Origin of the sequence: Nostoc sp. MS1 (assembly GCF_019976755.1) — a bacterium.
Taxonomy (GTDB): Bacteria; Cyanobacteriota; Cyanobacteriia; order Cyanobacteriales; family Nostocaceae; genus Trichormus.
The window spans coordinates 6,413,547-6,471,217 of sequence record NZ_AP023441.1; the positions used below are offsets into that span (position 1 = coordinate 6,413,547).

General features: G+C 39.8%; 55 protein-coding genes and 1 pseudogene (1 of these 56 only partly in view). 43 read left to right on the top strand and 13 right to left on the bottom strand.

Going from position 1 to position 57,671, the window contains the following annotated elements; translation table 11 throughout:
• Positions 1-96 precede the first annotated feature (96 nt).
• The 6 genes from NSMS1_RS27755 to NSMS1_RS27780 all read left to right on the top strand — a co-directional run bounded on the left by NSMS1_RS27755 (position 97) and on the right by NSMS1_RS27780 (position 6,873).
• Complete coding sequence (locus NSMS1_RS27755) at positions 97-1,131, top strand: tyrosine-type recombinase/integrase (protein WP_224087855.1); 1,035 nt, start codon at positions 97-99, stop codon at positions 1,129-1,131.
• A gap of 3 nt (positions 1,132-1,134) precedes the next feature.
• Positions 1,135-1,602, top strand: coding sequence for a hypothetical protein (locus NSMS1_RS27760; RefSeq protein ID WP_224087856.1), 468 nt, complete (start codon positions 1,135-1,137; stop codon positions 1,600-1,602).
• Positions 1,599-2,285: a hypothetical protein gene (locus tag NSMS1_RS27765; RefSeq protein ID WP_224087857.1), complete on the top strand. Its 687-nt coding sequence runs from the start codon at positions 1,599-1,601 to the stop codon at positions 2,283-2,285. The genes NSMS1_RS27760 and NSMS1_RS27765 overlap by 4 nt, the downstream gene beginning before the upstream one ends.
• Before the next feature lie 79 nt (positions 2,286-2,364).
• On the top strand, positions 2,365-3,066 hold the full coding sequence (locus tag NSMS1_RS27770; RefSeq protein ID WP_224087858.1) for a hypothetical protein: 702 nt from the start codon (positions 2,365-2,367) through the stop codon (positions 3,064-3,066).
• A 500-nt stretch (positions 3,067-3,566) separates the two neighbouring features.
• Positions 3,567-4,454 (top strand): bile acid:sodium symporter family protein, encoded by an 888-nt coding sequence (locus tag NSMS1_RS27775; RefSeq protein ID WP_224087859.1) that lies wholly within the window; start codon positions 3,567-3,569, stop codon positions 4,452-4,454.
• A gap of 64 nt (positions 4,455-4,518) precedes the next feature.
• Complete coding sequence (locus NSMS1_RS27780) at positions 4,519-6,873, top strand: arylsulfatase (RefSeq protein ID WP_224087860.1); 2,355 nt, start codon at positions 4,519-4,521, stop codon at positions 6,871-6,873.
• Between the two features lie 16 nt (positions 6,874-6,889).
• Here NSMS1_RS27780 and NSMS1_RS27785 read toward each other — a convergent pair whose 3' ends face one another.
• Positions 6,890-7,210 (bottom strand): hypothetical protein, encoded by a 321-nt coding sequence (locus tag NSMS1_RS27785; RefSeq protein ID WP_224087861.1) that lies wholly within the window; start codon positions 7,208-7,210, stop codon positions 6,890-6,892.
• A 166-nt stretch (positions 7,211-7,376) separates the two neighbouring features.
• Between NSMS1_RS27785 and NSMS1_RS27790 the strand changes: the two genes are divergently transcribed.
• The 4 genes from NSMS1_RS27790 to NSMS1_RS27805 all read left to right on the top strand — a co-directional run bounded on the left by NSMS1_RS27790 (position 7,377) and on the right by NSMS1_RS27805 (position 9,677).
• Positions 7,377-7,727 (top strand): transposase, encoded by a 351-nt coding sequence (locus tag NSMS1_RS27790; RefSeq protein WP_224085447.1) that lies wholly within the window; start codon positions 7,377-7,379, stop codon positions 7,725-7,727.
• Positions 7,693-8,028: a transposase gene (locus NSMS1_RS27795; RefSeq protein WP_224085446.1), complete on the top strand. Its 336-nt coding sequence runs from the start codon at positions 7,693-7,695 to the stop codon at positions 8,026-8,028. Before NSMS1_RS27790 ends, NSMS1_RS27795 begins: the two co-directional genes overlap by 35 nt.
• Positions 8,029-8,254: 226 nt before the next feature.
• On the top strand, positions 8,255-8,479 hold the full coding sequence (locus NSMS1_RS27800) for a hypothetical protein (protein ID WP_224087862.1): 225 nt from the start codon (positions 8,255-8,257) through the stop codon (positions 8,477-8,479).
• Positions 8,480-8,588: 109 nt separating this feature from the next.
• Positions 8,589-9,677 (top strand): hypothetical protein, encoded by a 1,089-nt coding sequence (locus tag NSMS1_RS27805; RefSeq protein WP_224087863.1) that lies wholly within the window; start codon positions 8,589-8,591, stop codon positions 9,675-9,677.
• Positions 9,678-9,679: 2 nt separating this feature from the next.
• Here the strand turns inward: NSMS1_RS27805 and NSMS1_RS27810 are convergent, their stop codons facing one another.
• Entirely contained in the window at positions 9,680-10,786 is a 1,107-nt protein-coding gene (locus tag NSMS1_RS27810; RefSeq protein ID WP_224087570.1) for an IS630 family transposase, read from the bottom strand.
• A gap of 158 nt (positions 10,787-10,944) precedes the next feature.
• On the opposite strand from NSMS1_RS27810, the gene NSMS1_RS27815 reads away from it, so the two are divergent.
• Both NSMS1_RS27815 and NSMS1_RS27820 read left to right on the top strand, forming a co-directional pair.
• On the top strand, positions 10,945-11,118 hold the full coding sequence (locus tag NSMS1_RS27815; RefSeq protein WP_224087864.1) for a hypothetical protein: 174 nt from the start codon (positions 10,945-10,947) through the stop codon (positions 11,116-11,118).
• Between the two features lie 25 nt (positions 11,119-11,143).
• A complete protein-coding gene (locus NSMS1_RS27820; protein WP_224087865.1) occupies positions 11,144-11,344 on the top strand; it encodes a hypothetical protein in 201 nt (66 codons plus the stop codon).
• A gap of 34 nt (positions 11,345-11,378) precedes the next feature.
• Here the strand turns inward: NSMS1_RS27820 and NSMS1_RS27825 are convergent, their stop codons facing one another.
• A complete protein-coding gene (locus NSMS1_RS27825; protein ID WP_224087866.1) occupies positions 11,379-11,648 on the bottom strand; it encodes a hypothetical protein in 270 nt (89 codons plus the stop codon).
• 879 nt (positions 11,649-12,527) lie between these two features.
• On the opposite strand from NSMS1_RS27825, the gene NSMS1_RS27830 reads away from it, so the two are divergent.
• The 6 genes from NSMS1_RS27830 (at position 12,528) to NSMS1_RS27855 (ending at position 19,861) form a co-directional block, all read left to right on the top strand.
• Positions 12,528-13,934 carry an FAD-dependent oxidoreductase gene (locus NSMS1_RS27830; protein WP_224087867.1) on the top strand — a complete coding sequence of 469 codons (1,407 nt, stop codon included), beginning with the start codon at positions 12,528-12,530 and terminating at the stop codon, positions 13,932-13,934.
• Positions 13,935-14,112: 178 nt separating this feature from the next.
• A complete protein-coding gene (locus NSMS1_RS27835) occupies positions 14,113-15,555 on the top strand; it encodes a B12-binding domain-containing radical SAM protein (protein ID WP_224087868.1) in 1,443 nt (480 codons plus the stop codon).
• A gap of 63 nt (positions 15,556-15,618) precedes the next feature.
• A complete protein-coding gene (locus NSMS1_RS27840; RefSeq protein WP_224087869.1) occupies positions 15,619-16,437 on the top strand; it encodes a squalene/phytoene synthase family protein in 819 nt (272 codons plus the stop codon).
• Between the two features lie 168 nt (positions 16,438-16,605).
• Complete coding sequence (locus NSMS1_RS27845) at positions 16,606-17,799, top strand: ABC exporter membrane fusion protein (RefSeq protein ID WP_224087870.1); 1,194 nt, start codon at positions 16,606-16,608, stop codon at positions 17,797-17,799.
• 186 nt (positions 17,800-17,985) lie between these two features.
• Positions 17,986-19,143 (top strand): ABC transporter permease DevC, encoded by a 1,158-nt coding sequence (devC, locus tag NSMS1_RS27850; RefSeq protein WP_224087871.1) that lies wholly within the window; start codon positions 17,986-17,988, stop codon positions 19,141-19,143.
• 22 nt (positions 19,144-19,165) lie between these two features.
• Positions 19,166-19,861 carry an ATP-binding cassette domain-containing protein gene (locus NSMS1_RS27855; RefSeq protein ID WP_224087872.1) on the top strand — a complete coding sequence of 232 codons (696 nt, stop codon included), beginning with the start codon at positions 19,166-19,168 and terminating at the stop codon, positions 19,859-19,861.
• On the opposite strand, the gene NSMS1_RS27860 is transcribed toward NSMS1_RS27855, so the two are convergent.
• Complete coding sequence (locus NSMS1_RS27860; protein ID WP_263432543.1) at positions 19,845-20,252, bottom strand: transposase; 408 nt, start codon at positions 20,250-20,252, stop codon at positions 19,845-19,847. The genes NSMS1_RS27855 and NSMS1_RS27860 overlap by 17 nt on opposite strands.
• Before the next feature lie 100 nt (positions 20,253-20,352).
• Complete coding sequence (locus NSMS1_RS27865; RefSeq protein ID WP_224087873.1) at positions 20,353-21,597, bottom strand: hypothetical protein; 1,245 nt, start codon at positions 21,595-21,597, stop codon at positions 20,353-20,355.
• A gap of 77 nt (positions 21,598-21,674) precedes the next feature.
• Here NSMS1_RS27865 and NSMS1_RS27870 point away from each other — a divergent pair, with 77 nt between their 5' ends.
• The 6 genes from NSMS1_RS27870 to NSMS1_RS27895 all read left to right on the top strand — a co-directional run bounded on the left by NSMS1_RS27870 (position 21,675) and on the right by NSMS1_RS27895 (position 26,394).
• On the top strand, positions 21,675-22,025 hold the full coding sequence (locus tag NSMS1_RS27870) for a transposase (protein ID WP_224085447.1): 351 nt from the start codon (positions 21,675-21,677) through the stop codon (positions 22,023-22,025).
• A complete protein-coding gene (locus NSMS1_RS27875; protein ID WP_224085446.1) occupies positions 21,991-22,326 on the top strand; it encodes a transposase in 336 nt (111 codons plus the stop codon). Before NSMS1_RS27870 ends, NSMS1_RS27875 begins: the two co-directional genes overlap by 35 nt.
• A gap of 44 nt (positions 22,327-22,370) precedes the next feature.
• Entirely contained in the window at positions 22,371-23,849 is a 1,479-nt protein-coding gene (locus NSMS1_RS27880) for a sensor histidine kinase (RefSeq protein WP_317986554.1), read from the top strand.
• Between the two features lie 71 nt (positions 23,850-23,920).
• Entirely contained in the window at positions 23,921-25,030 is a 1,110-nt protein-coding gene (locus tag NSMS1_RS27885) for a precorrin-8X methylmutase (RefSeq protein WP_224087874.1), read from the top strand.
• Between the two features lie 137 nt (positions 25,031-25,167).
• Positions 25,168-25,350, top strand: a complete 183-nt coding sequence (locus NSMS1_RS27890) for a hypothetical protein (RefSeq protein WP_224087875.1) — start codon at positions 25,168-25,170, stop codon at positions 25,348-25,350.
• Between the two features lie 159 nt (positions 25,351-25,509).
• Entirely contained in the window at positions 25,510-26,394 is an 885-nt protein-coding gene (locus tag NSMS1_RS27895; protein ID WP_224087876.1) for a type I restriction endonuclease, read from the top strand.
• A gap of 169 nt (positions 26,395-26,563) precedes the next feature.
• On the opposite strand, the gene NSMS1_RS27900 is transcribed toward NSMS1_RS27895, so the two are convergent.
• Positions 26,564-26,773 (bottom strand): molybdopterin-binding protein, encoded by a 210-nt coding sequence (locus NSMS1_RS27900; RefSeq protein ID WP_224087877.1) that lies wholly within the window; start codon positions 26,771-26,773, stop codon positions 26,564-26,566.
• Positions 26,774-27,325: 552 nt separating this feature from the next.
• On the opposite strand from NSMS1_RS27900, the pseudogene NSMS1_RS27905 reads away from it, so the two are divergent.
• The 4 genes and pseudogenes from NSMS1_RS27905 to NSMS1_RS27920 form a co-directional block, all read left to right on the top strand.
• Positions 27,326-27,475 (top strand): annotated as a pseudogene (locus NSMS1_RS27905) (glycosyltransferase WbuB); the annotation flags it as partial.
• Between the two features lie 119 nt (positions 27,476-27,594).
• Positions 27,595-28,551 (top strand): molybdate ABC transporter substrate-binding protein, encoded by a 957-nt coding sequence (gene modA, locus NSMS1_RS27910; RefSeq protein WP_224087878.1) that lies wholly within the window; start codon positions 27,595-27,597, stop codon positions 28,549-28,551.
• Between the two features lie 96 nt (positions 28,552-28,647).
• Positions 28,648-29,349: a DUF642 domain-containing protein gene (locus tag NSMS1_RS27915; RefSeq protein ID WP_224087879.1), complete on the top strand. Its 702-nt coding sequence runs from the start codon at positions 28,648-28,650 to the stop codon at positions 29,347-29,349.
• A 163-nt stretch (positions 29,350-29,512) separates the two neighbouring features.
• Positions 29,513-30,468 (top strand): IS630 family transposase gene (locus tag NSMS1_RS27920; protein ID WP_263432530.1). Its coding sequence is split into 2 segments (ribosomal slippage): positions 29,513-29,855 and positions 29,855-30,468, totalling 957 coding nucleotides; the frame shifts between segments, so codons are not numbered across the junction.
• A 12-nt stretch (positions 30,469-30,480) separates the two neighbouring features.
• On the opposite strand, the gene NSMS1_RS27925 is transcribed toward NSMS1_RS27920, so the two are convergent.
• Entirely contained in the window at positions 30,481-32,544 is a 2,064-nt protein-coding gene (locus tag NSMS1_RS27925) for a S8 family serine peptidase (protein WP_224087880.1), read from the bottom strand.
• A 510-nt stretch (positions 32,545-33,054) separates the two neighbouring features.
• On the opposite strand from NSMS1_RS27925, the gene NSMS1_RS27930 reads away from it, so the two are divergent.
• The 3 genes from NSMS1_RS27930 to NSMS1_RS27940 all read left to right on the top strand — a co-directional run bounded on the left by NSMS1_RS27930 (position 33,055) and on the right by NSMS1_RS27940 (position 35,615).
• Positions 33,055-34,005, top strand: a complete 951-nt coding sequence (locus NSMS1_RS27930) for a molybdate ABC transporter substrate-binding protein (RefSeq protein WP_224087881.1) — start codon at positions 33,055-33,057, stop codon at positions 34,003-34,005.
• 54 nt (positions 34,006-34,059) lie between these two features.
• The gene (locus NSMS1_RS27935) at positions 34,060-34,836 is read left to right on the top strand and encodes a PEP-CTERM sorting domain-containing protein (protein ID WP_224087882.1); all 777 of its coding nucleotides are present in this window, start codon (positions 34,060-34,062) and stop codon (positions 34,834-34,836) included.
• Between the two features lie 125 nt (positions 34,837-34,961).
• Complete coding sequence (locus tag NSMS1_RS27940) at positions 34,962-35,615, top strand: PEP-CTERM sorting domain-containing protein (protein ID WP_224087883.1); 654 nt, start codon at positions 34,962-34,964, stop codon at positions 35,613-35,615.
• Between the two features lie 222 nt (positions 35,616-35,837).
• Here NSMS1_RS27940 and NSMS1_RS27945 read toward each other — a convergent pair whose 3' ends face one another.
• Positions 35,838-36,011 carry a hypothetical protein gene (locus NSMS1_RS27945; RefSeq protein ID WP_224087884.1) on the bottom strand — a complete coding sequence of 58 codons (174 nt, stop codon included), beginning with the start codon at positions 36,009-36,011 and terminating at the stop codon, positions 35,838-35,840.
• Between the two features lie 107 nt (positions 36,012-36,118).
• Between NSMS1_RS27945 and NSMS1_RS27950 the strand changes: the two genes are divergently transcribed.
• The 3 genes from NSMS1_RS27950 to NSMS1_RS27960 are packed head-to-tail and all read left to right on the top strand — an operon-like array spanning position 36,119 to position 44,212.
• Positions 36,119-37,633, top strand: a complete 1,515-nt coding sequence (locus tag NSMS1_RS27950; protein WP_224087885.1) for a hypothetical protein — start codon at positions 36,119-36,121, stop codon at positions 37,631-37,633.
• Positions 37,623-41,048, top strand: coding sequence for an ATP-binding protein (locus tag NSMS1_RS27955; RefSeq protein ID WP_224087886.1), 3,426 nt, complete (start codon positions 37,623-37,625; stop codon positions 41,046-41,048). Before NSMS1_RS27950 ends, NSMS1_RS27955 begins: the two co-directional genes overlap by 11 nt.
• Before the next feature lie 2 nt (positions 41,049-41,050).
• The gene (locus NSMS1_RS27960) at positions 41,051-44,212 is read left to right on the top strand and encodes an RNaseH domain-containing protein (protein WP_224087887.1); all 3,162 of its coding nucleotides are present in this window, start codon (positions 41,051-41,053) and stop codon (positions 44,210-44,212) included.
• A 231-nt stretch (positions 44,213-44,443) separates the two neighbouring features.
• Here NSMS1_RS27960 and NSMS1_RS27965 read toward each other — a convergent pair whose 3' ends face one another.
• Positions 44,444-44,599, bottom strand: coding sequence for a hypothetical protein (locus NSMS1_RS27965; protein ID WP_224087888.1), 156 nt, complete (start codon positions 44,597-44,599; stop codon positions 44,444-44,446).
• A 394-nt stretch (positions 44,600-44,993) separates the two neighbouring features.
• Here NSMS1_RS27965 and NSMS1_RS27970 point away from each other — a divergent pair, with 394 nt between their 5' ends.
• Positions 44,994-45,257 carry a hypothetical protein gene (locus NSMS1_RS27970; protein ID WP_224087889.1) on the top strand — a complete coding sequence of 88 codons (264 nt, stop codon included), beginning with the start codon at positions 44,994-44,996 and terminating at the stop codon, positions 45,255-45,257.
• A gap of 75 nt (positions 45,258-45,332) precedes the next feature.
• Positions 45,333-46,007, top strand: a complete 675-nt coding sequence (locus NSMS1_RS27975; RefSeq protein WP_224087890.1) for a 2OG-Fe(II) oxygenase — start codon at positions 45,333-45,335, stop codon at positions 46,005-46,007.
• A gap of 21 nt (positions 46,008-46,028) precedes the next feature.
• Here the strand turns inward: NSMS1_RS27975 and NSMS1_RS27980 are convergent, their stop codons facing one another.
• Both NSMS1_RS27980 and NSMS1_RS27985 read right to left on the bottom strand, forming a co-directional pair.
• On the bottom strand, positions 46,029-46,397 hold the full coding sequence (locus tag NSMS1_RS27980; RefSeq protein WP_224087891.1) for a hypothetical protein: 369 nt from the start codon (positions 46,395-46,397) through the stop codon (positions 46,029-46,031).
• Positions 46,398-46,483: 86 nt separating this feature from the next.
• Complete coding sequence (locus NSMS1_RS27985) at positions 46,484-46,825, bottom strand: hypothetical protein (RefSeq protein ID WP_224087892.1); 342 nt, start codon at positions 46,823-46,825, stop codon at positions 46,484-46,486.
• Between the two features lie 110 nt (positions 46,826-46,935).
• On the opposite strand from NSMS1_RS27985, the gene NSMS1_RS27990 reads away from it, so the two are divergent.
• The 6 genes from NSMS1_RS27990 (at position 46,936) to NSMS1_RS28015 (ending at position 53,786) form a co-directional block, all read left to right on the top strand.
• Positions 46,936-47,109 carry a hypothetical protein gene (locus NSMS1_RS27990; RefSeq protein ID WP_224087893.1) on the top strand — a complete coding sequence of 58 codons (174 nt, stop codon included), beginning with the start codon at positions 46,936-46,938 and terminating at the stop codon, positions 47,107-47,109.
• A 274-nt stretch (positions 47,110-47,383) separates the two neighbouring features.
• Positions 47,384-48,517 (top strand): substrate-binding domain-containing protein, encoded by a 1,134-nt coding sequence (locus tag NSMS1_RS27995; protein WP_224087894.1) that lies wholly within the window; start codon positions 47,384-47,386, stop codon positions 48,515-48,517.
• Positions 48,518-48,906: 389 nt separating this feature from the next.
• Positions 48,907-49,881: a nitrogenase iron protein gene (gene nifH, locus NSMS1_RS28000; protein WP_224087895.1), complete on the top strand. Its 975-nt coding sequence runs from the start codon at positions 48,907-48,909 to the stop codon at positions 49,879-49,881.
• Between the two features lie 398 nt (positions 49,882-50,279).
• On the top strand, positions 50,280-51,620 hold the full coding sequence (locus NSMS1_RS28005; protein ID WP_224087896.1) for a nitrogenase component 1: 1,341 nt from the start codon (positions 50,280-50,282) through the stop codon (positions 51,618-51,620).
• A 223-nt stretch (positions 51,621-51,843) separates the two neighbouring features.
• Entirely contained in the window at positions 51,844-53,154 is a 1,311-nt protein-coding gene (gene nifN / locus NSMS1_RS28010) for a nitrogenase iron-molybdenum cofactor biosynthesis protein NifN (RefSeq protein ID WP_224087897.1), read from the top strand.
• Between the two features lie 392 nt (positions 53,155-53,546).
• Positions 53,547-53,786, top strand: a complete 240-nt coding sequence (locus NSMS1_RS28015) for a hypothetical protein (RefSeq protein ID WP_224087898.1) — start codon at positions 53,547-53,549, stop codon at positions 53,784-53,786.
• Positions 53,787-54,160: 374 nt separating this feature from the next.
• Here NSMS1_RS28015 and NSMS1_RS28020 read toward each other — a convergent pair whose 3' ends face one another.
• Together NSMS1_RS28020 and NSMS1_RS28025 are read right to left on the bottom strand one after the other, a co-directional pair.
• Positions 54,161-55,276, bottom strand: a complete 1,116-nt coding sequence (locus NSMS1_RS28020; RefSeq protein WP_224087899.1) for a DUF1822 family protein — start codon at positions 55,274-55,276, stop codon at positions 54,161-54,163.
• A gap of 5 nt (positions 55,277-55,281) precedes the next feature.
• On the bottom strand, positions 55,282-56,472 hold the full coding sequence (locus tag NSMS1_RS28025) for a sigma-70 family RNA polymerase sigma factor (protein ID WP_224087900.1): 1,191 nt from the start codon (positions 56,470-56,472) through the stop codon (positions 55,282-55,284).
• 167 nt (positions 56,473-56,639) lie between these two features.
• Between NSMS1_RS28025 and NSMS1_RS28030 the strand changes: the two genes are divergently transcribed.
• A protein-coding gene (locus NSMS1_RS28030) for a radical SAM protein (protein WP_224087901.1) crosses the window boundary here: on the top strand, positions 56,640-57,671 show its 5' portion. Its footprint extends 81 nt past the window's final position; the window shows 1,032 of its 1,113 coding nt (coding positions 1-1,032); the start codon lies at positions 56,640-56,642; its stop codon lies beyond the right edge, outside the window.

Sequence of the window (57,671 nt, forward strand, 5' to 3'; positions counted from 1 at the left end):
AAGCATTTTAGTGGCAAGGTAGCCAGATTTTACCTTCAGTCACATACAATGCAAGGGTGTTAGTTCTAAAGTGCAACGCCAGCGATCGCGCTCGACATGGTAAACAATCCTCAGTTTGACAACCTACCGCCAATCAAGTTGATCCACATTCAGGATCAAGCGCCATCAACCCTACAGGGAAAATCTAGAAGCAGGGAAAGAAAAATATCTTTACCCACAGATATACGCTGGATCAAGGTATTAGAATTTCTTCGCAGCACAAATCTTGCACCAAACAGCCGAAAATTGTACGAACGCGAACTAAAGCGATTCTTGGGATGGACTCAACAGCACTATCATGAGCTACGCCCACGTCACTTGGGATTGTACAGGGAATATCTGCGGGATGAGGTCAAAACTGATTCAGGTAAGCCCCTGTCAAAAGCAAGTATTAATGCTGGGGTTGCTGCACTCAAAAGCTTCTTTAAATGGATGTGTTACACATATCCTGAAGTCGTAACAACTAATCCCACACTAGGGATAAAGCTAGAAAAAGTGCCACTGCCTCCAGCCCAAAGCCTAACTGACGAGCAGATGGAGCGCGTTTGGTCAGCGTTAGAATTGTTGGGAGAGACAAAAGGGCGCGATACAGCACTTGTCCACATACTCAGCCACGGACTCCGCGCTGGGGAAATTGTACAGTTAAATGTTGGTTCCTTCGATGGCAAGCTGCTGTTTTTACCTGATACCAAAACCAATGAACCACGCTTAGTTCCATTACGTAAAGAAAGCCGCGACGTGTTAGAAGAATATTTGCGATCGCGGCAACAACAAGGTGAAGAACTAAATAGCCTCACCCCGTTGATGGTTTCGTACCATGCGTCATATAAGGGCGATCGCTTGAGTTACCACGGCATTTACTTCGCAGTCGAGAAAATAGGTGAGATTGCAGGCATTGAAGATTTACACCCGCACCAGTTCCGCCATACCTACGCCACGGAGTTATTGCTATTGGGTGTTGACCCCAGCCATGCGAGAAAACTGACGGGACATCAAAGTGAGAAAGCGTTCCGGCGCTATACATTGCGGAGCGAACAAGAAGCAGCGATCGCTGCTTCTTACCGTGCTATCGGGGAAGACGAAGCGGAGTGAGGAATGCCAAAGCCACTTGACCCCAAATGCCAGTTATGTGCCAAGTTACCAACATCTAAAGCTAAGGTATTGCATGGGCCAGAAGGTGATGGCTGTTGGAATCCAAAGGTTTGCCACAATCGCCGTTCATTCTACCGCAACCGAACTAAAGATGATTCTCTTCAAATTGAGGCGATCGCCATTGCACCACCAGAAACATATTTCGCCGTGTTGTACTTGTACAAAGACCCTGGCGATAAACCCTTACACGCCTTGGGCGCTGAGTTGTGGCTGGGGCAAAAACCAATATGCCGTCTGGAGCCGATTCACTGTTTTGGACTGACGGCTGGGAAAATCCGGGCGTACACTGACAAGGTGTTACAGGCGTTTGCTAAAGAATATAATGTTACGCTTTACCAATATAAAGAATTGTTTGAAATCAGTCCTACTCACTGCCCAGTAAGACCCTGCCCATTGCACCCGGAACCATGACCGCATACCGACAGTTGACAATCTGGGATATTCTTGATGAGATATCCGAAGCGCCACCCACCTCTTCACTGGCTGCGGTATGGGAATGTTTAGATACGGAGCTAGAGGATTTATCAGTAGAGGCACAATTAGTAACAGCTGCTGCCGCCTTTTCCCAAATCGCAGATATTCTCAGAACCCGCGCCCAGTTGTTATTAGAGGATGTCCGCGCCCAGAGCGATACTGATGGGCCAGTCATCAGCACAGATATCTTTGCTGGTTTGGTGAGAACAACCATGCAACTAGATTTAGATGACCTGATCGAAGAACAACCACCGCAGAGCTTTAGACCGCATGGGCCGCATCATTTTACTCATCCTATTACTAGTGGTGATTCAGTAGCCGCACCTGTGGAGAAAGAGAATGTCCTGGCAATGCTGGAGATTCAGACGGTAGAGGATGTACATCGGCTGGCGGGGGATGAAGATGTGGATAAGTGGCAAAGGGCGATCGCTCAGTATTTAGTGCAAGTCAAAGATGAGATTGCCCTGCCGAAGCTGCAACGCAAGTTGAAGATGCCGATGGTTGAGGTCTGGCTGGGGCTGCTGCTTGGTGGATTTGCACTAGAACAGCGTGGGGAGTTTTACGAGAACAACAATGTTTGGGTAATGGGAGATTCTTCTGGGAGCTTGATGCAAGAATAATGATATTGTCAAGGTAGCTATAAAGGTAAATCTCTTAAGAAGCTTTAAAAGTTAGCTTTTGTTGACCTAGACAGTAAACATGAGCAATACGGGCAAGGGAAAGAAACTAGCATCCTTTAACTGTGACCAAAAGATGTGGGAGCGTTTTATTCTTCGCTGTCAATCTAAGGGAACAACAGCCACAGCCACACTTACCCATTTTATCCAGATGTACCTTGACGGTTCTCTTGACAACCTTGATGCAGTTGCTGATCATGACGTGGAGAAAAACGGGTTGAACTCCAGGATAAAAGAGATTGTTGAGGAATACTTACGCCACAATTTAACTGACAATTTCAGTAGTGGTGATGCCCAAACAATATCAGCTATTTACTCTCGACTTGATCAGCTTGAAGTTCAAATTAATAATAAGTCGAGAAGCATCGAAACACAGTCTCATTCCCAACCGGATGAGTTGGGGCAGAAAATTGAATCGATGACTTCGCGTATAGAACAGTTAGCTGATGCGATTAGAAAAATTCAAATTTATCTGAATAATCAACCGAAGCAGCGCGGTAAATCATATGGTAGAAGCGCATATGCTCAAGCTTCTACTCCCCGGATGAAGCCCTTAACAGAAGTTGCTTTGGCTTCGCGCCTTGGTGTTAACGTGGAAACTCTGCGTGAACAGACAGTAAAGTTGCCACCACCACTTTTTGTATCTTGGTGTAAGGGCAAGGATAGTTCAAGCATGGGATGGGAATTTAACGAAGAAACAGGTTTTTATCATCCAGCAACTTAAACCCCAGTAGGAATTGGAGAGTAGGGAGATAGGGGAGATGAGGAATGGGTAATGAGTAATGGGAAAAAATAACTATGGACTATGGACTATGGACTGTTATACATTGAAAAATTATTTGTCAGTTTTCAACAATTATTGTCAAGGCACTCAATTTTTTGAGTTCTGTGCAATTAGAGTTATGCCTTGATTACTTATTGAAGTCGGTGCAAGTAAGAAAGCCAATTAAGAAAAATTTTATTACTCTACTAAAAAGCTTTATTTGTAAGGATTATAGCCGCCAATGCTGTGCAACTTCCTTGCGAAGCCGAAGCTAGATTGGCCTTGATAAGAGATTGACTAAATTAAAGTCTCGTTATTGATATCAAATTTCAAAGGCTATTCCCATCAGTAGATGAACTGAAATTTTTACTAAATAAACTATTGAAACAGGCGCGAGTGAATGAGTCATCAAGTGCCATCATCAGCTAAAAAACAAATTTAATAGTGACTACCAACTATTTTTGACCAAACCCAGCATCAACCATTTAACAGCTATGCACAATCCTCTAATTCTGATGCTCGTTACAGTCACTATTTTTTTTCTGATGTTAGCACTAGGGAGCAAACTCTCTGTTGATGATATCCTCTGTTTCTGGCGAAAACCTGCCTTAGTATTGCGTGCGCTTCTAGCAGTGTTGCTGCTTGTTCCTCTAGAGGTTATTGTGCTGATGAAATTTTTTCACTTACTGCCGGAAGTGACGATAGGATTAGCTTTATTAGCATCTGCTCCAGGTGCGCCTCTAAGCACAAAGCGAGCGCAAATTGCTGGAGGCAGCTTAGTTTATGCTGCAAGTCTTCAGCTTACCCTAGCAATACTTGCGGTTTTTGTGACTCCCTCTACCTTGGCGATTTTTGACATCTTATTTGCAGATATTTCGCAAAAAGTGGCAATTTTAGATGTTGCCCGACAAGTGATAATAGTGCAAATATTGCCTGTGAGTCTCGGTCTTTTCATCAACAAGTTCGCGCCTACATTTGCTCAAAAAATAGCCCAACCCTTAACTTTGATAGCTGATAGTCTCTTTTTAGTGCTGGTTATTTTGGTGTGCATCTTCGGACTACCATTGTTGTACAAGCTTTGGGTATTACCACTCGAAGCGATCGCCATTATGGTGATTGCCTCTCTAGGAATTGGACACGCTTTCGGCAGACTTGATCATGATAGCCGCTCTACCTTGGCGATTTTCTGTGTTGCTCGCAATTTTGGTTTAGCTTTGTTTATTGCAATTTTGAATCATGTAGAGCAGCAGGTGATACCAACGCTAGTGGCTTACTTAATTTTGGGAACCTGTATCTGTGTTCCTTACTCCATCTGGAATAAGCGCAGATTAGCTGAAAACCCATCATGAGTCAACACACTAGATATTGGGGGTAGGGTGTAGTGAAAACTGCATATTTCAGGAGTTTAACTCTATGTCTGTGCGCGAATATAAACCCGGAAACACTTTCCCAGGCGTGATAGGACGGACGGTTGATGACTCCAGTCCGGCTTGGCCAGAACCTTTGCGAGCCAAAGAAGGCTTACCAAACGTGCTATTTATCGTCTTTGATGATACAGGCTTTGGGCAATTTGGGTGCTACGGCAGTCCCATCAACACACCCAACCTAGACGCACTAGCTGCCAATGGCTTGCGCTATAACAATTTACACACAACAGCGTTGTGTTCACCCACCCGCTCTTGTCTTCTGACTGGGCGCAATCACCATTCCAACGCTATGGCCTGCATTACAGAAGGGTCTACTGGTTATCCAGGTAGCAATGGGAATATTCCCTTTGAGAATGGGTTTCTTTCAGAAATATTACTACACAAAGGCTATAACACTTATGCGCTCGGCAAATGGCATTTAACCCCCGCCGACCAAATATCTGCGGCTGGCCCCTATGACCGTTGGCCTCTCGGTCGTGGTTTTGAACGTTTTTATGGTTTTCTCGGTGGAGAAACTCACCAGTATTATCCAGATTTGGTTTATGATAACCACACCGTTCAGCCAGAAAAGACCCCCGCACAAGGCTATCATTTGACCGCAGACTTAATAGACAAAGCAATTAGCTTTATTGCTGATGCCAAGCAGGTTGCCCCCAATAAACCCTTTTTCATGTATTTCTGTCCTGGAGCCATGCACGCCCCTCATCATGTGCCAAAAGAATGGGCTGATGCCTACGCTGGGCAATTTGATAATGGTTGGGAAGCTTATAGGGAAAAGGTTTTTGCTCGTCAGCAGCAAATGGGCATTGTCCCGGCTAACACAGAACTATCGCGCCATGACCCCGATGTTGCATACTGGGATTCTCTCTCAACAGCAGAAAAACGGCTTTATGCCCGGATGATGGAAGTCTTTGCGGGATTTCTCACCCATACTGACTATCACATCGGTCGCTTACTCGATTTCCTCAAAACTATTGGTGAGTTCGATAATACTCTAATTATGGTCATCTCAGACAATGGAGCAAGTTCTGAAGGTGGGCCGACTGGTTCAGTTAATGAAAATCTATTTTTTAACAATGTGCCAGAGTCTTTAGAAGAAAACCTCAAAGCATTGGATAAACTGGGTAGTGCAGAAACTTTCAACCATTATGCTTGGGGCTGGACTTGGGCAGGTAACACGCCTTTTCGTCGCTGGAAACGGGAAACTTATCGGGGTGGAATTAGCGACCCCTTAATAGTCCATTGGACTCAAGGTATCAAGACAAAAGGTGAAATCCGTACTCAGTATGCCCATGCCATTGACCTAGTACCAACGGTACTTGACCTACTAGAAATTGAACCACCAACAACCATTAGGGGTGTCACCCAATCCCCCATTGAAGGTGTCAGCTTTGCCCATACTTTTAATAATAGTGATGCACCCACTAAACACCTGACGCAATATTTTGAGATGATGGGACATCGTTCGCTTTACCATGATGGCTGGCGGGCTGTTTGTCCTTGGCCTGGCCCCTCATTTACAGAAGCAGATCGGTTTTTTGGTGCGCCCATCTCGGCAGAAACTTTGACAGACTTGGACACCTATCATTGGGAACTGTATCACGTTGCTCAGGATTTTGCTGAAAATCACAACATTGCTACAGACAACCGCCCCAAGTTGATTGAGATGATTGCCACTTGGTATGTAGAGGCGGGTAAATATCATGTGTTACCTGTGGATGGAAGGGGTGTACAACGATTTGCACAAGAACGTCCTCAGATTTCTGTCAATCGTAGCCGCTATACTTACTATCCTGATACTCAGCCAATACCAGCCAATTGTGCTGTCAAGTTGCTCAATCGTTCCCACAGTATTACAGCAGATGTAGAAATTCCTATAAGTGGCGCACAAGGAGTATTACTTGCTCACGGCGGTAATGATAGTGGCTACTCCTTTTATATCAAAGATGCTAAACTGCACTGGGTTCATAATTATGTAGGGCGATCACTCTACCATGTCGAGTCTGAGTCATTAATCTCCGAGGGTCGGCACCATTTACGTTTTGAGTTTAAAGTGACTGGTCAGCCAGATTTAGCCAAGGGGAAAGGATCTCCTGGCCACACCCTACTTTATATCGATGGGAAATTAGTTGGACAAGCGGATATTCCTGTAACTACTCCCTTAGCACTAGGTCTAACCAGTGGTGTTACCTGTGGGATAGCCCCTGGTGCGCCTGTCACACCCGATTATGAACCACCCTTCAAGTTTACGGGCAAGATTCATAGCGTGATAGTTGATGTTAGTGGAGATTTGATTCAAGACCGTGAGGCCGAAATGCGTGTCATAATGGCACGACAGTAGCAACAAGAGCAAACATTTACACGCCACTATGATCATTTGACTTCAACAGATATTCCCAAATGCGCCGGATTTCTTCTCTGAAAGCCTCCCGATCGCTCTCAAGAATTTCGATTGCGTTGGTGACAACATCGGCCAAGCTGGCAACATCTTCAGTTAGCTGGGCGAGAGCTTGAGTATTGGTCGCCTGCTGTATGGCGTTTTGCCGAGTTTGTTCCTCAAGCTGGGTCAGCACTTCATTATGGCGGCTTAGTGTTTCTGATGTAGTAGTGGCAATTTGTGCTACTTGCGCTATCAGTGGCGTTAGCTGATTTAACATTTCGGCATGAGTTGTCAGCATTGCTTCGAGCCGATCCAGTCTGTTAGAGCCGCCGTTGTGTGTCATGGGTTTGACCGTAGAAGATTTTCAAATTGCTGTTGTACTTAACACAGAGATTAATGAACCTATCCCACTAATACCAGCAATATGATAATCTGCTGTTGAAAACGGTAAGTTGTATCAGGGTATGGCGGGGAAATTTGAAGGGTTAAGTGATATGGAGTGGAAGTTGTTTGAAGATATATTCCCCAAGGAACCAGAAAACAGAGGAAGGGGAATGCCTCATGCACCATTTCGTCATGTACTGAACACGTTATTGTATATATTGATAACAGGATGCCGTTGGTGTGATGCTCCCACAGGAGAAATCTGGGCATCAAAAAGTGCAGCGCACAGATGGTTGCAACGTTGGGAAACGGACGGAACTTTGGAAAGTTTACAAGCAAGGATACTAGGAATTGCAGAGGAAAGAAGCCTAATCAACTGGAATTACGGTGCTGTTGATGGGTCTTTTTCCCCCTGGCAAAGGTGGCGGTGAAGGCGTTAAGTACGGTCATAAAGGTAAGGGAATTTTAATACACACCTTAACTGATGGTAATGGTATGCCCTTGGCTAATCGCACAACTCCAGCCAACGGTAGTGAAACAGATCAAGTGATACCACTGTTAGATAGTGTCAAAGTTAAAACGAATAGACCCGGTAGACCTCGTAAACGTGTTAAAGTTCTGGCTGCTGACAAAGGCTATGATTCCAAGGACAAACGGGCTGCATTGCGTAAACGTGGAATCAGACCTCAATTGCCGCGCGCGTGTTTGGAAGAATCGAAAAAATCGGGGTAGACCAATTAAAATTTCTGTTCCGCGTTTTCAACAAGAGCGCTGTTTTGCTTGGTTTCAAAGAAAATATCGCCGACTCGTTGTTCGGTGGGAAAGAATTTCTGCCTGCTTCAACGGTTTTCTTTCTCTTGCGACAATTCACATCTGGATTAACAGAATTTTATTCGTGGGATAGGTTCAACTAATCACCGCTTTGGAGAAAGTTGAATCCTCACTTGTTACGGAACCGTTGGTTCTTCAAGAAACCCTTGCCGATTCTGATTTTTCTCATAACGAACTGACTATTGGGCTTGGTTCTATCGTTGCCCACAATGACCCCTACTGTGCTTTATATATAGCAACCGGAGAAGTTATAGAAGACCTGAGCGATGAAGTATGGGTAGCTTGGGAGCATTGGAAAGAGCGCCCGAAAAAGACTGACCGATATTTCAAAAACGAGTTACGGCTGCTGTAAATATAGCCAGTAATTTTTAGACCCCAAAACATGACTAGCAACAAGACAAACACCTTGCGATCGCCGCAGGGGTAATTGTCATGCGTCAACATTAGCAGGAGCAGGTAAAATGACAGCAACTATTACACGACCCACTACCAGAAAGACAACAAAAGAGAAACAAGAATCCCCATACAAGCGGCTTCATGTAATCATCCCCATCGAAGATATGTTATGGGCATCTCAGCAAAAATCCTCTGTTAACCAGTTGTGGCAGGAGTGTTGGACATCTGACCCCTATGGTTCCCGGTGGATGCCCCTATCAACAAACCTTGGCTACAGCAGTTTTATCTGTGCAAAAAAAATTCTCTCCCAAAGTGGGCTGTTCATCTTCAAGCCGGACAAGTCGATACAGGATGGACGCGAAACTGTAGGCTGGATGGTCAAGAACTTACACGGCAGCAGAATCAAGGAATTTTGGGACAAAGCAACTGCTGAAACTGAGGAACCAAATTCTACAAAACAACAATCAAGTGCTGAGATTTCACAGATAGATGCTGGCTCTGAAGAAATGCGTTGCAAATACACAGCGTCTATTTCAGAAAAAACCCAGTCAGAACAAGGTTTCTGTGAACCCTCACGAACTCCTCAGAAACACCTCACGAACTCTTCAAAAGAGATCGTGAGGTGTGATTCTTCCACGCCAAAGGAAAATTCCCACTGTGATGAGACGGCTGACGCGCCCTTGGGGGGCGCTTCGCCTCAGATTGTTAGGGGCGTGGAAGAAGAAAAAGAAAAGTTACCTGCGGTAACGGACTGCACATCGCTGACGCTAGTGGATGCTGTACCAAGTCAACCTGCTTCGTTGTTGAGTGAGAAACAAGACTTGGGTGTTGAACCGAGAACCAGTTATGAAGGCCACAACTCCGCCGCACCTGTCGCCCTTGGTTTTGAAAATTCGGTAACTCAAAGTGAGGAACCAGTAGAAAATAGCCAACCCGCTCTGTTGCTGAGTGAGAAACAGGATTTGGGTGTTGAGCCAGGAACCAGTCATGAAGGCCAGATTTCCGCCGCACCCGTTACCCCTGGTTTTGAAAATTCGGTAATGCAAAGTGAGGAACCAGCAAGGCAAAGTCAACCCGCTCCGTTGTTGAGTGAGAAACAGAGCTTGGGTTTTGAGCCTGAAGCCACTCATGAGGGTAAGCTGTTACGCAGCTAAAGTTAATAAACAGCATTACCTTTATTTTTAATCTTGCGTTCCCATTTAATAATAAGTCCACCTTGATTGAGCAATTTATTTAACAATTCTTCTAGCTGTGATACAGACTCAAACAATCTATGAGCTATATATTCTTTAGCTGAATGCCAAAGCAATTCAATTAAATTATAATCTGGACTATAAGGTGGAAGAAATTCTAGAATAATATTTGGCATTTCTGACTCAATTTTAGATAAAATATCTTTCCTTTTATGGAAACTAGCATTATCTAGTATGATAACTATTTTCGCTGAACCATCTTTAAATTCTTCAACTGATTTCCCTTGTTCTACCCATTCTTGTAACAGAAAATTATTTAGAGATTTAATCTGTTCATAGAATACATCTGCATTTCCTTTTTTTATGACAAAATTTATTCTTTTCTTGTCATGATAACGTAACCCTCCCATAATATTTACTCTTCCTCTTCTCCTTTGCCCTGTAACTTTTTTCCTTGTACCTTTCTTACCCCAACTTTTTCTTCTTATCACTCTTAAACTAAATCCACTTTCGTCCCAAAACCATACTTGTAAACGCTCTGGAGTTTTTTTGGTTATTCTTAAATATTCTGATAGCTTTTCTTGAAATGCCTTACGCTTTTCAGGATTCTGTTTGTCCTCTAGGCTATATTTTGCCCAGAGGTAAACGTACTTTTTTCGCTCTAATATTCTCCTAACTTGAGAGCCGCTTAACTTAATTCCTGTTGTTTCTTCAAGATATGTTGCTAATCTTGCCGCCGTCCATCGACCAAATTCATATCCATTTTCTACTGGGTCTTTCTCAATTATTTCTAATAACAAATTTTCATATTCTTTGGTAACTTTGCGGCAGTTACCTTCTCTTCTTCCATCTAAAAAGCTTTCTAAATTATCCGGGTCGCCGTGAACTGCCCAATATGCGACTGTCGGATATGCAATCTCTAAAAAATTGCTAATTTCTTGATATGTTTTTCCATCATTTATCAACAGAATAATCAGAATCTTCTCTCTTACATAAGGATTTTCATGCTCTTTTAGTGTTTTCAGTAGCCTTTCCTTCTGCTCTTGAGAAAGATGGTTTTTTGCTGGCATATATGGCCGATAATAGTTTTTTGCTTAAGTTTATATTATACAATTAAGCTGTGTAGCAGCTTATTAGTTCCGCGCCATCCGCCCTTAAGTCGGAAACACAGGCTGACAAATGGTCGAGTGAGGCGATCGCTGAAAGATCAAAGGCTAGACCTTGGCGCATGGAAAAATTGAAGATGGCAGGGTTACTCAAAGAAAATCCTGGGCTTGATTTTCTTATGGAGTGCTGGCAGGATGACCCAGCTTTGCAGATTGTAATCAAGAGTTTGGTGCGGAAGTGTCCGCAGTGGGGTTATGTTGTGGTAGATGGGCAGTTTATGGAATGGGAGAGATAGCAAAAATCAGGAGGTTTAGGATGTTTTGCAGCAGTTACGCGAGATTCCTTGTACTCCGCAGTTTCGGCTAAATGGGGAGATTCAGCGCACGGTCAAGCAGTATTGGGGGAATGTGCCAGGGGCGATGGCGCAAGCGCCCAGCGTAGCTGATCGCTTACTTGAAGGAGGCAGTACGGACTTGGAAGGGGGTCAAATCACCGGAGGCTGTATTTGTCGCTGCTTGTAGAGAGGCTAGGAAGCCGGAGTCCGCGCAGGTTAAATCAAGCGTGAAAGATTGGTTTGAGTAGGCTAGAAAGGAGGGGATTGTGATTGCTCTGTCGGGTGAGGTTGTGTACACGCCGGATGGAGAGGCTGTGGCGTTGGCGGAGATGATAAGGCGGTTTCCGGTGGGTGGTTAGGGTTGTATATCTGTTCAAAATTTTGACAAGTGGTTGAGTGAGGTGTTGTTTAGCGCCGAAGGCATTGCTCAAAGCCAAAAAGCTAGACCCTGGCACATGGATGGAAAAACTCAAGATGGCACGGTTACTCAAGAAACCTCCTGCATGAATAGCGAGATGCTATGCCAGTTGGCGCTCGCAGACAGCACAATGAAGGTAGTCTTACATCTTGCACCAAGAAAATTTGATGTGATTTAATCACTCAGTAAAAAGTCAAAACCCTTTATTTAGCGATAAAAGCTCATAAAAATGAGGTAGCTTTATTAGGCATCTTTTTATTTTACCTGGGTTTATACGTAGAAATGCAAGATATGAGCAGAGGTTTCCGGTGGTGGAGTGATATCGCCAGTGAGGTGTGAGTGTTGTATTTTTAAACAATAAATATTAACTAAAAATTTTTTATTACAGACTGGAGCTACTAATTTTTGAGCAAGATATAAAATTTTGAAATAAAATATTTTTTTAGATTTTCTTTATATTGTTTGGTATCGACATTTAACTGATAATGGTAATATACAGTTAATAGCTGTTCTGATAATTTGTCTTAATAACAATACCTTTGCCAAAATAGGAGCTTACAAAAATTTTGGCAAACCTGGCAAAATCATTCATGTATAAGCATTTAGGTGACAAGATAGTTTGAACTTTCAAACTCTTCGTCCTATGTGAAATACGTTAAAAAACCCTTGCGAAAAATTTGGAAGGAATTTTTAGGATTAATTGTTTTTGTCCAGCTTCCGACAAATGGAAGTTTGTACGTCAACTCACCCTCGTAAATTAGCGAAGGTATTGAATAAATAGATATCAAAAACTTAGATAAGTGCATTATTGCATTTATCTTATTAGTGAATAATACAAATTTAATTTTTAATAGAAAGCATAACCCAATTAAGAAAAAAGCAAAGTTAATTATTCTAAATAAAGGCTAAATTATACTTACCTAAAAGCCATATTTATCATGAATATAAAATTATGCCCATGTATATAAATAACACTTATTTAAATAATAAACTAAATATGATGGATTGGTATTTACAACCTGATGTAGTAGTAATTGGTTCTGGCCCAGTTGGTTGTGTAGCGGCTCTTGCTTTTGCTCATAAAGGAGCTCAAGTTCTCTTACTAGAAGCCAATCCTGAAGTAGCGAATAGGTTAGCTGGAGAATGGCTTCATCCTTGCGGATTGGAAGCGTTAGCTCGATTAGGGATTAATGAAATTTCTACTCTTGCCTCAAGCTATCCAAGTGGTCGAGGTTTCGTTGTTTTTTTAAAGGAAAAAACTTTACCTATTTACCTTAATTATCCTGATAAAGGTCTAGGCTTGAGCTGCAAACATAGAGAGCTAGTGGACGCTCTGCGGCAAACGGCAATAAGAAACTCTAATATCCATTATATACCTTATGCTCGTGTTATTTGTATTGACGAGCAGCAGTTAACATTTGAAAATCTTAAACAGGGAAAAACGTACAAAATTGTTGCAGAACGTATTGTTAGTGCGGATGGGCGTGCTTCTTTTTCTCGTAAAGTACTAGGTATAAAAAGTAAGCCTACCTTTATATCTTATATGTCAGGAATTGAGTTGGAAGGTGTGGATTTACCGTTTGAAGGATTTGGACATATGTTTCTAGGAGGGCCAGGCCCAGTTCTTGTCTACCGTATTGGACAACGACAGGTTAGAGTTTGCTTTGATGTCCCAGCTTCTCACTTTAGGAATTTTAAAAACAAAACTCTCTACTTATGGGATTTTTATAGCCCAGTATTACCCGATTTATTACTTCCAGCTTTCAAACAAGCTCTCTCTCGCCAATCCATCACATGGTGCGTTAACGAGTTTAGCCATCGTATTCATTATGGCCGCGAGGGTTTTGCATTAGTAGGAGATGCTGCGGGATATTTCCACCCAATGACTGCAATGGGTATGACTCTTGGTTTTCAAGACGTGGAGTGTTTGGTTAACAGTAAAAATTTCCAAGATTTTGAGCGTGAGCGATTAGCCAACACTTATGTGCCTGAATTAGTTGCCTCTGTTCTTTACCGAGTATTTACTGATTGTGATGAGAATGCAACAGCTATTCGCCTAGCAGTTTATCAAATGTGTAGGCAAGAGCCTGCTGAACGCCAACGTACTATGCGGTTGCTTTCAACAGCAGAAACTAATCTCTTGCAATTTACTGGATCTTTTTTAAAGGGAGCGCGAATTGCTGTTGCTCATATAGTAAAAAATAATGTTACTCATAGGCGTTGGCTACACATGATTCAAGTTCTAATTTCCTTCAGGGAATGGCTGCAACTACCAATAAAACTTGCTTGGATTCGTTTTCCTGCTTACTATCACTTTCCTCGTACCAAACACTTAAGAGACGACTTAATAAATAGATAATGACAAGTGCAGAATATCTAAATAAAAGATAAGTTTAAATTTGCGACTAACTTAGTCATAATTGAAATACAGAATTTATTTTCGCTCTTAATTACTATTTAGAAAATAATTTCAAGCATCAGCAGATTCCTGTAAGAAAGAAAGCTACAGTTAACCTTATTTACACTAGGAGGTTCAAATGAATTATAAAAAGTTGTTATTCGTGTCGCCTGTTCAACCAATTGGAGGATGTTCTGCCAATGTTTATAGCTGGAATAAAACACCCTCTAAGGTACGTATTGCTATGTCTTTCTTGAACCATCCAGGGTTGTCTTTTTTAAAAGCAAACTTACCTTGTGATATTCTTGAATATCCTACACAGGAACAATATCAAGCCGCCCTTTCAGATCCACCTGACGTTGTTGCTATTTCTTTTTATATCAATGAAACAGAAATTGCTTTGCGTATGGCATCTGAAGCTCGTCGTCAGGGAGTTAAGGAAGTATGGGCTGGTAACTTTGGAGCATATTCTCCACAAATAGAATCGTCATTTGATAGAGTTTTTCAAGGTTGGGGTGAAAGCCAAATAGCACAAGTATTAGAAATGGAGCCAATCTCCCTCAATAAGCTTAATCATCCAGAAATATACGGTGCAATTGGGACAAATATATTTCCAAAAATGATTTTTTCAGGTATTTTATTTACTTCCCGTGGTTGCCCGTGGACTTGTAATTTCTGCCAGACACCAGAATTTTACGGTAAGGCTAGTACTATACCTCTTGAAACAATTGATCAGATTTTGTGGACATACAAAAAAAATGGTATTAAGGGAATTAATATTCTAGATGAAAATTTTGGTACTTTTCAAAACCATGCAAAGGAAGTTGTAGATATTTTGCATAAATATGATTTCCGATGGATTGCATTAACTAGGGTTGATACACTTCTAAAAAATTTTGATTATTGGCAATCGAAAGGGCTTTTCGGGGCGCATTTGGGTATTGAAAGTTTAAATCAAAGTTCGCTATCTGGTGCTTCTAAACGAATAGAGCAAGTACATAGTATCGAATTACTAAAAAAACTTCAGAAATACAATATGTTTATACAATGTTTTTATATTTTAGGATTTGAAGAAGATACAGTTGAATCTATTCAACAAGATATAGAAATACTTGCTGAATTGAATCTTGACGTAGTTCAAGTACAGGTACTTACTCCCTACCCACGTACTGAACAAAGAAAGATGATAGAGGAGAAATACGGTATTACAGATTTTAATCTCAGCAAATATAATTCTCGTAATCTTGTTTGGAATCATCCAAATATAAGTGCAGACGAAATGCGTTCGTTACAAGAATGGGCAAATTACCGTCTCACATCTTCCAAGCAAGCTATAAGAACACTTTCAAAATTTGCTGTGTTTTTTGGGCAAGATTACCCTAATGTTGACGGACTAAAGCTGATTCTCAGTCCCTTTTATGGCGCAGCAAAAAAATTAGATAAACAATATTCATCTAAGTTATTAAGTGCGCGAAAGTGGGCTAAGGTTGGATGGTATCCATATGAAGAGTTTTTACAAGAAACTTCAATCACTGCCAGTGGGAATCCTGTTTCTCCATTTCAAATTCAAGGGCTGATTTGAAGATTTGACATTAATAAGCCAAAAATTCTTTTTTATTATGTAAGCAATATTTAAGGAAAGTATATGCTGTGTTCTCTAAATGAAGCATTAAAAATTCTTGAAGAAACTAGCCGAACCTTCTATATTCCCATTGTTCGATTACCATCTGGACTACAAGAAGCTGTAGCTTCAGCCTATTTATGTATGCGCGCTATCGATGAAATTGAAGATCACGCAGAATTAGATAAGTTCACTAAAGTAAAACTGCTACACAACATCAGTGAAGTTTTACAAGAGGGAACGGACGGCTTTGCTGCTGATGCTTTTTCAATATTGAAAGATTATCATAATGTGCTTCCCGAAGTGACTCAAGGTATTATCAAATGGTCAACTCTTGCTCCTCAAAGTATCGCTCCTCGAATCTGGGATATAACTGCTGCGATGGCAGATAGAATGGCTTATTGGGCTGAAAGAAATTGGTACATTCAAACGAAGGCAGATTTAGATCGTTATACTTTTAGTGTGGCTGGATCTGTAGGATTGTTGCTGTCTGATTTGTGGGCTTGGTATGATGGAACACAAACTGATCGTATGCAAAGTATTGGTTTCGGTCGAGGACTACAAGCTGTTAATATTATCCGTAACCACTCTGAAGATTTGCAAAGAGGAGTAAATTTCTTTCCACTTCATTGGAGCATGGAACAGATGAATTATTATGCACGCTGCAATCTTTCTCTTGCCGATCTTTATGTAAGTAGTTTATCGGAAGGCCCAGCTCTTAACTTTTGCAAACTTCCGCTTGTGTTAGCATATGCCTCTCTTAAAGCCTTAGAGTGCGGACAAGCTAAACTGAGCCGCAACGATGTTCTCAGTCTAGTTACTGAAACAATGGGTATTAATTAGAAAAAAATAGAAGTATTGATATCAAATACGAGTTATCCTTGCTTTCTTATTTTTACTCGCTAAGACAGTAAATAAGGTAAAAGGTATGCACAGACTATATAAGCTTGGGAAGAGGTAGTTCTTAATAGAAAAGTGATATTAAATGGTGATATTAACTCTTGATGTAAGATGCCTAAAAAACGAACTCTTTTAAATTCAAGAATAATGTGGACTATTGGCTTTGCTATTACTGCTTTACTATTGCCTAGTTCATTTCTTTTTCAGAGCTTATTACAACCCCAAGTGTCTAAACGAATATCTTTATCGAATAATTCGAGCAAGAAACTAATAATTAGCACAATTACGGCTTTGGGAAGAATTGAACCTCAAGGAGAAGTTATTTTTCTTTCCCCTTCTCCTACTCTTGAGGGTGCAAGATTAGATAAACTTCTTATAAAAGAAGGAGATAAAGTGAAGTCTGGACAATTAGTTGCCATTTTAGATAGCCACGAACGTTTACTAGCTACTTTAAAAGAAGCCAATGCACAAGTTAAAGTATCCCAAGAGCGTCTTAGTCAAGTACTATCTGGTGAAAAGCTTGGAAAAATTAATGCACAAAAAGCTACTTTAAATCGTATAAAAGCACAGTTATATGGAGAAATTAATGCACAAAAAGCTACTTTAGCACGCTTTGAATCTGAATTCCGCAACGCTAAAGCAGAATATGAACGTTACAAAGCTCTTTATCAAGAAGGTGCAATTTCTACCTCTATTTTTGATGATAAGAGATTAAAGATAGAAACTGTTGGCGAGCAAGTCAAAGAAGAAAAAACTATTTTAAATCGTATTATCACTACAGGTCAAAAGCAACTTCAAGAAGCAAAAGCAACGTTACAAGAAATTTCTGAAGTTCGTCCTGTAGATGTAGCAGTTGCGAAAGCTGAGTTGGAAAGTGCAATCGCCTCAAGTAAAAAAGCTAAGACTAACCTTGAATTAGCCTATGTACGCTCACCAGTAGATGGTTATATTTTGAAAATTCATACGCGACGTGGAGAATTTGTTCAAGATCATAGAATTGCCAGTCTTGGTCAAATTGAACAAATGTATGTTGTAGCTGAAATCCAAGAAACAGATATAAGTAAAATTCGCCTTAAACAGCCAGCTAATATTATTAGTGAATATGGTGGTTTTAGTGGAGAATTAAAAGGAACTGTAGAGGAAATAGGTAAGCAAATTAATAAAAAAGATATTATTGATATGGGTTCATCAGCAAAAGTAGACGTTAGGGTTATAGAAGTCAAAATAAAATTGAATCCAGAAGATAGTAAGAGAGTAAAATTTTTAACAAATTTAACTGTTCGTGTATCAATTCATAGTATTTAATTAGCTAATTATGTGTTAATGAAAAGTATACTATCCAATATCTCTGTATTAAATAATAATTTTCTCATAAACATTTATTGCAATTGTATCTAAATAAAATGTTAGTTATTACCAATAGTTATAAAATATAATTTTTAAAATTACCTTTCTTTAAGGTAAAATAACCATATTCTCATTTAGAAAGATATGATTTTTGAAAAACCTTTAGCCTGGCTACAACTTACATATAAAAAAAATCGTATGATAGTAGCTGTAGCTGGGATAACTTTTGCCGTCTTTCTTATGTTTATGCAATTAGGGCTTCAAGCAGGACTTTACGAAAGTGCTACTGCTGTTCATAGAAGCTTACGTGCAGATTTAGTGTTAATTCATTACCGTTCTCTTGCTTTATATGATCTATTGACCTTCCCACGGCGATATTTATATCAAGCCATTAATATAGATGGAGTGGAATCAGTTAGCCCGTTATATGTTGGTTTTGCTGAATGGCAAAGTCCTACTACTCCTTTTGTTAGAAGAATTTATGTTTTTGGTTTTAATCCGGAAAGACCAGCATTTGATTTGCCAGAAGTTTACAAGAATTTGGATAAGATTAAAAATCCCGATATATTTTTGTTTGATAATAAATCAAGACCAGTTTTTGGAATAAATTTAAATTTGGAAAAAAAATTTAAAGAAATTGAATTAGAGCTAAATAATAAAAGAGTTAAAATATCAGGGATATATAATATAGGTCCTTCTTTTGAATCAGATGGTAGTTTAATAACTAGTGATATAAATTTTATGAGAATTTTTCCTTTAAGAAACGGAGAGTATGTTGATTTAGGCTTAATAAAGCTTAAGGAAGGGATAGAAGTTAGTCAAGTAATTGATCAGTTAAAACATCTAATTCCTAAAGAAATTAGAATTATGACACATCAAGATTTAATTGATTACGAGAAAAATTTTTGGGGTAATAATCGTCCAATAGGGATCATTTTTTTGCAAGGAGCTATTTTAGGTTTTATAATCGGTACAGTCTTTATTTATCAAATAATTTATACTGATGTCTCCGAACATTTAAATGATTATGCAATTTTAAAAGTTCGAGGTTACACAAATAAATATTTAATATTTATAGTTTTTCAAGAGGCATTAATTCTTTCTATTTTAGGTTATGTTCCAGGCTTAATTATATCTATATTTATGTATAAGCTAACAGAATCCTTAGCTTTCTTGCCTATTTATATGACTTTTAATAGAGCCTTGTTAGTTTTATTTTTAAGTATTTTTATGTCTTCAATAGCTGGATTAATTGCTATACAAAAATTACGAGATGCCGACCCCGTTGATTTATTAATTTAAAAATCATGAAGCTAAAATATATATGTTAAAAAATCCAGTTATAGAAATTAAAAAACTCAATCATTATTTTGGCAGTAAAAAATTACGAAAACAAGTATTATTTGATATCAATTTAGAAATCGAAAGCGGTGATATTTTAATAATGACTGGCCCTTCTGGTTCTGGTAAAAGTACTTTAATGAGTTTAATCGGTGGGCTAAGAAGTGTGCAAGAAGGGAATTTAAAAGTTTTAAAGCAAGAGCTTAAAAATGCTAATGAGCAGCATTTAGTACGAATACGTCGACAAATAGGATATATTTTTCAACGTAATAACTTAGTACAATTTTTGACAGTTCAACAAAATGTACAGATGTCTTTAAAATTACAACCAAATATTTGCAAAAAGCATATAAGTACTAGAGCAAGAGCTATGCTAGATTCAGTTGGTTTGGGTCATAGAATAAATTATTATCCTCAAAATCTTTCAGGAGGAGAAAGGCAAAGAACAGCTATTGCTTGTGCTTTGGTGACTCATCCAAAACTGATATTAGCTGACGAACCCACTGCTTCTTTAGATCGAGACGCTGGTCATAATATAATGAAATTATTGCAAAGGCTTGCAAAAGAACAAGAAACTACTATACTTATTGCTACTCACGATTATCGCATTTTACCAATTGCAGACCGTATAATTAGCATAGAAGATGGTAAGGTACAAGAACCTATCCCACTAATATAATTCTGTTAATCCAGATATGAATTGCGCCTAGAGAAAGAAAAGCATTGAAGCAGTCCGGATTTCGCTCCCATCGCACAACAAGACGGCGATATTTTCTTTGATACCAGGCGAAACAACGTTCTTGCTGAAAGCGCGGAACAGAAATTTTTATTGGTCTACCCCGATTTTTTTGATTTTTCCAAACACACTTGGGCAATAGAGGTTTGATCCCACGTTTACCCAAGGCAGCACGTTTGTCTTTAGAATCATAGCCTTTATCAGCAGCAAGGACTTTAACCCGTTTACGAGGCCTACCAGGTCTATTCGTTTTGACTTTGACACTATCCAACAGTGGTATCACTTGATCTCTTTCGCTACCGTTGGCTGAGGTTGTGCGATTAGCCAAGGGCATACTATTACCATCAGTTAAGGTGTGTATTAAAACTCCCTTCCCTTTATAACCGTACTTAACTCTCCTTCACCGCCACCTTTGCCAGGGGGAAAAAGACCCATCAACAGCACCGTAATTCCAGTTGATTAGCCCTCTTTCCTCTGCAATTCCTAGTATCCTTCCTTGCTTGTAAATTTTCCAAAGTTCCGTCTGGTTCCCAGCGTTGTAACCATCTGTATGCAATAACCTCATAATCTAAAGGTGCAACATCAATAAATTGGGATAATGCTTTAATAACTGGTGCTGATTGAGATTTTGGCTTAACAGTATCTAAACGAATTGCTTTTGATACGGCTGTTCGGGAAGAAGAGGTAGTTTGTTCCCAAACTGGTCGCACTGGCAGTTGCTCAATCAGTGCGGTGAGTTCGGCTAGTTCAACGGTGTCGCTAATACAAGGAATTTCTTGTGGATCAGCCGCCGGAACTTTGTCTATGACCGTCAAGCGGGTGTCAATGTGAGTTCCGTGCTTGCTGTAGACCTTGCCGTTGATACCGACTGAAAGAACTACTGTTGCTTTCTCCTGCATCTTAATGAAGGTATCTCGCCAAGTAGGATTAGCTGGAGAAAACCAGTTGGCGGAAATTGTTACCAGTCTCCCGCGATCGCCTAGCCTTTGCAACGCCGAGTTGATATGCCGTGGTGTAGCATCAGGATTGCGGCTGTTGACCTTGGGCGATGCCGAGAAAGGTGGATTCATCAGCACTACAGATGGCTGAGTTTTGCCAGCTAAGTAATCGTTGATTTGTTCACCGTTCACGGAGAATAGCGGAACGCCAGGGAACAGCCGCCGAAGAATCTTGCTTCTGTCGGGCGAGATTTCGTTGAGCATCAGACTCGCACCCTGGAGTTTAGCGAACTGAGCTAGAATGCCAGTACCGGCACTTGGTTCTAACGCTAAATCATCAGTTGTGATTTGTCCGGCAGCGCAAGCCAGATATGCCAAAGACAACGGGGTAGAGAACTGTTGAAGCTGCAATTGTTCTTCGCTGCGGCGGGTGTGTGTGGGGCAAAGTGATTCAATCAGTTGCAACTGTTCTAGCGGATTTTTAAACAATCCCTTGTGCCGCAAGTACAATATTGCTGCCACCTCAACAGCCTCGTAAGCGTCCTTCCACAGCCACGCACCTTCTGCTGCCGTGCCGTGGAACTGGCGATTCATCTGGGATTGAATCGTTTTTGTGGAGATAGCCCGTTGCTCCATGAGTGATTTAGCGAGTTCAGTTGCAACGTTGATGATCGACTGTCCGTAGTCGAGAACTGTTTGCAGGTCAAACAGACTGCCTTGTGTAGCGATAAGGCTGACCATATATTATAGATGAACCTATCCCACTAATACCAGCAATATGATAATCTGCTGTTGAAAACGGTAAGTTGTATCAGGGTATGGCGGGGAAATTTGAAGGGTTAAGTGATATGGAGTGGAAGTTGTTTGAAGATATATTCCCCAAGGAACCAGAAAACAGAGGAAGGGGAATGCCTCATGCACCATTTCGTCATGTACTGAACACGTTATTGTATATATTGATAACAGGATGCCGTTGGTGTGATGCTCCCACAGGAGAAATCTGGGCATCAAAAAGTGCAGCGCACAGATGGTTGCAACGTTGGGAAACGGACGGAACTTTGGAAAGTTTACAAGCAAGGATACTAGGAATTGCAGAGGAAAGAAGCCTAATCAACTGGAATTACGGTGCTGTTGATGGGTCTTTTTCCCCCTGGCAAAGGTGGCGGTGAAGGCGTTAAGTACGGTCATAAAGGTAAGGGAATTTTAATACACACCTTAACTGATGGTAATGGTATGCCCTTGGCTAATCGCACAACTCCAGCCAACGGTAGTGAAACAGATCAAGTGATACCACTGTTAGATAGTGTCAAAGTTAAAACGAATAGACCCGGTAGACCTCGTAAACGTGTTAAAGTTCTGGCTGCTGACAAAGGCTATGATTCCAAGGACAAACGGGCTGCATTGCGTAAACGTGGAATCAGACCTCAATTGCCGCGCGCGTGTTTGGAAGAATCGAAAAAATCGGGGTAGACCAATTAAAATTTCTGTTCCGCGTTTTCAACAAGAGCGCTGTTTTGCTTGGTTTCAAAGAAAATATCGCCGACTCGTTGTTCGGTGGGAAAGAATTTCTGCCTGCTTCAACGGTTTTCTTTCTCTTGCGACAATTCACATCTGGATTAACAGAATTTTATTCGTGGGATAGGTTCATGTTTGATCACAGTCGCCGTAATCTTGCTCACTGGTTTGCCCTATCAATGGGTGGAATTTTGTTTGCTTTTGCGGGAGTAGGTTATTGCTTGAATGTGGAAGAACAATTGCGATTTTTTGATGATGAACTCTTTCGTCAGAGTAAGACCTTTGCGATGAAGACCCAGTATTCGCTTTACGAAAGTAAATGGCAAAAACAAAACTCTCCCACGCTTATAGATGATGGTACATCTTTGAATGGCAAATTACTTTACGCGCGTTGGTATGACTCTAACAAGCAACTTATACAGTTTATAGGTTCATCTGATACTAAACAATTAAGCATAGAATCTGGATTTCAAACTATACAAGTATTAGCTACATCAAATAAATATCCTAGTAGAACTGAGTGGATTCGCCAAGTCACTATTCCAGTTGTCAAGGATAAGGTGTTACTTGGTTATTTTCAAGCAGCTGCTCCAATGGACTCTCTACATAGCAGCTTGAATCAAGCTCGTTTGTTTCTAGCTTTGGGTGTACCAATTTCTTTTGGGGTAATTGGTATTACAGGTTGGTTTTTAGGCGGGTTGGCAATGCGTCCCAGCCATCTTGCTTATCAGCAATTACAGAGATTTACGGCCGATGCGTCTCATGAATTACGTAACCCTGTAGCAACAGTACTAAGTAATGCTCAAGTGGCTCTGATGCCGCCAGAAGATATTTCTGAACAACGGCAGAGATTACAAAAAATTGCCGAAACAGCCAAGTTAATGAGTACGCTGATTAATAATTTGCTATTCCTCTCACGTTACGATGTTTCTCTAGCGGAAACTACATTAAGACCTGTGGATTTGAGTGAAATGTTACGATCACTAGCTATGGAAGTTACCGCCCAAGCCACTAGCCACAACCTCAATTTTCATACCAAAATTCCCCACCAGCCTGTAATGATTCACGCTGATGTGAATTTGCTGAGGCAAGCTATTATTAATCTTCTCAGTAATGCTTTTAAATATACAGGCGCAGGAGGGGAGGTTCAATTAAGATTATTTACCCAGTCCCATCGCGCTATTATTCAGGTCGAAGACAATGGTATTGGTATTCCCGACACCGATTTACCTTATATATTTGAACGTTTCTATCGAGTAGATACGGTTCGCTCTCGTGAAACAGGTGGTTTTGGCTTAGGACTAGCGATCGCAAAACAAATTGTGCAAGCACACCAAGGACAAATCTTTGTCAAAAGTTTACTAGGTCAAGGTTCTACTTTTCAAATTGAACTAACTTTAAAATCTCATCAAGCTCCAGAAGCTAGGATGGAAAAGTACAGATTTTTAAGAAAAATCTTTAAGACCAGCAAAAATTAAGTAAATTGCTAGACAGTTAGACGGTCAAACACCAAAGAACTGCAAATTAAATATACCTGATGCCCTAACAAATGACCAATGACAACTTAACCATTAAAGAACTCACCCAAGCAGTGGGAGGTGGTATCACTCCCCGCATGGTGCGACATTACCATGAGTTAGGGTTGTTACCCCAGCCTGTGCGATCGCCTAGCAACTACCGTCTTTACACCCAAAAGGATGTCATTAGGTTACAGCGCATTGTTGCTTTGAAACAGCAAGGGTTCCAACTCAACCACATCCGCAACATCTTGGAGATGGAACCAGAAGCAGACACCAACACCAACTTTATGGCACAGTTGCAGCAACAGTATCGAGCGGTAATGCAGCAAATAGCCCAATTGCGACAAACAGCTTCAGCCTTAGAGGGATTATTAGGACGCGATCGCCATTGTCAAATCATGCAGGCGGAAGTATTGGCGCAACTCAAGTTATTAGAAGTGGAAACTCAAGTTGGGTTGGGAGGATTGGCAGAACTTTGGCATGGTTTAGATGCAGAAGTTCATACCCATCCAGAAGTATTTGCCGAATCTTTGCAACATATCTTACCCGACTTACCCCAGCGATCGGAAATTGAACAACACCTAATTGCGCAATTAGTTTTGGCTTGTGGTGATGTGAGTTTGGTATCTTTTATGAAGGTAAGTAAACAAGCCATTGCCGCCAGCCGTCAAGCCTTGTCTTCAGCTTGTGAAATTGTTGTCGATATCCCCACAATTGCGACGGCTGTAGATCAAACAAGGTTAGTGCATCTAGGCTGTAAAGTCACCACCCTCATTGATAATCCCCACATCACCACAGCAATGGAGGCGGAAGTAGAGTTTTGGCAGCATCAACAATGGCGCGAAAGGTTAGAAAAAGTTAGTCCAGGTTGCATTGTGGTAATTGGTTATGCGCCTTCAGTGCTTTTAGAAGTCTGCACTCTGATTAACCAGCAAAAAATTCAACCATCCTTAATTATTGGGATGCCAATTGGTTTTAGTCACGCCCCAGCCGCCAAAAGACAACTCATGCAACAATCATTACCTTTCATAACTATTGAGGGAACTATGGGAGGCGGTTTACTCGCTGCTACTGCTCTCAATGCTTTAGTTGAATCATTAATTGAGAAGCCTAATTGTCATTGCTATAGTAAGTGCTGAGTGATGAGTGAGGAGTGCTGAGTTGTAAGCGCCAAATTACGTAGGCTATTACAAATTACATATTGAGCCTTGTTCTGTCAGAGTATCCTGATGTTTACCAAAAAGGTTGGTAAGTAATACATTTTTTTGGTATTGTATTGCTATATCTGATTGAGGCATCAGTAACTTCTCGCCAATACTTCCTGATGAACAACAAAAGATTTATTACTAAAGATTGTGATTTGGATAGCTGTGTTGAGGCGATCGCTAGCGTCTTTGTTAATACTGCTGTTATTGCTGGAGATGATATTCCTAAAACACTTGCAGCTACTAAATTTTAAGCATCTGTAGTTATTGGGGGGTTATTATCCTCCTTTTTTATAGGAATTGCGATCGCTAATTCAATCACTAGTATTCTGCCATAACGTAAATTCAATAGTTAATAGGCAAATTAATATACCAATTATTCACACTAACTAAGATTTATTATATTTAATCCGATGAATCCGGCACAAGCAAAAATCAGAACTGTAAAAGCAAGTCGTCTTGTGAGGAAACTTTATCGCCAGCAAAATTTGACACCGTTAATAACAACGCCATCTCCTTTGGTTTTGTTTGAGGTTCTTGGCTACACAGTGGCTTTAGAGTCAGATATCTGCTTTCACCAACATCCACTAATACGAAACAATGAGACTGAAGTAATATTGAGCGCTCAGTTACATGATGCTTTGCAGCAAATTAACCCTACAATACCAACTCCAGGGATTTTAGCAGCTATTGAGCAGATTGCACCTAAAAATAATCTAAGCCTATTAGAAAACAACCGTCGCTTTCAACAGTTTTTAACTGAAGGGATTGATATTACCTATCAAATTGGTAATCAAGTATTTCACAAAAAAGTACAGTTGATAGACAGATTTAATCTATGCAGAAATAATTGGTTAGTTATAAATCCACTGACTATTACTGAAGCTCACTCTACTCATATTCTAGATATTGTAGTCTTTATTAATGGACTACCTTTAGCAGTTATTATCTATACTCAGCCGCATCATACAGATACTACTGTGAGAAATGCTTATCAATTACTGCAAACTCACAAACAACAAATTCCTTATATGTTTTTTCATAACACTTTCCTAGTCATTACTAATGGAAATCAAGCAAAGATTGGCACTTTAACATCTGAGCCGAAGGACTTTTTTGTCTGGCGTTCAATTGATGGAGAAGACTTTTCATCTCCAGGAGAAACTGAATTAGATGTTTTAATTCAAGGTATTTTTGATAAACGAAGATTTATTGAACTGATCAGCAATTGTATTGTATTTCAAGGACATAATATGAATATTAAAAGTTTACTCTGCTATCCATTCTGCACCATATAAAAGTTTTCAATATATGTGCAAGCAATTATTGAATTTACTATAGATTTTAGTTAGCGTAATGAGGCACAGAAGAAAAGAAATTTTGAAGGAATATAAAGTAATGTTTTAACCATTATTTATTAATTAAAAAGGGCAACATTATTGCCCTTTTTGTTAATTGTTGAAAAATCTAGTCAACGGCTAGTATCACATCGCTTGATTTAATGACAGCATAAACTTCTTTGCCTTCAGCTAGTTGTAGTTTATCTGCCGAAGATTTGGTAATAATCGATGTTACTTCAACCCCAGATGCAATTTCTATCGTTACTTCTGTATTTACAGAACCAGGAACAATTGCTTTGACTTTACCTTTGAGAGCGTTACGTGCGCTGACTTGCATATCTTTACTTACCCTGTATTTTTAACAACTTTTATAATACCAACTATTACAGTCTAAATCCATTGCTTTAGACATAAATTATATAAAATACTTACTATTTCTTAATTATAGAAGAATCCCAGAATAATTTTACCAATTCTATTGGTATAAAGTTGGTACAAATTAGGAGGTATCTTTATATTGTGGTAAATAGCAATGAAGAGTTTTAAAATAACATCATTTGCTAGTTTGATGTTTGTCACATCTTTAATGATTTTTATCTCTGCGACGATTAAGGGACTTCCAACTAAAAAAATATACAATCACGTTGGTGAGCAGAGGGAGCAGGGGGAGCAATAATATAATCGTTTCCCAGCTTTCGCTCATTGAATAATTTAATTTCTGGAAGTCCCTATTTGAATAACAGGAATTTACATTAGTTAAAAAATAGTAATTTTTTGTAGGTTTTAGCCACAACCAGGAATACTTAGGCGATCGCTCTTTTGAATTATTACAACCGCTATGTAAGTCCATGTAAGCATTTCAGCAATCGTTATTAATGCCGCTTGGAAAATTGCTCATCAATTGGAGGGTAAATTTGTAATTATGTACTCTGGCAACATTGCGTTAACGCAAGGTTTAGATACAGTAGTAGCGGCGGCTGCATGTTTGCGTCATATTCCTGATATCACCTTTGTAATTGCTGGAGAAGCGATCGCACTTGTCATAGCTTCGTCACAGTATCTTGACATCTCCAAATAAGTTGGTAATTTTTTCCAACTTATTTGGTATTGTATTCAGAGAGCTTACTACAAGTAAGCAATTCCCCCTAAATATTCTCAATGAAAAGCAAGAAATTTGTTACATGGATAGCGGCGGCGATCGCTAGTTTAGCCGTGGCGATCGCCTTTCCATTCTTCATGTCCACACCAGTTACAGCACAGACAGCTCCGCCAACGCCGCAAGTAACGACTAACGTCACATACCCAGGTGCTACAGCCAACCTCAAAGTTTACGCTGCCATTAGCTTGTTAGAGGTACTGACAGATATAGAGAATGCTTACAACAACAGTACTAACACACCGAAGATTAACTTTACCAACAGCCTAGATTCTTCGGGTATTTTGTTGCAAAACATCCAATATACACCTAATGAAACAGCTGGGATTCCAGATGTATTTATTTCGGCTGCTACCAGTCAGATGACCACTTTGCAAACCGCCGGCAAATTAGCTTCTGGTTGGCCGAAAAATATTGCTAAAAATAGGCTGGTTTTGGTCAAACCTAGTTCACCTGCTACTCCTTTGCCCACGGGTAACGCTATTACGAGTTTCAGCACCTTGGTTAATAGCTCACCTACCAGAACTGGTATTCGTGGGATTGCTATAGGAACTCCCGCCACTGTTCCCGCAGGAGAATATGCTAGGCAGGTTCTGACTAATAGCGATGCTACTAATTGCGGTGGAGGTACTTACAATACACTGGTCAATAATCCAGCGCCTAACAAAATATTCTTTGCATCTAATGTGCGTAACGTTTTAAGTGCAGTAGAAACTAAAACCCTCAATGGCAACACCATTGACGCAGGCTTAGTTTATGCGACAGATAAACAAGTTTCTAATCTGACTACGCTAGTAAGCACTGCGCTTGCAAGTTGCCTTACTACCCCCATAGTCTATCCAGAAGCAGTATTGACCAGAACTACAAATTCTACGGCTGCTAACGCTTTTGCTAACTTTATCGTTACTGATACAAATGCCAAAAATTCCTTAACTACCCGTGGATTCCTTCTGCCTTAAAAGCTTGATAACTAGTCGAAAGTCATTAGTCAATAGTCAACAGGTCTTTACAACAAAAATCCTCGACCTTTTAGCCATATGCTGGAGAAATTTTGCATGAAATCAAACAAAAAACTTCTCAAAAGTCTCTTACTAACTATTACTGGTGCTTGTATTGGTAGTTGTGTAGGTATAAGTGGTTATGCTTCTCAAGCACAAGCTGGTCAGTTGAAAAATCTTATATACAATGGAGACTTTTCGCTCGATCCACTAGCTAATCCTAACGATCCTACGAAGGCAAATCCCTACATTACAGGATGGATCAATAGTACGCAGAATGACCTTTTCTACACAAATTATCTAGAAAATTTCACTGTCGATAATGCAGACAAAGGCTCTTTAGGTGTACGCCTTGGGGCTTCACCTGGCTATTACACTTACATAGCGCAAAACTTCTATACTGATGTGGGTCAAAAATATCGCTTAACCTACTACTTGGCTAACATAGATGATGAGTTTGGCAATAGTCTTAAAGTTTATGCAGGTGAACAATTAATAGATGAAAAAACTAATCTTCCCTTCTCAAGTCCTTATGTAAAACAGACAGTCGATTTTACAGCCACCGCAGGTCTCACACAGTTAAAGTTCGCGAGTCAACAGCAGAAAGCCTGGTGGAACATCGATAATGTCAGCGTTGTAGAGCTTGAGAATGACAATCAACAATCAACTTCTGTACCTGAACCATCAGTCATGGTAGGTGTAGCAGCTTTAGGACTGATAGGATTTAGAACCAAGAGAAATCGCTTGGCTAAATCGTAAATCTTTTTCACACCTGCGATCGCTACGACTATCAAAGAGTAGTCGTAGCGATTTCCTACTGTTTTCTCTGTGCCTTAGTGCCTCTGTGGTTCAATTATAGCGTTTACCAGTCTAATGAAGTACAGTAATTAAAATAAATCAGTGTATCTACTCAAGGGTAAAAATGAAACCATATTCCCTGGACTTTCGCCAAAAAATATTTGATACATACTTGTCAGGTGGAATATCACAACGTCAATTAGCAAACAAATTTTGTGTCAGTTTAGGTTTTATTGAGAAATTACTAAAGCAATATAGAGAAACAGCAAGTATCGCTCCTAAAGTTAGGACAAAACAAACTCCTCCAAAGCTCAACGAAGAACAAATTAAGATTCTGGAAGAAATAGTCGAAGCTAAGAATGATTCGACTTTATCAGAAATCCGCTTCATTCTCAAAGAAAAAACAGGAATAACAGTTGGTATATCTACGGTAGACAGGATGTTACAGAGGAGAGAAATAAGCCTTAAAAAAAAACATTGCACGCTGACGAAAAAGAAACTGAAAGAGTTCAATTATTAAGGGTACAGTTCTGGCTTCAACTTCATGGGATACCAGAGGAAAACCTTGTCTTTCTTGACGAAGCCGGAGCTAATCTATCTTTAATAAGACACTCCGCCCGTTCTAAAAAAGGTAAAAGAGCGCATGGGTCACGACCTCAAAAACGCTGTAAAAATGTTTCCATAATTGGAGCGATTGCTCTTAAAGGCGTGATTAGTCAATATAGTATTTTAGGAGCATCTGACGGGCTGACATTTGAGGCTTATATTTCTCAAAAATTAGTTCCTCTTCTGTGGGAAGGCGCTTGTGTAATCATGGATAATTGTTCAATTCATAAAGGTGGAGATATTGAGAAATTAATCGAAGCTGCTGGAGCTAAATTGATTTATTTGCCACCATATTCGCCGGATTTTTCACCAATTGAAAACTGTTGGTCAAAAATTAAAAATTTACTACGTTCTATTGGAGCTAGAAGTTATCCAGACTTAGCAAAAGCAATTGAAAGTGCTTTTAATCAAGTTTCGTTAAATGATATTTATAATTGGTTTACCCATTCTTGTTACTGTACTTCACCAGACTGAGAAACGCTATATCTATACGGTGAAACTGTTGGCGGCAGTAGATGTAATAATTCTCCGCACCTGAGCATCAGTTAAATTTTTATTAGCACTGAGCATCAAAGCTACCACCCCAGCAACGTGAGGAGCTGCCATAGATGTACCATTCCAAGAAGCATACTTATTACCAGGAAGCGTGGAATAAATACCCACACCAGGCGCAGTGACGTAACTAAGTAATTGATTTCCTGCTCGGTTGGAGAAGCCAGCCAGATTTCCATTCTTATCCACTGCTCCTACAGCCAGCCCCCAGTCTTTGGCATAGCTAGCAGGATAGAATGGTGTGGAATTACCGCCATTTCCCGCCGCCATGACAACGATCGCTTTCTTCGAGCTAGCATATTGAATAGCTGCTTGAATTTCACTGCTAGCTTGGGCTTTACCTAGACTCAGGTTAATCACATTTGCGCCATTGTTCACAGCATAACGAATACCTTGAGCGATCGCACTCTCCGAACCTGAACCATTATCAGCTAAAACCTTAACTGGCATAATCTTGGCATTATAAGCAATACCAGTCATACCAAAGCTATTTCTGACCCCGGCAATAGTACCAGCAACGTGAGTACCATGACCACTTTTATCTAAAGTATTGTTGTTGTTATCAACAAAGTTCCAACCATAAACATCATCAATATAGCCGTTACCATCATCATCCTTGCCATTACCTGGAATTTCCTGAGTATTTTTCCAGATATTAGGACTCAAATCTGGATGGTTGCGGTCAACTCCACCATCCACAACAGCAACAGTAATTCCTTGACCTGTATACCCTTTTGCCCAAACTTCTGGTGCTTTGATGAGGTCTGCTCCCCAATTGTTACCACCCAAAGAAGGCACATCTGCAAAGGTAGTCTGACCTAAAGCTTGAGCTACGGCTGCGGCTGCATTCACTAAACCGTAACCATTGGTGGAACGAAAATAATTATTGACAGTGATAGCTTTAGCAAAAATGTTATTACTTTCGTTAGTTTCAACAATATTGTTGTTACCATCTGCTTTGTACAGTAGATAATAAGTACCTGGAGCAACATTATTCACAATATTGAGTGAAATTGTTTGTGAAATTGCAGCACCAGCCGTAACACCAGCAACACTCTTAGAGCCTAAATACAGGTCATCATTACTAAGAGCTTTATCTTTAGATAGATAAAATGTTGTAGAATTATTAGAAGCATTTTCTGCTCCTTGGTTTTTAACTTGATAACTAGTGTTAAAGCTATAGCCGACTGTTACTGAACTGGGAGCTACAGCATTTTGAACGACTAAATCTGTATTAACCAGACCAATATTGATAGCTTTGTCTAAAACATTGTTAGTATCATTGCTCTCAAACAAATCTCCATTAGCATTAGCCTGCAATAATAAATAATAGCTGCCTACGGGAATACCACTATCAATGGTGAGCGTAATTGCTTTTGAACTAGTAGCACCTGCTGCCAGACTATCAATATAGTCAGCACCTAAATAATTATCATAATTAGTGACAATTTTATCTTTAGATAGATAAAAATAGGTATAACTTGAATAAGCATTTGCCGAGCCTTGGTTTTTAACTGTATAGTTCAGTTGAATGGTACTGCCAATCTTTGCTGCACCGGGAACTGTAGCACTTTGTACAATTAAGTCTGGTAAAGAAATACTGCTAGTTTCGAGGCTCTGACTCACAACCTGACTATTCTCTGTTTGAGAAGAACTTGATCCAGTGCTAGTGTCTTTATAATCACGGGTAGTAATACTAGCAAAAGAATCATAGCTCAAGTTTCTACTATTTGATTTTAAAGCTTGATTTTGTGAATGCTGAAAGTTGATAGTTCCATCACTGGCAATTGAGACTGAATTATTAAGATTGGCTTTTTGTGAAGTAAATTGATTAACTAATATATCTCCTTGCTGAGTAAAGGAACTACTATGAAATCTGGATGTGAGTATATCTCCGCTATTTAATTCATAGTTATGAGGAAAAATATCTTTTTGCAAAGAGTTATCTTTTCTCGTATGGTCATCAATAATGCTGTGATTTAGTTGAGTAGATTTCACTGGAATATCTCAGTATACTGAAATATCATTTTACCAACTTATTTGGTAGAAACTCTTCAATGTCATTAAATTATCACTTTACTATTTCACTCAGCATATAAATTGATAAAAATGTGATTAAATATACTAACTATTTCGATGCGTGTCACCTTCCGAAAACATTTACCATTTTTGGAATCTAGAGCTTTTGTATAGCAAGCGATTGCTTTTGCCAGTGCTATAGGCGATCGCAAAATTATTTTCTAATCAAAAATCCACGACCCATTTTTTTCTAATAGGACAGCTTGTATTGATTACTTGGTATGGCTTGTAATAATTGCCAGCCCGGAAAGTGACACAAGAGGGATATTCACATTCCCTGACTTATATAAATTGATTTTTACCAACATAGCTGGTAAAGTGTTTTTGTGAATAAAAGTAAGTATAACCCTGAATATGTCAGAATTTCAAGCCTTAAATAAACAACATTTGAGTGTTATTTACCAGAAATTAACATAATAGTTACCAACCATGAAAAGGCATTTCTATACGTTTTCATTAATAGCTTGTGCTGTCAGTATTACACTACCAACCCCAGCATTGGGTGTTACACTATACGGCGCAGGTAGCTTGCGGAGTAGTCTTACCAAGTTGACAGAAGCTTTCACAAAAGATTCTGGCATTGCTGTTAATACATACTTTGGGCCTTCAGGTTTAACAAGAGCCAAAATAGAAAACGAACTAGCAGGAAATCTTAAAACCGCAGATGTGTTCGCCAGTGCGGACTTAGGAAATCCTCTACAACTCTTTCAAAAAGGCTTGAGTAGTCCTGTCGAGAATTTCACTAGCAATCGTATGGTTGCTGTCTTAAGACCAGGGTTGGATAATATTACATCAGATAATTTATTAGGCTTCTTACTTGATCCCAACATTAAAATAGGCACATCAACACCACTATCTGATCCTTCTGGAGACTACGCTTGGCAGATATTTGATAAAGCCGACAAGGTTAGACCCGGTAGTTCTCAAACTCTTAAAGACAAAGCCTTGCAGTTGGTAGGTGGAAACCCCTCTGCGCCACCAGTTCCCAGTAATGAAAATAACCTCGTTTACTTTCTAAAAACAAATCCTCTTGCAGATATCTTTTTAGCTTATTACACCAGTGGTAAAACGGCTCAAGAACTAGAAGCAGGACAGGATTTACGAATAGTAGAGTTGCCTGATTATTTAGCAACAAAGGCTGATTATGGTTTGACTGTTATCAAGAATGCAGATCCCGACGCTGAAAAATTAGCCCCATATATCCTCTCACCAAAAGGTCAAGCAATTTTGGCTAATTATGGATTTACTAGCCCTTATTCTACACCTGTTCCAGAAAATCAGGGTGCGTATGGTACTTTACTTGCTTTAAGCGTAGTTTTTGCTATGCACAGAAAGTTGCTTCTAGCTGAAAAGCAAATAGTAAAAGTAAGCAAGCCTTAATTTCACGAAAAATTAGTAATAAGTCAAAGTATTTGATAAAGGGTTTTGCAAACGATGAAGAAACTAAGTCTTTATTTAATAGCAGGATTAGCATCTAGTCTTGTAATTTCTCATCCTACTCAAGCTGCTACTCTAGGCAAGAATTTGATTGTTAATGGTGATGCAGAACAAGGCCAAGGAGACCCAATAGGTAATGCAGTGGGTACTGACATTCCTAATATTCCTGGATGGAATACAACTGCTAGTTTTAGTGTATTAAAATACGGGGCAACAGGTTTTACCTTTACCAATCCCTTTGGTAATGTTGTCGGTGTTACTTTACCTAGTGTTGATGTTCCCGGCCCAAGTAATAGAGGAAAAAATCTCTTTTTTGGTGGTGCAGATAGAGCTTCATCTAGTGCTTCTCAATCCATTAATGTAACCAACCTCGCTTCAGTTATTGATGAAGGTAAAGCCGCCTTTGACTTAAGTGGTTGGTTAGGTGGATACGCTACTGATAGAGACAATATATCACTTAATATTACATTTCTTAATCAGGCAGATCAATCTTTAGGTACAGCTAGTATTTCTGCACCAACACCAGAAGAAAGAAACAACGTCACCGGATTATTTTTCAATTCAACTAACGGTTCTGTGCCTATAGGTACAAGACAAATTAATGTAGTGCTGAATGCAGTTTATGCAAGAGGTAGAGTAAGTGATACTTACGCCGATAATCTCTCACTGGTAATTACTCAAGTACCAGAACCAGAAATTTCAGGTTTATCATTACTAGCCGTATCAAGTTTAATAGTTTGGAAATCGCGGAATAATCGCCATATATTTCACTAATTTTGATTTCTGATTTTATTGCTACAAGTGTAGCTTGTATCGCTGCATCGAAGTTGTAGAAAAAACGGCAACTCATTCAGCAGGCGTAAACCTTTAAAAGTTTGTATTTGAGGAATCTCTATCTTATGCTAAAAACAAAGTCCTGGTCAAAGTCACCCCTGATTGTGTTGGGGTTAGCATTAGCTACTATTTTTACTGCTTCACCCTCCAAAGCTACTACTTTTACTTATCAAGGTGATACAACAGGTAAACCCTTTTGGCGGCGTACTGCACCCGGTAATCCTCCTACTTTTATCAGTGGTGAGAGAGATGGAAATTTAGGATTTAGTGTACCTTATACTGTGTTTGATTTTACTGTTGATACATCTGGTTTATACACTATAAAAAGTGACTCTCAACCAACCCCACCTATTAATAGAAAATGGGATAATTTTTTAGTTTTATATCAGGACAGTTTCGATCCAACTAAACAATTAACTAATGTTTTGAGAGCAGCTACTACAACTACAGGTAGTATTGTTACATTTGACAGAGAACTCACAGCCGGACAGAAATACTTTTTAGTTACAACTGGCCGTCGATGGAATGATTCTGTCAAAGACTTTGGCTTTTTTACCAATACAATCAGTGGTTCAGGTCGGATTATACCAGTTCCAGAATCAGATTCAATTCCTGCTATTTTAGCCGCAGGTGGTATTACTTTACTGCTATATAAGCGAAAAGTAAGTTTATCCCTCTTGTGTCACTCTCCGAAAAGATTTACCATTCCTAAAATATAAAGCTTTTGTATAGCAAGCAATCGCACAATTTTTTTCTAATAACAAATACAAGACCTATTTTTTTCTCATAGTATGCTTGTATTGATTGCTTAATAAGACTTATAGCGATCGCTCTCTCGGAAAGTGACAGAAGAGGGATAAAAGCATAGCAGTTATTAATCCTTTGTGAAAAATATAACCCCGATTTATTATGATTTCGGGGTTATGTTTATATTTGGAATCTCAACTAACTACTGTGTAAGGATGTTTAACATATAAAGCTTTAGCAGCAGTTTGGTTTTTACTATTCTTGAGGATAGCAATTGGATAAATTACTGGAGAGTGGGAGACTGGGGGTGCGATCGCACTCTTGTAACAGGATTGGGATTGTAACTCGTTGTGGGTGTAGCTTTTCATTAATATTGTTTCAATTTAGACTGCAACCTTAGTTTTATTCAGCAAAATCTATTGACATTATAATTTACATCATTTAGTGTAAACAGATAATGATGTAAATTAAATATATGGAATTTGAAGGTGTGCGTCAATGGCAGGGAACTGCTGAGGCACTGACAAAAGAACTGAGACGGCAGATTGAACACCTGAAACTGTCAGTAGAGCCACCAGCCTTACGAACCGTGCGGTCTTGGAGAGCAAAGCAACTTTTATCACAACCGAAAGGACAAGAATTTGGATTTCGTCAAATTTTGGAGGGATTGGCAACAATTTTACTATTAAAGAAGGGTTGGACAATAGCGGCGATCGCGCAAGTATTGCCTTCTTTCACAGAAGATACTTTGGAGATGCAAATTCTGGCCGAGGCTCAAGGTCAAGACCCTACATGGCTACCCGCCATCACTGCAACCTCTTTGCCATTACCAACTGGACACCGCCCAGTAATAGATATGGCTGAAGATGCTGTAGTTTTGTTAGCGCAGGGAATTATTCGCCAATATGAGCGAGTGCTACCGGGTCAACAAATTGTCCGTCAAGAGGATAGTACACTACCGCCAGAACTCTATCAAGCAATGTGCAAATTAGGTCGTCTATATATTGAAGAAGGACAATGCGATCGCGCGGCTTGTGTACACACTGTTTTAGATAACGCACGTTACCCCCTTGCTTCTGAGCGTTGGGGGTTAGGAATTTTTCACCAATCAGACTTTCGCTTTGCTAACGCAACCATCATCGATTCAGATTTGCGAGTTCCCACCTCAGACTGTGCAGAGATTGCCAACCTCAGTGGCGGTTTTGGGGAAAATAATGTTATTGAACATCGGCTTTATACTGAGTTATGCGACGCAACCCAACGATTGGGCGGTCGCCGCCAGCACAAAGCTTACACTGCATTACGAGAGTTGTTTGGTAGGCATTCTCTGATAGGACAACGCCAATTATTTGATTACTTGCTTGACAATGACTTAACCCCTTTACAGGGAATGATTCTTGATAATTTTTTCGACCTAGTACCGGATATTTGGCTAATTGATGGTTTAGCAAACCGTTGTGCATACTGCGGTACACTGATGCGACCTCATCCTAACAATAAACTATTTGCACAAGGGCGCTGTCCCATTCGCCAGTGTATTGGTCATGAATTGCCAAAAGTATCGGAAAAACTAGATCCCAACGAAGACATTTTACGCATTGCCAAGCCGCAAATTCTCACCTACTGGACAGGCCCAGCCATTGATGAATTAGCCATATTTGATACAGCCAGACAAAACGGACTAGATGCTGAACTTTATCCAGAGTCGGATTTATGCGATATAGCGATTAATGAAAAAGTAATTGGGATTGATGCTAAATCCTATACAAGTCCGGTGACTCTGGCTTTGCGTCTCAATCGTAGTATTGGGGGACTGATTTATTATCGTCGTCGAATTTTGGCTGTGAGCGATCGCTTAATTGAGGATAACCCAAGCTACATTTCCACCCTCAAATCAACACTTGATAAAAAAAGTGATGCAGCCAGTTTAGAAATTATGTCAGTTTCCGCCGTCATTGAGTTTATAAAGAAGATGCCTTATGCGAACTAAACCTGATTTTTGGAAAGGTGCAGAGCGAATTTGTTGGCTTTGCGTATTCATGGAAGAATTTATCGGCACTAATTCACTGGAGTATGCACCAGTAGTTATGTCTGGTATGGCCAGCATTTTAAATGCACCTGCCTTTGCACAAGCTCGTCAAGCTATTTTCAATATGCGGCAGATGTCACTGGCTTATGTAACGCACCAGTCAGTTAAGCACGCGATCGCTCTCTATAACAATTATCATTACTCCAACAATACTCAAGGGACGTATGAAATTGATATTGAAACACTTCAGTTTCAAAGGACTGACGCTTTAGAAGATTCGTTAATTACAAAGGCACGGCAAATTCTCAGTTCCCCTTTGCCCTACGATACCTATGGTTTTACAGTTGCCGATCCTCGTCAGCCAATGGCTGTGGCGTTAGGTGAAGACTCAACCTCCGTGAAGTTAGACATTCCCCGTATCTCTGCTCCGATTGCTGCACGTCGTATCCATTCCCTCAACCGCCAACCAAGAGGAAAGATTCGCATTCCCTTAAAAGAACTGCGTGATTTGGCTCATGAAATGGACAAGCGAGAACAGCAATATCCTGAACGACGGGCTGGGAACTGGGCAGATCGCTTTGAACGCTTTGACCTGATGGTATCGGAGGCGGGAAAAGGACTGCGGAAAGAAGATGATGTACTGGAATTAAAGGATATCAAACACTTAATTGGTTTGCCTGGGTCGGGTAAAACAACCTTACTGGTGTTGATAGCTGTCTGGTTGGGGCTACATGATTATAAAGCAATGTTTGTCTTTCCCTCAATTGAAGTTGCTAGACAGTACATGGCTGATTTAGCATTTCATCAAGTTAAGGTGGGAATGCTTGTTGGTCAAGGTGATGAAACTCGCCGTCGCCATGCAGATAATATTGCCGAAGCGATCGCCGCTACAGGAAATAATGGTGGTTTTGCTTACAGCTTAGAACAGGCAGAAGTTTTTGGATTGAATTGCGTTCTACCAGCCTTTTCCACTGCGGATATGTCTTTGTGGGGCTTTGGTTACGCACCTTGCAATGAGATATTGCAAGGAGGGGGGAAACAGGGAAAGATGAAGAAATGCCTGTGTCCCCTCTGGACAATGTGCGGTCGTAACAAAGCACAACGAGATTTATTGGATGCTAATATTTGGGTTGGTCATGTGCGATCGCTCGATACTCAAATATCACCCCATGCAACTTACGAACAACTACGATATTTTGAATTAATTGCCCGTACCTTTGACCTAGTTGTTTTCGATGAAGGCGACATGGTGCAGAAAGTCTTAGATGATTATGGCGCTGCAACTCTAAGTATTTCTGGCTCAGAAAAATCAATTCATAGAGTCATTCTCGAACAAATTCATAATCGCTTTGCTCGTGGTGAAAACTATCGACTATTTGACCGGGATATAGAACTTTACAGTCGTGACTTAGCTGAATTTGGCAATCATAATACCTCTTTGATTACCACCATCCATAATATGTCAGGGTCGCGGGTAAAAGAACGCTATGAAAATCAATTGTTGACTGTATTACGAATTGTTAGCGAACTCTTGAATAGTCAGAAAAAATCTACTAAGCAAGATGAAATTGATGAACAAGAGGTAAAAACAGAAGTTACCAGAAGTCGAGCGTTAGCTGAATTTTGGGAAAAAGCAGCATATAACGCCTTTTATGACCGCACAGGTGTTAATAACCCTCAAGATTTTAAAGCAGATTTTTGGCCTCATTACATAGGCATAAACAAAGAAACCTTAGAAAAGCAATGGAACATTCTCATTCAGTATTTTCGCCGCTACTTAGCTGAAAATTTGATTAAACAACGTGATGCGATCGTCCAAGAAATAATTGACTTATTTTTCAAACTCTGTTTTCCCAAACATCAATTAACTATCGAAGCAGAGGATTTAATTAAATTACTGATAACTGTTACATTCGTAATTTTGGGTTATCAGCGAATTGTACCAGGGACAAGAACAATGGTTGCAGAAGGCTTCATTCGTGATCCCATTGTAGAATCCACTGCATCACCAGAACTAAGAAAATTTATTCCAGAAAGCATTTTAGGTTCATTTTCTGGTGTGCAATACAGTTTTTTCAAAGCACAAACAACGCGCACTGCTGCGAGAAATATGGAATTATCATACATTACATTTGTAGGTGCGCCTCGGATGTTAATGCACCGCTTTCATCGGTTGTTAGAAGCAGATAATGGACAAGCCAGTCCAGCTATTTTAATTACCTCAGCTACATCATTTTTACAAGCAAGTCCAGCCTATCATATTAACGCCGGGCCACATTATTTACTCAAAGCACGTCAGCCAAAAAATCATACATCAGCAAAAAGCATTTATCGTTTCAAATGGTTTCCAGATAGTCAACGTGGTGATCAACCTCTACTATACAGTGGCGCAGGCGATCCCGAACTGCAAAAACGGAATCTTCAGCTGATGGTAGATGCTCTTGTCAAAGGAGGAACTACCAAATCTGAAATTTATAAAGCTATGAATAAATTTGATGTCAAGTCTGATATTCGTCGCAAAGCCGCTTTAGTTGTTAACAGTTATGATCAAGCTCGCCATATTAAGAAATACATCAATAACTATTATCCAGATGTTGGTAGGTATACAAAAGCAGTTGTTAACTCTTTGAGAGAAGGGGAACAACCAAAGGATTTTATCACTTCTGCTCAATGTGAAGCATTAGGAGATGATGAAAACTGTGATATTTTAATTTTTCCCATGCTAGCAATTGGTAGAGGTGTCAACATAGTTTTCACCAAAGGGGAAAGGAAACTAGATGCAGCAATTGGCTCTATTTACTTCCTCACTCGTCCTCACCCTACCAAAAATGATATGCAGCTTTTGTACAGCTTGACAGGACGAGCAACACAAGAATTTGATAGTCGAGTTTTTAGTGAAACAGAAGATTTGAATGCCATAACAACAGCTTGGCGACAATCAAGAAAAGACCTCTGGTTAACTGCTAATAGATTGTTACGTGAACCCTTAATGGCGAGCCGTTTGGGGCCTGAACTATTCAAATCATTTACGGCTAATCAAATGGTAGCTATTCTGCAAACAATTGGTCGAGGGATGCGGAATGGATGCCCAGTATCAGTTTACTTTGTTGATGCAGCTTGGGCTAAAAAATCAACAGAAGATAAACCCGACTCTGGACGAGATAGTATGCTAGTTCAGATGCGAATTATTTTAGAAGAATGTGTGAACCATGAAGACCCCGTAATTCGAGAAATTTATCAAGAACTGTATGGCGCATTTCTAGAACCTTTACAGCGCATTCAAGGAGTAATTTATCCTGATGAATTACATTCCTTAGAAGAATTGGCGGATGAAGAAGCAGGTTTTGACGAGTTTTCAGCAATATTGGAGATGTAAAAATGATGAATAATTTTGATAATGAAATTGAATTGGAAGAAGATTTATTTGCAGAAGAGGAAGACGAAGAAACTGAAGGTGATTTCGTCTCAAATACATTGTATATTCAGCAAGGTCAAATCAAATCAATTGCCAAATTTCCTCTAGCTTTTACAGTACCAGATAAACTACCACCAATTATAGTCGAGGGTTTTACTCTTACTTGGACAAAAGCAGGTTTGCAATGTTTTAGCAAAATTCAACAAGGAGCTAATGTCAAAAATATTCCTTATGGCTCATTGCGGAATTTTTTACAAGTAATACTCAAAGATGCAGCAAGAATTGAACCAAAGATAGGTCTTAGCAAATATGCCTTGGATTATGCTAGATATGCTGTCAATGCTGTGCCAGAACCTTTTGTTTACCTTACTGGTGGCAATGAGGAAGAAATAAATAGAATACTTCGCCCAATTATTAATGATTGGTTGACAAACTATCTCAAACCATTTGCTGAGAAGGAAGATATATCAATAAACATTATTGAGCGCTTGGAGGATTTGCAAGAAAGAGGAGAGTTAATAAAAGTTTCTCCGTGCAAATCTCAAGTATTGCCTTGGACTTGGAATAAAGAGACGGATACAACTACACATAGAGATAAATATGCGTATCAAATGCTTGCAGATTATGTGGCTCGTCAAATTGCTGGACAAGTTATTTTTCCAGATTTAAAGCCGATGAAACGTGTTATTTTTAGCAGTGGTACATTTACTTCTGGTATTGCAGAACTGATCACAGATCCGATTTCTTTAGATGACACAAAAGGAAAATTTAGTTTTGTCGTAAGTCTGGAAGTTGTGACTTATCCATCTTTACATCAACCTTTATTAAAAGTTGATGTTTCTAAACGTCGCTGGTTCACTCAGTTGAAAGCTCCTAAATATGACCGCAGAAATATTAGCGGTTTCATCTTTTCTCAAGAGCATACTGATCGCGCCTTTAGCTATCAAGTAAGATGCGAACAAGACAAAAACGGCAAAAATGGTAAAACTAATAAGGAAGAGCAGGTAAAATGGGTTTGGAGAACAGATAAAGATTTTGAAATATTACGAAGAGAATTAAATCTGGGGTCATCTTATGATGGTCAAGAAATCGCTAGAGGTTTAGCCTCTACTAATAGCTGTGACGTACTTCTAACTTACCGTAATGGGCTTCAAGATAATTCAGAAGAAGACGAAGAAACTTTTGAAACATACGGGATTGAAACAGGTGTTCCAGAGCGCGATAAATTAGACGCTTTTGAGGCGATCGCAAAAATTATTCAACCATTAGGAATGCAAGTATTCAATAAATATTCTTTGGTGAAACCAAGCCATGATCTGAAAAAAACAAAGGAAGCAACACGCATGATTAATCTTCCTACACTGCTTGGTGGTGTTTTGGAAGCTCTTGAAACAGATACTAACTTAGAATTTACACCGGAATATCTCGACCAATTCAACGATAAACAAATTGATGACTTACTAAGTAAATATTTTAAGCTTCGTTTAGAACGTATTCATTGGGGAAGAAAAGCGCTTCAGTTTAGCAAACCCACACCTAATCAGACAGATGATCTCCAAGCCATCATTCAAGCAAACCAAGCAGCAATGCAGCGATTATATCCCAATGAACGACCTTTATTATTTATATTTTGTGAAACTCAGTTACAAACTGAAGCAAAACTGTTGCAGAAAGTTACTCAAGTTTTATGGGGAGATACACTTGATATAGAAATTGTTCGCTTGCCAGAAAATACCCACGGGCCAAGAGAAAGTTTATCAGGAAAAGAGTTGAATGCTAAAGAGCGATCGCGTGAGCGAATTAAAGCATGGGAATCTACTGCACAACAGATTGAAAAGCTCAATCAGCCAACTTTCTGCTTAATAATGGCACGACAGTTTTATCCAAATCCTAATGGTCAAAACACTGTTAAACCTGACGATAAAGTTAACAAACCTTCAACTCGCCAAGCATTAGCAAAGGTTGGTGCTGCTGTGCAGTTTTTACTACCTATTGAAAAGACAAAAACAACAAATCGTCTCAAACTTGCAGACTTTTTCCATCGGATGCAGTCAGCACTGAAAGATTTAATTTTTGCTCATTCCGGTCGCATTGATGATATCAAAGGAAAAGTTGATAAGTACCTGCAAAATATTCCTCCAGAAGCTAGACCAAAAGAAATTATTGTAATTACAATTGTCCGTAAACAAAAAGGTCGCGTTCGTGGCAAAATAGAAGGTACATTTTTACCAATAGCAATCCGCATCAATGTGGATACAGATAAATGTGAATTTTCCTGTGCTTATGATAGAGGAAATTTAGTAATCAGTTCGTGGACAAGTTTTTCTGATGGACGAGCTTTTGTTTCTGAACTTACTCCTATTAAACTTGCTGATAAAGAGGAAGTACGCAAGACTCGATTCATGGACTTTGTGAGACAGGTTGTTTCTGATTCTATTGAAGATGGGAAGCAACCATTGGTAATGATTGATTCTTCCAACTGCGTTCAACTATGGCCTTGGTTAGCTGATATTAGAATAAATGCTAATCAAATTAACCTTGGTTCGTCTCAAGATATGCAGGTTAACTGGCAAGGCGCACGTATAATTCGCATTCGCCAAGAAATTGCCCCTGGCATTATTGAGAAAAAAGCCAGACACTTAATAGAAACCTCTGTAGAAGATACCAGAACTAAAGAGGAACTAAAGAAACTGCCGCATACGCAGGAAATTCCCTCAGCATCTAGTGCGACAGGCTTATTTCGACTCAGCGCGACTAACCAAACTGGATGCGTAGCTTATCTATCTGTGGCACGTGAATCACCACATCAATATACTCGTGGTCAAAGTTGCTATCGCTCAACCTACAGTCTAGATAAAAAAACTGGGTTACTCACAAAACAAGCTCCTTTTACTGGTCGCTGGCCTACTCCTAACCCCCTGGAGATTGTTGTTACCTTACGCCAACCAGAAGATAATGCTGATGATTTAGCTGCTCTTGTGGAGTCACTGCGCTACGGCTTTGGTCACTACAGCGATTGGACTGCTTTACCTGCTCCCTTATTTTTTGAGCGAGTTGTGCGCGACTATATCAGCTATTTCACTATTGAAGATGATGAAACCGAGGATGAAGACGCAGATTCTTAGACAGAATATCTAGAATACAGATGAATTTTATATTGTGCGATCGCCTACCTTGCAATAGCTAATCGCACAATTTTAGTATGCTGTCCCTTTAAAAACCTTGTCGCAAACGCTTAGTCCACAATATTAAACCAGATCCGACAACACCAGCGATCGCACCAAATAACAAGTGCATCCCCAAAAGATATACATACTCATTCACAAATACACCACCAGCACCAATTACTATTTGGGTTAAGGGTTTTGTGGCTGAGTGAAGACTGTTTCTTTGGCTTGTTTTCCAAAAGTCTGAACTTCCTGATTTACTCTATCCCACTCTGCTATACATAAGCCTACATCTGACCATTCCTCACTATATTTATATAGTGAGTAAATATTTCTATTGATCACATCCTTGCTAAAGCCTAAAAACTATATGCGTTCCCAATTACAGGAAAACATATGAGCCGGGCGGAAATATTTTTTGTCATCGTTTTATTACGAATCACTTGGTAACGGTACATAGGATGAATCCGTAGTCAAAATATAAGCTGAGTATTTTGGCTTAAGTCTGCCAAAACCACTGACAAATAGAAAAATCTGTAACTATGGTTACACTTTAGTAGAGTTAACTGGTATATCCTTGACACCAATAAAGTTGGTATTACCCAACTTAGATCGGCTTGGCTTGAGATCAATTCAAAAGCCTATGTATGCAAGCAAGCGTACCTCCTCCAACTTGTAGTAATGGGTGCAGATGGGCTAGTTCACCCATCTGCTAATTTTCTTAGGACAAATAAATGTTATGAAAGAGCAATCTGATTTCCTCTCTGACCTTTCTGATTTTCTGTATCCACGCAGTTGTTATTACGGTCAGTTTAAGCCAGAGTATCTAGTATTTAACGCGAATCTTCAAGAGTTTGCCCAAAGAGTAAGTTACATTAGTAGCTTACAAACCAACGGAAAGATTTCTCCACAAGAAGCATATGACCAAATTAAAGCCCTTTGGAAACAATTAAAACGAGCAAAGAAAGAACTCGGAGTTACTTCAGCTAATTTGCCGAGTTAGGGAATAGAAAACAAGTTTAAAAGATGTGCAGAACTTTTTCACAATTAAATAGGATTTCTATTTAAAGTAATAATTATGCTCCAGTTAGATGCTATCCGTCAGACAGTCATGGAGGAAGTTCCTTATCATTGGGCTGTGATTGAGAATTTATTGTCTCCAGAGACTAGTTTAGAATTAGCAGCCAGCTTTCCTCAAGAAAATTTTTGCTTATCGACAGGGGAAGGATACGGTTATCTTTGGGGCGAGATGCTGGCTAGTAGTGATGATATCGCTTTAATGAACAACTTTGGAGGTCACTGGCGAGAACGCATTGTTGAGAGAAGACTATCCTCAGACTTGCATCACCTCAGCCATAGTTGGCAGCAACTTATACAAGCATTATGGCAACCCCAATACCGCCAAGCCTTAACACAGATGTCAGGAATTGAACTCAAAGACTGTGCAATGGTAATTGGCTTTCGTCGCTACAACGGCGGACATTTGCACCGTCCACATACAGATGAACCATCAAAGGTCTTGACCCATCTAGTATATTTTAATCAACAATGGCCAGTGGAATGGGGCGGTTGTTTACGCATTCTCAAAGATGAGCAATCCAACTCAGTCTATCAAGATATTCCACCTTTGAATAAATTTTCAGCCGTGATTGTACGTTCTGAAAAATCTTGGCACATGGTAACACCAGTCACATCCTCAGTATCACAGACAAGGCGAGTTTTGAGAATTATGTTTTTTCGCCCCAATTTGTGATACGTAATACAATTAATCGTCTTACGTATTAAGTGCGTCGTTATCTAGCCCAGCTTCATCTATTTCGATTATCCAAGGTACACCTAAATCAAATGGCGGAGTTACATTAATACTAGCGGTATTAGCAAATCGGTGTAAGTTCTTAGTGAAATAGGGAATACTTGTCATGATGTTATGGTAACTCTCAATATCAGGACAAATCATAGTTAAAACAAGAACACCACTATTAATTTTGAAATACCAATGACAACTAGCTAATAAAATACGCGCTATACGGTTACAAGCCAAGAAAAAACTTTGTTTTGTTGCTTCTTCAAGTTGCCTAAGAAGTATTTCGCTCAATAGTATTGTCTGGTTTGAAGGCAAATCATCTGGATGAATGTAATTCATAATAGTGGGAAGTGGGGAATAAAGGGAGATGAGGGGAATGAAGGAGAATAACTATTAACTATGGACTATTAACTGTTGACTATGGACTAATGACTAATCACCCAAAGCAACTCTAACCATAGATGTGGATGGTTTTGCTTTATTTGTGACATGGGATCTCGCATCAAATTTGTAGCGTTTAAACAGGCTACATCAACAAGTCCTACATAAGCTGCTACTTCTTTGAGTAAGTTTTTTTGAGTGATGATAGCAGTTATCAATTTTTCAGGGCAATAAATTCCTATATATCTCGCATTGGGAAGAGGCTTGTTCTTGAGTTGAGGCGTAATTACTTTGACATAACAGTGACGAATCAATTCCCATACGCGAGGATGAGTATGTTCAATAATTACGTTAAATTGTTCGGCTAAGTCTTCTTCAGTAATCATGTTTGACTCCATTAATATAAAGCTAAAAGTAGTCCTGTTCTTTCATGTCTGCATAGGTAATACTCGATTGTGCAGAAACATTAATACGGTATATTCATCCTAATGAAATCATGATTTGCAATCAGGGCGATATTTATCCACCAGACCAAATTGGTTGGTATTTTTTCAGGTCTATTTTGCTTGTCTATCAAGCATCAAACCGAAAGTTAGCCAAAAAAACTGTATCTATTGCTTCTTTTACCAATTTATTTGGTAAAAATGAAAATATAATCTCTGCAAACTAATAGTGGAAAAGCGCTGTCACTGGGCGTTTACCTGTTATATGAATAATATATTTTTAATTGATCATTAATTAAGTTGTTATACTTACTAAAAAATTTTCTCTGGCGCAAGTAAATTAGCAATTTGTATGTTATGCTTGACGTATAGGGAATCAAAAGAGCAAAAGAAAAGTCGGTCTTGGAAAATATTGGTTGGATTCCAAACCCTTACTTTTACTCAAATATATATAAGGTAAATCCGCGACGGCTTTGTGTAATTGTATAAGCAAATAAGCCAATGAAGCAGGATAGTAACCTCAGAAATAACTTGAAATCAATCAGAACTCGCTTAGGAATGAGCCAGCAAGATTTGGCAAACATAGCTGGTGTGACTCGTCAGACAATTAGTGGTGTAGAATCAGGACAATATGCTCCTTCAGTGGCGATCGCACTACGTTTAGCTAAAGCACTTGGTTGTCAAGTTGAGGATCTATTCTGGCAAGACCAAGATTTACCGCAAATTGAAGCCATACTGGCAAAACCTGTACCCTCTGGACACTCAGTGCGCCTGAGTTTAGCCAGAGTCGGAGGGCAATGGATAGCCTACCCCTTGTTGGGTAAAGATGCTTTCCGCCAAGATATGATTCCGGCTGATGCCGAAGGTGCAAGCCAAACAGGTGACGGTAAAGTCAGCTTGAGGCTGTTAGATGATAACTTAGAGGCACTGCATAATACAGTTGTCATTGCTGGTTGTGCGCCTGTAATTGCCCTGTGGGCAAGAGCTACAGAACGCTGGCATCCACAATTACGAGTACATTTTACCTTCGCCAATAGCATATCTGCATTGCAGAGCCTTTGTGCAGGTAAGGCGCACATTGCCGGGATGCACTTATACGATCCACAGACGGGAGAGCATAATGTACCATTTGCTCGTGAAGTCTTGGCCGGAAGGGAAGCCGTGTTAATTACTCTTGGCCTTTGGGAAGAAGGGCTATTAGTGCCATCAGGTAATCCCAAGAGTTTTAAAACCCTGAGTGATATAGTAGAAGCACAAGCAACCATAGTTAATCGAGAAGTTGGTGCTGGTAGTCGAATGCTATTAGAACAAAAACTGCAACAAGAACAGATACCGTTTCAAGCATTGAAGGGATTTGAGCAGATTGTTACTAGTCATCAAGATGTTGCTCAAGCGATCGCACTAGGGTTAGTTGACGCAGGTATTAGCACAGCATCCGTCGCCGCTACCTTTGGCTTAGGATTTGTACCTCTACATCAATCTAGATACGATCTAGTAATTCTCAAAGAGTATTTAGAAGAAGCCCCTATCCAACAGTTGTTGAGTACATTAGGCCATCGCATGGTTCACTCACAACTAGAAGTTCTTGGCGGCTATGATATCAGCAAAATTGGGGAAGTTGTAGCAACCATATAGGAGTGGTCATTAGTCATTAGTCCATAGTCCATAGTCCATAGTCTATAGTCTATAGTCCATAGTCCATAGTTATTCTCCTCATCTCCTTTGCGACTTTGCGCCTACTCTTTCCTACGGGACGCTGGCGCGAACGAGAACGGCTTCCCTATGGGACGCTACGCGAACGCCGAATGCGTGAAATAAATTCTTACTCTAATTCAACAACGCAAAACCTTCTTACATAAAAACTTGCTCCAAACTTGAATATGTATTCAACTCTCATTGCTGTGGCAGTAGAACGCGCACCGCCAAAGACGTTCTACACAACCTCACATCTGTCACCCGACAGTGTGAAGGTTTCAAATCGCAGACCCACAAAAACGCAAAAATTACTTGGAGACTAAATTATCATGTCCGACGAAAAAATTAGACAGATAGCTTTTTACGGTAAAGGCGGTATTGGTAAATCTACCACTTCCCAAAACACCCTAGCGGCAATGGCAGAAGTGGGACAACGCATTTTGATTGTGGGATGTGACCCTAAAGCTGATTCTACCCGCTTGATCCTACACACTAAAGCTCAAACCACTGTGCTGCACTTAGCGGCTGAACGCGGCGCAGTAGAAGACTTAGAACTAGAAGAAGTAGTACTTTCAGGCTTCCGTGATATTAGATGTGTAGAATCTGGTGGCCCTGAACCAGGTGTAGGTTGCGCTGGTCGAGGTATTATCACTGCTATTAACTTCCTCGAAGAAAACGGTGCATACCAAGACGTAGATTTTGTATCCTACGACGTGCTAGGTGACGTTGTGTGTGGTGGTTTCGCCATGCCAATTCGGGAGGGAAAAGCTCAAGAAATCTATATCGTTACCTCTGGTGAAATGATGGCGATGTTTGCCGCCAATAATATTGCGCGTGGTGTTCTCAAATATGCTCATACTGGTGGTGTGCGCTTAGGTGGTCTGATTTGTAATAGCCGTAAAACTGACCGGGAAGATGAACTGATTAGTACACTAGCAGCCCGGTTAAGCACACAGATGATTCACTTTGTTCCCCGTGACAACATTGTGCAACACGCTGAATTGCGCCGGATGACTGTCAACGAGTATGCACCTGACAGTAACCAAGCTCATGAATACCGGACATTAGCAGACAAGATTATCAACAATCAAAATCTTGCTATTCCCACACCCATTGAGATGGACGAATTAGAAGACCTGCTGATTGAGTTCGGTATTCTGGAAAGCGAAGAAAATGCAGCAAAAATGGTTGCGGCTGCACAAGCTCAAGAAGATAAAGAAAAGAGACAAGAAGATGCTCAAGGCGAAGCATTAGAAGCTCTAACAAAGGGTAACGTAGAAATTGTTTCTGGTGACAAGAAATAGATTTATTGTTGCTTATTAGCTGCTAGTTAATCTAGTTGATTATGGGGTGGGTTCTTTCCTCCCACCCTACCTATAAACATTCATAAAAACATGGAGGTGATCTATAAACGTAAATAAAACTTAGGTGTTTCACTTTACCGTTTCCGTCATTTTTTAATCGTTTTTATACGGAATTAGTACTTTACTTTAGATTTATTCTTCTCTGCTACGTTGGTTGTTTATTCTTCAGTGGATGGGAAAGCTTTGTTTCCCATTCCTGATTTTTCTCATAAGAAAAGTTAAGTTGCTGATCATTTATTTAGACTTAACTAAAAAATTCTAGATGTTGATGTGATAAGTCAACCAAGAAGATACAAAAATCTCTTTCCCATACACCCATCTTCAAGACATAACTAATCATGAAAGCTAGTCAAGAACCAATCAATAACTTTTCGGATGATACAAGCTCAGAAAATCAAGATAGATTTGGTATACAAGTACCATCACCATTAGATGTGCATGAAGATTGTGCTTTTGAAGGTGCTATGTCTATTTTAGTACCAATTACGGACGCTGCCCATTTAATTCACGGGCCAAGTGGTTGTATTAGTAATTCTTGGGTAATTAATAATTATCCTTCTTCCAATTCTACACTGCACAAGGTTCGCTTCACCACTGATATGGAAGAAAGTGATATCATTTTTGGTGGTGCAAAGAAGTTAGATAAAGCCATATTAGAATTAGTCAGACGCTACAAACCAGCCGCAGTATTTGTCTATTCAACTTGTGTTTCTGCACTAATTGGAGATGATATTAATGGGGTTTGTAAAAATGCTAGTGAACAAATAGGTATCCCAATTATTCCTGTAGATTCTCCTGGGTTCGTGGGACGCAAAAATTTAGGTATTCGCGTTGCTGGAGAAGCTCTGTTAGAACACGTCATTGGGACAGCAGAGCCGGAATTAACTACACCGTTAGACATTAATTTAATTGCTGAACCTAACAGTGCTATTTGGATAAATATATTACCTTTATTGGAACAACTGGGTATTAGGGTTTTAGCCAAAATCACAGGTGATGCTCAATATCAAGAAATTTGTTATGCTCATCGTGCCAAACTCAACGTTATCATTGACTCAAAACCCCTCTTGAAAATGGTAAAAAAAATGGAGGATTTATTTGATATTCCTTATATTGAAGAGTCTCTTGATAGTGTAGAAGATATTAATCAATGTCTGCGGGATATCGTTGCTCAATTGGGTGATTCTGAGCTACAGACAGCTACCGAAAATTTGATTGTCCAAGAAATCAGTGCTTTAGATATAAAACTTGCAGCTTATCGAATCAGATTGCAAGGTAAAAAAGTCCTCATCTATACTGGTGGTCGGCGTAGTTGGTTGCTAATTTCTACAGCTAAAACTTTGGGGATGGATGTTATTCCTATTAGTTCTAAAAAAAGTAGCAAAGAGGATAGAGCTAGAGTTAAGAAGTTACTTGATAAAAATAGTATTATTCTTCAACAAGACAATATATCAGAAGTAGTTGAAATTATTAATCATCATCAAGCCCAGATGCTAATAGCTAGTACTCATCTACAATCAGCCGCGCATCTGACAAATATTCCTTTCCTCGACATTAATCAACAATCCCATCATTCTTATGTGAGTTACGCCGGAATTTTCACGGTAGCACAAGAGTTGTACGCCACTCTCTACAGCCCTATATGGGAACAAGTACGCAAAGCTGCACCGTGGGAGTAAGGCGAGATGAGGGAGTGGGGGGAGAAGATAACCTTAGTACCCAATACCCAGTACCTAATCCCTAATCTCGGATTTCTCACCAATTATTGCAACCTCAGTCCAGAGTCCGTAGGGGCGGGTTGAGCGAAATTTTCGTGAATGATTCCAGCATATCTGTGAACCCGCCCCTACTGTTTGTGAGAAATGCAGGCTAATACCCAATACCTACCTAATTCCCAATCTTATGGCAATTGTTAGCATCACTAGTACCTCAGTTGCAGTTAATCCCCTCAAGCAAAGTCAAGCCATTGGTGCAACTTTGGCCTTTTTAGGATTCAAGGGAATGCTGCCTTTATTGCATGGTTCGCCTGGATGTAGTGCGTTTACGAAAATTCCTTTAGCACAGCACTTGCGGAAAGCAATTCCCCTTTCTAGTACAGCAATGACAGAAGTCTCTGCAATCATGGGTGGGGAGGATAAAGTTGAACAAGCTATTTTACAGTTGGTGCAGAGTTATCAACCAGAAATTATTGGTTTATGTACTACTGGACTGACGGAGACTAAAGGCGATGATATGAGGCGTTTTGTCAAGGATATTCGCTATCGTTATCCAGAATTAGATCACATACCCATTGTCTTAGTCTCTACACCTGATTTTAAAGGTACGCTGCAAGATGGCTTTGCCGCAGTTGTGGAAAGTATTGTCAAGGAGATTCCGCAAAAGGTTGAGCAATGTCGTCCTCAACAAATTGCACTGTTAGCTAGTTCTGCGTTCACACCAGGGGATATACAGGAAATTAAAGAAATTATCGCTGCTTTTGGATTGGAAGCGATCGCCATTCCCGATCTCTCTGCTTTACTCGATACTCATCTGGAACATGAATATAGTGGGATTACAACCAGTGGTACAACTGTAGCACAATTAGGAGCGATCGCTAGTTCTGTATTCACCGTGGCGCTGGGTGAGAGTATGCGCGGTGCGGCGAAAATTCTAGAAAAGCGATTTAATATTCCTTACGAAGTGTTCGGTGAACTGACGGGATTGGATGCAACAGACAAGTTCTTACAAGCTTTAGCAGATATTAGCGGTCAAAGTGTACCAGAAAAATACCGTCGTCAACGTCGTCAACTGCAAGATGTGATGCTACAAACTCATACTTACTTTGGTTGTAAGCGAGTAACTTTAGCACTAGAACCGGACTTACTATCGTCTATGGTGACGATTTTACAATCAATGGGAGCGCAAATTCATGCAGCCGTCACTACTAGCCGTTCTCCCCTATTGGAAAAGCTGGCGATTCCATGCGTTACCATTGGCGACTTAGAAGATTTTGAGCAGTTGGCAGTTGGTAGTGAGTTGCTAATTGCTAATTCCTACGCGAGTGCGACTTCTCAACGGTTGCAAATCCCTCTGTATCTTCAAGGCATTCCGATTTGCGATGGTTTCCGACCGACCGTAGGTCATCGCTTAGGTAATGCTATGTCTAATAAAGTTGGCTACCAAGGTACAATGCAAGTTCTGTTTGATATCGGCAACCTGCTGTTGATGCCTTAGTTACTGTTAATAGTCACTGTCAGCTACACATATCCCTTTACATTTGATACCATTTGTAGCAGTACGTAAGCAATGAGGACAGAGAATTTTTTCGTTTTCTGTTTGTTGATTTATATTTAGATCATTGCTTACCTGTGATTTATTGTTTTCATTTTGCACTTTTGCAGTCATAGAAATAGAGTAATTTGTGAGAATTTACATACAATTTATAGCACTTTTACTAAATTTCATACAACATAAATGCTTTTCCTAAATTCAATTTTTGTGTTTTGCTAAAGGATGAGATAACGCATAATGTGGTTTTAGCTACGTTATTGAATTGTCCCATTAATATAGACTTGCTAAATGAGTGTAATTAAACCACACCTTAATAGTAGCCATTAGGAGTAGCCATGAGTAGAGAATTAGTCAAAGTTATCTTATGGGAAGATAAACAAAAAGATTACTTAAAGAAGTTCTATGATTTAGAGTTTATTCCCAGAGTAGGAGAAGAAATATACCTAAACCGGGAAAATTGGAAGGTAATTAGAATTGAACATGATGTAGAAGTGAATGAGGTTAATATCTATATGGAATTAATTAAGAAGGTTAAACAGGATAAAACACCTAATGTAGAAAAAACTTATACATAAGAGTGTATTTACTTCAAAAATAATAATATAAAAATAAAAGGTTGCCTCTAAATTTATCTGGTTTTATGATCAAATGGGGCTTTTTACTTCAGACTCTGAGTATTTTAGCCATAATAATAGTTTTTCATTCAATCAGATTTGACCTCTCTCTTTTTAGGAGAGAGGTTTAAAAAGTCCATGATTACGTTGTTCCTCCCTACAAGGGAGGTTTATCAAACTCATGTTTACTTACTTGCAAACTGCTATTTTTTAAATTTTGGTGGGGATATTATAAAACTTGAAAAAATGCAACAGCTTGAGGATATTAAGCAGTATCTGACTGCCAAGCCAAGCGCCAGAAAATTATCCAAGATGCAGAAACTTAACTTTAAACACTAACTAACAAACTCTTGTGTAAAATTAAACTCATTTAAAGTAACCTGAAGGCTAAAGCGGGTGTTTTCTGGACAGCGAAAGCGTTTAAGCTGGATGGAATTGTCTGTTTCTCTGGCTGTAACTGACTGGACGACTTCCCCAGAGGTAGAAATTAATGTCAGCCTGAGATTGGCGCTTAGGTAAAGGTTACGTTCTCTGGGAGACAATTGAATGCGGATACCGACTCTACCGTCTGTTTCTGGTATCAATGTCAGCATGAGGATTACAGGTTGATTGTTGGGTAAATCAATTACCTTGGCTCGTTGAATTGACTGTTGATTTGCATCGCTGGCTTGACGAAAACTGAAGGCGAAATCTGGTTGTGTACCCAAAAGTGTTTCGATGGTTTGCCAACCCTCAGCGACAATATTTTGTAACCACTGACGTAGGTTGACGGGTGCTGGTTTTTGTGTAGTTAATAAGGCTCCCCAAATCTCAAAGGGTAACTCTAGACGAGGGTTAGTAATTGTCGGACTGGCTAACCTTTGCCAGAGGTTTTCTACTTGGGTAGGGGATAATTCGGGTAGGAGAGCGATCGCAGTTTGTGTTTGTTCATCAGGGTACAATTGCCTTACTACCCACAACACACTCAAATCTTCAACCATTTGATTGGCTTCTAAAGAATAAGTTCGCTCTTGAGGATCATATTGACCTTGATTCTTTAATTGTTCGTGGGTGGTGTATCCCCAAATTCTCAACCACTCCCCATCAGGATTGACTTGTACCGCTAAATAATAATCTCCAGCCCACTGGGGAATATCTAACCATTCTTGGGGTACGGAAAATTCCCTAGTTTCTAAATTTTTATCAGGAATGAGAATCAGGCGCTTTGTATCTAACGTAATAGCACAGCCGTTGACTACTTCCCAATTCCTGGGCAAATTATCAATACTGGCTTCTGGTGCATACTCTGCTTGTAGCCAAGGCAAAAACGTACTTAGGCAAACTTGATTGAGAAAGGCATTCCAACGACCAGCAGCGCTTACGTAAGACTGGCTTTGTTGCCAAGCCTCATCTTGAATTTGGGAAGGTACTTCTAACAAAAGTTGAGTTGGTGGCACACAGAACGAAGACATAATTATTACTCCTTGGAGGAGTTTGATTGCAGATTACCGAAGTAATTCTGTAACCACTCCTCTAACACTGCACTAATATGTTTAACCACGATGGAGGTAGTAGAAATATGCGTTTTTTCTTGACTCCATTTGCTAACGGCTAAAAGTAAAGCTTCTCTGGTCTTAGATAATTGGCGGGAAACTTGGTACTGTTGGATTTCCTGCTGTTGAGCAATTTGTTGTTGGGTTAAGCCTTGCTGATAATATAGTTGCAGTAGTTGTTGTGATTGTGCAGGCAGTTTTGCCAGGGTAGTAATTAATAAGTTGTGAATTTCTTGTTGAAGATTTTGTTGTGTTTCGGCTGCTTCTACAGCGATTAAATTATCTAATAAAGATTCACCATCAGTAGGGTCTGGTAAATCATCTTGTAATTCGCTATCTTGTTGACCGACTTTAGGGGTATTCAGGGAAGATACGACCGGATATAGATAAGAACGGGCGTACTTAGCACAAGCAAGCAACCATTTTTCCAAGCTTTGGGGGTTGAGTTGAGTTTTCCCCTCACGGTTGTAGAGTTGTGTAATAGCTTCCCAGGTAGGTTCATCTGGTTTTTCTAATTTTCTAGCTTTTGGTGATTTACTGAGAATATAACCATCTGTAAAACATTTCCAAGCTAATAAATAAGATGCAATAATTTCCTCTGTTAACCCAGCATTTTGTAATGCCTCTTGTAACCTTTTGCGACTTAATTTAAGTAATAATGCCCAATCGTTGCAAAAATCGATTTCTTTTTTTTGGCGTAAAGCGTCACGTAGAATATTACCAAAAGCCACTGTACTATAGCTTTTGAGACTGGCTTTTTGATCAGGATCGCAGCCTTTGAGGATTTTGGGTACTTCAGCGATCGCAATTTGAAAACAGTCACTTAAGCTGGATTGTACACTTGAGAATTGCGGCATTACCCTTTTAACTGCCCAAAAACAGGTTTCTTGTAAATAAGCTGATAGATGTTCCTCAGCTAGAGAGTTACAACGTTTTTGCCAGTATTTATGCCAATAAATTGCCCAAAAATTTTCTGATTGTTTGGTGGTTGATTGTTCCAAACAATTCTGCATACTACGTCGCAGTCTACCATCATACACCCAATTGCCAAACCGTTCTCCATCAAATTGGAGGAAGGTAGAGAACATTTCTAAAATATTTTGGCGGGAACGCATGAATCAAATCAAGATGAACCTTAAAAAAATAAGTATATAGCAGGTAACGAAGATAATTATACATACTATACCCAATCATATTGAAATATTTTAAAGAATAGTTCAGTAATCTTAACGAGTACGGTATAGTCATACTGACTACTTGGTACTGCCATCATAAATTATGTATGTCACAGTCTGATTTGGTATCCGGTGTAAATAAGCGTTCATTATGGCAGTTGGCATTAGAAGGACTGCAAAATGGCGGCCCTTCGACTTGTCAATTTGCCATTACAAGTGCCTGCAATGCTAGTTGCGGGTTTTGTAGCTTTGCGGTAGATAAAATGCCGATGGAGTTAAGGCATTCTGTGACTTTGGAAGAAGCCAAGCAAGCCGCCTCCATTCTTCATCGCAATGGAGTATATTTCCTCATTTTTGTGGGCGGGGAACCAATGATGCACCCCCATTTGAATGAAATGATTGCCCATGCTGCAAGTATCGGTATGGCTCCCATGCTGGTAACTAATGGTTCGCTCCTCACACCTGAAAAAATCAATCAATTAGCAGATGCGGGACTTACCTCAGTTATTATTTCTATTGATGCAGCCGAAGTACAAGAACACGAACAAAATCGAGGGTTGAGGGGTGTATGTCAGCGTATTAAAGAGGCAAACACCGAGTTCCGCCGACGGAAAATTGGGACTACAGCTTCCGTTACCATGAGTCGGTTAGTAGATTATGAAAAATTACCAGATTTTCTCAAGTCTTTAAACTTTGATACTGTGACTTTTTCCTATCCTTTAACAACTTTAAGTTCATCGTATCTTGGTTATGCTCAGTCAAATTTAGTAGATTACACCCCAGAAGAATTAAATCAGCATTTTGAAACTATCAAGACATTGAAACGGGATTTTCCAGTTGTCAATCCTACCGTCTCGATTGAAGATATGCAGCGTCACTTAAAAGGTGAGCCGGAAGAATTTGGCTGTCTTGGCGGTTGGAAATTATTTTACTTAGATTGGCACTTAAATCTCTATCGTTGTCACAACTGGGACAAACCCATGTGCCACATTACAGAATTTGATGGTTCTCAACGGGTGCGCGATGGCTGTACAGCCTGCATGATTGACTGCTATCGAGACTCTAGTGTGATGCAGCATATTGGCGTTGCAGTGAGCGATGGAGTACAAGCAGCCGCCAAGGGCGATTTAAAACAAGCC

Bases quoted from the DNA above. Each gene is read 5' to 3' on its own strand.
- NSMS1_RS27860 (WP_263432543.1), bottom strand. From the start codon at position 20,252: ATGCCCTTGGCTAATCGCACAACCTCAGCCAACGGTAGCGAAAGAGAT.
- NSMS1_RS28015 (WP_224087898.1), top strand. From the start codon at position 53,547: ATGAGTAGAGAATTAGTCAAAGTTATCTTATGGGAAGATAAACAAAAA.
- NSMS1_RS27870 (WP_224085447.1), top strand. From the start codon at position 21,675: ATGGCGGGGAAATTTGAAGGGTTAAGTGATATGGAGTGGAAGTTGTTT.
- NSMS1_RS28025 (WP_224087900.1), bottom strand. From the start codon at position 56,472: ATGCGTTCCCGCCAAAATATTTTAGAAATGTTCTCTACCTTCCTCCAA.
- NSMS1_RS27785 (WP_224087861.1), bottom strand. From the start codon at position 7,210: ATGCTGACAACTCATGCCGAAATGTTAAATCAGCTAACGCCACTGATA.
- NSMS1_RS27770 (WP_224087858.1), top strand. From the start codon at position 2,365: ATGAGCAATACGGGCAAGGGAAAGAAACTAGCATCCTTTAACTGTGAC.
- NSMS1_RS28005 (WP_224087896.1), top strand. From the start codon at position 50,280: ATGAAAGCTAGTCAAGAACCAATCAATAACTTTTCGGATGATACAAGC.
- NSMS1_RS27975 (WP_224087890.1), top strand. From the start codon at position 45,333: ATGCTCCAGTTAGATGCTATCCGTCAGACAGTCATGGAGGAAGTTCCT.
- NSMS1_RS27970 (WP_224087889.1), top strand. From the start codon at position 44,994: ATGAAAGAGCAATCTGATTTCCTCTCTGACCTTTCTGATTTTCTGTAT.
- NSMS1_RS27945 (WP_224087884.1), bottom strand. From the start codon at position 36,011: ATGAAAAGCTACACCCACAACGAGTTACAATCCCAATCCTGTTACAAG.
- NSMS1_RS27985 (WP_224087892.1), bottom strand. From the start codon at position 46,825: ATGATTACTGAAGAAGACTTAGCCGAACAATTTAACGTAATTATTGAA.
- NSMS1_RS27950 (WP_224087885.1), top strand. From the start codon at position 36,119: ATGGAATTTGAAGGTGTGCGTCAATGGCAGGGAACTGCTGAGGCACTG.
- NSMS1_RS27990 (WP_224087893.1), top strand. From the start codon at position 46,936: ATGATTTGCAATCAGGGCGATATTTATCCACCAGACCAAATTGGTTGG.
- NSMS1_RS27830 (WP_224087867.1), top strand. From the start codon at position 12,528: ATGCCCATGTATATAAATAACACTTATTTAAATAATAAACTAAATATG.
- NSMS1_RS27865 (WP_224087873.1), bottom strand. From the start codon at position 21,597: ATGGTCAGCCTTATCGCTACACAAGGCAGTCTGTTTGACCTGCAAACA.
- NSMS1_RS27840 (WP_224087869.1), top strand. From the start codon at position 15,619: ATGCTGTGTTCTCTAAATGAAGCATTAAAAATTCTTGAAGAAACTAGC.
- NSMS1_RS27795 (WP_224085446.1), top strand. From the start codon at position 7,693: ATGGGTCTTTTTCCCCCTGGCAAAGGTGGCGGTGAAGGCGTTAAGTAC.
- NSMS1_RS27810 (WP_224087570.1), bottom strand. From the start codon at position 10,786: ATGCCAGCAAAAAACCATCTTTCTCAAGAGCAGAAGGAAAGGCTACTG.
- nifH (WP_224087895.1), top strand. From the start codon at position 48,907: ATGTCCGACGAAAAAATTAGACAGATAGCTTTTTACGGTAAAGGCGGT.
- modA (WP_224087878.1), top strand. From the start codon at position 27,595: ATGAAAAGCAAGAAATTTGTTACATGGATAGCGGCGGCGATCGCTAGT.
- NSMS1_RS27980 (WP_224087891.1), bottom strand. From the start codon at position 46,397: ATGAATTACATTCATCCAGATGATTTGCCTTCAAACCAGACAATACTA.
- NSMS1_RS27875 (WP_224085446.1), top strand. From the start codon at position 21,991: ATGGGTCTTTTTCCCCCTGGCAAAGGTGGCGGTGAAGGCGTTAAGTAC.
- NSMS1_RS27960 (WP_224087887.1), top strand. From the start codon at position 41,051: ATGATGAATAATTTTGATAATGAAATTGAATTGGAAGAAGATTTATTT.
- nifN (WP_224087897.1), top strand. From the start codon at position 51,844: ATGGCAATTGTTAGCATCACTAGTACCTCAGTTGCAGTTAATCCCCTC.
- NSMS1_RS27915 (WP_224087879.1), top strand. From the start codon at position 28,648: ATGAAATCAAACAAAAAACTTCTCAAAAGTCTCTTACTAACTATTACT.
- NSMS1_RS27765 (WP_224087857.1), top strand. From the start codon at position 1,599: ATGACCGCATACCGACAGTTGACAATCTGGGATATTCTTGATGAGATA.
- NSMS1_RS27845 (WP_224087870.1), top strand. From the start codon at position 16,606: ATGCCTAAAAAACGAACTCTTTTAAATTCAAGAATAATGTGGACTATT.
- NSMS1_RS27930 (WP_224087881.1), top strand. From the start codon at position 33,055: ATGAAAAGGCATTTCTATACGTTTTCATTAATAGCTTGTGCTGTCAGT.
- devC (WP_224087871.1), top strand. From the start codon at position 17,986: ATGATTTTTGAAAAACCTTTAGCCTGGCTACAACTTACATATAAAAAA.
- NSMS1_RS27855 (WP_224087872.1), top strand. From the start codon at position 19,166: ATGTTAAAAAATCCAGTTATAGAAATTAAAAAACTCAATCATTATTTT.
- NSMS1_RS27895 (WP_224087876.1), top strand. From the start codon at position 25,510: ATGAATCCGGCACAAGCAAAAATCAGAACTGTAAAAGCAAGTCGTCTT.
- NSMS1_RS27780 (WP_224087860.1), top strand. From the start codon at position 4,519: ATGTCTGTGCGCGAATATAAACCCGGAAACACTTTCCCAGGCGTGATA.
- NSMS1_RS27955 (WP_224087886.1), top strand. From the start codon at position 37,623: ATGCGAACTAAACCTGATTTTTGGAAAGGTGCAGAGCGAATTTGTTGG.
- NSMS1_RS28020 (WP_224087899.1), bottom strand. From the start codon at position 55,276: ATGTCTTCGTTCTGTGTGCCACCAACTCAACTTTTGTTAGAAGTACCT.
- NSMS1_RS27900 (WP_224087877.1), bottom strand. From the start codon at position 26,773: ATGCAAGTCAGCGCACGTAACGCTCTCAAAGGTAAAGTCAAAGCAATT.
- NSMS1_RS27805 (WP_224087863.1), top strand. From the start codon at position 8,589: ATGACAGCAACTATTACACGACCCACTACCAGAAAGACAACAAAAGAG.
- NSMS1_RS27935 (WP_224087882.1), top strand. From the start codon at position 34,060: ATGAAGAAACTAAGTCTTTATTTAATAGCAGGATTAGCATCTAGTCTT.
- NSMS1_RS27885 (WP_224087874.1), top strand. From the start codon at position 23,921: ATGACCAATGACAACTTAACCATTAAAGAACTCACCCAAGCAGTGGGA.
- NSMS1_RS27760 (WP_224087856.1), top strand. From the start codon at position 1,135: ATGCCAAAGCCACTTGACCCCAAATGCCAGTTATGTGCCAAGTTACCA.
- NSMS1_RS27995 (WP_224087894.1), top strand. From the start codon at position 47,384: ATGAAGCAGGATAGTAACCTCAGAAATAACTTGAAATCAATCAGAACT.
- NSMS1_RS27835 (WP_224087868.1), top strand. From the start codon at position 14,113: ATGAATTATAAAAAGTTGTTATTCGTGTCGCCTGTTCAACCAATTGGA.
- NSMS1_RS27755 (WP_224087855.1), top strand. From the start codon at position 97: ATGGTAAACAATCCTCAGTTTGACAACCTACCGCCAATCAAGTTGATC.
- NSMS1_RS27940 (WP_224087883.1), top strand. From the start codon at position 34,962: ATGCTAAAAACAAAGTCCTGGTCAAAGTCACCCCTGATTGTGTTGGGG.
- NSMS1_RS27815 (WP_224087864.1), top strand. From the start codon at position 10,945: ATGGAAAAATTGAAGATGGCAGGGTTACTCAAAGAAAATCCTGGGCTT.
- NSMS1_RS27790 (WP_224085447.1), top strand. From the start codon at position 7,377: ATGGCGGGGAAATTTGAAGGGTTAAGTGATATGGAGTGGAAGTTGTTT.